Raw genomic sequence first — 57671 nt, forward strand, 5'->3', positions numbered from 1 at the left:
GTGCCACCAGGCGTACCACCAGGCGTACTGCCGGGCGCACCACCAGGCGTACTGCCGAGCGTACTGCCGGGCGTACCACCAGGCGCACTACCGGGCGTGCCACCAGGCGTACTGCCGGGCGTGCCACCGGGCGTACTGCCGGGCGTACTGCCGAGCGCACCACCAGGCGCACCACTAGGCGTACTGCCGGGCGCACCACCAGGCGCACCACCAGGCGTGCCACCGGGCGTACTGCCGGGCGTACTGCCGGGCGCACCACCGGGCGTACCACCGGGCGTACCACTAGGCGTGCCACCGGGCGTACCACCAGGCGCACCACCGGGCGTGCCACCGGGCGTACTGCCGGGCGTACCACTAGGCGTGCCACCAGGCGCACTGCCGGGCGTACCACCAGGCGTGTTGGAGTCATTATCCCAGGGGTTTTCATCCATGTACTGACCCCTGGCTGCCCGGTCGTCTGCCTCTTCCTGTGCCTTCCACTGGGAGTATTCCGGGCCGTTGTTCTTCCACGCCGCGAATTCGCCTGGATGGTCCCGCTCCGCGTTCTGCATAAAACGATCCGCCATCTGGCCTTCGGGCGAATCACGATCCCTATCGCGCATTGCTCGGAAGTTATCGAGCCTCTTCCAAAGTTTTTCACGCTGTTCGCGGCTCATAGGGTTGCTGGCGCCACCACCCGGCGGCTGCCCTCCCGGCCGCTGCTCACCCGGCGCGCCTGAACCAGGGGTGTCCCAATCATTGAACCCACCCGCCGCCTGGCCGTCATTATTGACTCCGTCGTTAACGGATTCTCCGGCCGGCCTGGAACTGCTGTCACGCTGCCCGTCGACGACTCGCGGCCAACCTGCGAGGCGGAACCGGAGCCGCCACAAAAAGTCTCTGAACGGCAGAAACCGCGCCACTGCATCCTCCAGCCCTGGATGGGGCTTCCACTAGTCTCCGTTTGCCACGATCCGAAACGTGCTTATGCCACCTGGTGAGCAGGAAGCGATCTCACTGACCTCAGGTTCGACACCAACGGTATGGACCCTCGTCGACTCCCGACTTCGGAAAGCCCTGCCACACAATCACCCCGAACGCTGTCTCGTAATTCCGTATCCGGACCATGCCCGAGTAACTATCCATCACATCGCACCAATTTTCAGGTATCCCCAGGGCCGGGAACGCAACCTGGCTGGATACAGATATCGCAGAGGTCGAGTGTGGATACCGACCCCACCGTCACCGAACCATTGAGGCCGCCCACGCATCTGGACCGACCGGTATCTCGGCACGCTCGGTCTCATTATGTTCCCGGCCCATAATCACCCCGGCGCCGATGGCCGACCGCCGCTCCCTGCGGGTTCGGTCGGCGTCGGGACAAATTCGGCCGATACGTCTCGTTTCTCCCCGCTGGTGGTTTCCTCGTCTCGCTGCGGCCCGGCGGGGGGGATCGCGGTATCGGGCGCAAACACCTGAGCTCCATCGGCATCCGGTCGCGTCGTTTCGACCGCTCCACCTCGGTCCCCGGCGTCGCCCGGCGATGCCGCTGTTACCTTGTCGCGCTCGGTGGCCAACTCGACACGCGCCGCTTTCTTTCCACCTCGCGACCAGGGCGTCGCCCGGGGTGGGCCGCTGGACGACTGCGACGCACTCGGTCCGACCGGCCCGCGGCTTGCGGCGCTCTGGGTCTTGTTCGCTGCACTATCGCCAGGACGTTGACTGTTGTTCTGGGTGGGTGCTGTCTGGGACTGCCCGGGTGTCGATGCGCCAGCCGATTGCGCGGCTCCCGACGGCGCCACGCCTCCCACAGCACCGCCCTCGCGCTGCGCCGACCCGGCCTCCGTTCGATCCGAGCTCTGACCGATGTCATGCCCGTCCCCGGTCGAGCCCTCGTCCGGCGAGATCCGAGCTTGTCCGGAGGAGTCGGTTCCCGCCGAGGAGGGATCGCCCATCGAGCTCGGTGCGGCGACTGATGCGCCGGGCAGGGAAGCATCGGCGGATGGCCCGGGGGCAGTGGTCGCCGCGAGCTGAGATTCGGCGCCGGGCTGGGGTGCGACAGTTGGATCGGTGGCGCTATCGGAATTCTGGCCCCCGGAGAGGGAAGAGTTGGCGTCCGCACCTTTCCCAGCAGGTGTTTCCAGGCCGGGCTGCTGCATGTCCGGCAACCAGTCGGGAAGATTCCGCATCATTTCCGGCACCCAATTGGGCAACGTGCTCGGCAATGTGCCGGGCTGAGGTGGAAGGATCAGCGGCTCATCGGCGCCGGGGTAGGGCCAGTCGGCAGCGGGAACTTCTAATCCGGGAGTTGTGAAGTCGAAGTGGTCCAGCTTCTCGTTGAACTTTTCGCCGTGTGAGGCCATTTTGTCGGCATGGTCTTCAAGGTCTTTAACGTAGCGCATGGCCGCGTCGGGATCGAGATAGTATTTTGTATCGACGCCGGGCGACGACGGCAACGTGAAATCGGGCGGCAGCAGGATATCGCGGATAAGCTGGTCCAACTTGTCCAGCAGTGGTTCGAGCGCCTTCGCTGTCACCTCGTTCACGACGTACCACATGATGGTCTCCGCCGTCTTCTTGAGTAGCCACCGTGCCGCGGCTGCGATCATCGGACCGGTTGCCGGGCCCGCAGGTGTGAACATGCCTGCCACGAAACTTGCGGCGAGCGCGGCCAGTTCGATGAGCACGGCGATCTGTATCGCTTCGATGACGTCGGCCGCAATATCGAGTGCCGTGGCCGTGAATTCGAGTGCGGAATCCAGTTCCGCCATCATTTCCCCGCGGTGGGACCACACCACCAAAATCGCCTGGTATGAGTTCCCGGACATTGCCGATCCCATATCTCCGAGCGTGTTGGTCGCCGCATCGAAGGATTCACGGATATCTGTAGCGAAATCATGTACGTCCCGACTCAGGGCCCGGACCTGATCCACATCGACATCGGGATATGGAATGCCCGCGACGTTGAGAAACAGCACGATTTCGCTGGGTATGTGGATACTCAAATCTCGCCCCTTCTCACTGCGCGGGTCGAGCCGGAGAATCCGGGCAGCCGGACCACGAGGTGTATCGGGCCGAGCCGGACCGAACCCCGGTCGCGCAAGGCGTTATACCTGCCACCGGTATCAGCGGGACGGGAACATGGGGGACCCGAGACTCGGCGCGGCCCGAGATGCAGGTGAAGTTGCGGCAACATTCGTCTTCCCACACCTCATCTCGTTCAGCGTTCGACCTCCCCCGGCGCACCGACGCTGGAAGCTTCGGCGCCCGAACAGACTACCCAATGCAGATTTCCGACCGGGTCGCTCACACAGTCCCAAGAGTCAACCTCGCCCCACCGTGACCATGCAACCGGAGACACCAAGAAGGGCCTTCCACCACAGCTCGCAGACCTTCTGTGCGACTCACAACCGAGCCTGTCCCACACTGGCAGCAATGACCAGTTCAGGATGCGTGTTCCCGGCAGCGCGCGGATCGTTGCGCCTGCCTACGTGGCACGTTCCCGAGCTACCGGCCCCGGCCGCGGGCCCGAACAGCATCGACCGCGGCCGGGCTTCGACAGTCACCACGGCAGCAAGGTGCGGCACACCTCAGGGCGGCCAGATATCACCAAAACTGGGAACAATTCGGTCCCACGGGCCCCATCGGAACACCGCCCCAGCCGATCCGGACAGCAGTAGAGCCAGTGATCACCAGCCGCAGATCGATCCGGTTCACCGGGCAGATGGCATCGACCTTCCGACACGCCCGAGGTGCGATAGCTGCCCGATTTGCAACAATTTGCCACTGGTGGTGTGCCCAGAATCCGGTGATACTCTCCGAGAATGACCGGAGCGCTTGATATTTCGTGGCAACGCTGTATCAATAGTTGGATCAGCGAAAATCTCGAACAGGGCCATGATGCCGAATCGATTGCGCAATCCATGACCAGCGACGGTTTCGACAAAGAAACTGCCACAGCGGCCGTCCACAGATTACTCGCAGGCGAGATTCCCGAGGAATCATTCTACGAATACGATTCCGGGCCCGTACCGGCCGACCGATCCTTTTACGCCCACGACCGCATGGTCCACACACTACTTCGGACGAACAATCCACAAACGATTCTGTTCGACGATGTACTCTCGCCCGATGAATGCGATCAGCTGATCGAACTGTCGCGGCCCAGAATGCAGCCCTCCAGGATCATTGATGCCGCTACCGGACATTTGGTACCCGCCGATAGTCGTGCAAGTGAGAGTTGGGACTTCGAGGTGTCGGAGGATCCGTTCATCGACCGTATAGACCGGCGGATCTCGGCGCTCATGAACTGGCCACTGGAATGCGGCGAAGGTCTCCAAGTCGTGCATTACGGTCCCGGCGGAGAATTTCTGCCACATTTCGATTTCTACCCCCCACAGGACCCTGGTAGCGCAGCTCATTTCATATCCGGAGGCCAGCGAACAGCGACCCTCATCGTCTATCTGAACGATGTCGAGGCAGGTGGGGAAACCGCATTCACCGAGGCAGGGCTATCGTTCACCCCGCGCAAGGGTCAGGCACTGTACTTCCGATATTTCAACAACATCGGCCAACTCGATCCGATGACCCGTCATGCCGGACTACCGGTGACAGCCGGCGAAAAGTGGATTGTCACCAAGTGGATGCGCCGCTACCGCCACCGGTGAACAGGCGGCGGTAACGACGACACCCGCTGTGGACAACAAAGTAGAGCCCTTCGCAGCGTAAATCGCTGTCCGAGCCGGCGAATTCCTCGGGTTCAGCTGGTCTTGCGCGCCACGAGCTCCACGGGCAATCGCGCCGATTCGACGTCCTGCCCGCCGATGATTTCGAGTAGTTTGCCGACCGCGGTGGCGCCGATCCGCTGCGCTGGTGAGCGGACCGTGGTCAGCGGGACGGGCAGTTGGGCGGCCACCGGGATATCGTTGTAGCCGACCAGCGCGAGATCGTCCGGAACCGTCAGCCCGAGGTCCCGGGCCACTCCGAGAACGCCGATGGCGATGGTGTCGGTGACAGCGAAGACGGCCCGTGGGCGGTCGGGGCGGTCGAGCAGTTCCCGGCCCGCGGCGACACCTCCGGCGACTTCGAAGGTCGATCCGGCGATCCGATGCGGCGGCAGCGTGATCCCGGCTTCCGTCAGGGCGTCGAAGAATCCGAGCATCCGGTCACGCGCGGTGGTCGCGTGTTCGGGTCCGTTGATGACGGCGAGGTCGGAGTATCCGCGGTCGAGGAGGTGCCGCCCGGCGAGGTAACCGCCGAGGCGGTCGTCGCCGACGACGAAAGGAAGCCCGGCGTCGGCGTGCCGGGTGAGGGTGAGGATCGGGAGCGGTCCGATCGGCAGCGAATCCAGGAAGGGGCCGCCGGGGATGTGGAGGCTGCTGAGCAGCAGCCCGTCGACCTGCCGGCCGAGCAGTAGTTCCACCGCGCGCCGTTGCGCGTCGAGGTCGTCGGGTGGGCTCGACAGCAGCACCGAGTAACCCGCGTGGGTGGCGGCTTCCTCGATGCCCTGGTAGGTCGTGGCGACCACGCCGTCGGTCAATCGCGGCATCACGACGCCGAGGGTGGTGGTTTTGCGCGTCCGCAGGCTGGCCGCCCACAGGTTGGGTTGGTAACCGATTTCGGCGGCTACTTCGCGGACGCGGCGGGCCGAGGGCGTCCAGCCGTCCGCTGGTTCTTCCTGCCGCAGTACTCGGGAGACCGTGGAGATATGCACCCCGGTGCGCTCGGCGATCTCCTTCAGCGTCGGAGCGCGGGTCGGTCGATGCATCGCGGCGTGGGGTCCTTCCAGGTTTGACTGTCTTGCGAGGCAAGTCTAGCGTAGGCATGCAAACGTTCTCGCAATCGTTCCTGCAAACGTTTCCCAGCGTTTGTCCGGAGCGCACACCCTGCCGGAGGCCGCATGTCCCAGTCGCTGACCCAGCTGTTCGATCTCGATTCGCTCCTCACGCCGGAGGAAATCGAAATCCGTTCTACTGTGCGTAAGTTCGCCGCCGAACGGATCCGTCCGCATATCGCCGAATGGTTCGAGGAAGGCCGGATCCCGGCACGTGAACTGGCCGTCGAACTCGGCTCACTGGGTGTGCTCGGCATGCATCTGGACGGATACGACTGCGCCGGGACGAGCGCCACCGCCTACGGCCTGGCCTGCCTCGAGCTCGAGGCCGTCGACTCCGGTATCCGCAGCCTGGTGTCGGTGCAGGGTTCGCTGGCGATGTTCTCGATCCACCATTGGGGCAGCGAGGAACAGAAACAGCAGTGGCTGCCGTCGATGGCCGCCGGCCGGGCCATCGGCTGCTTCGGCCTCACCGAACCCGATCACGGCTCCGACCCGGCCGGGATGCGCACCCGAGCCGTGCGCGAGGGCGACGATTGGCTGCTCAACGGGACGAAAATGTGGATCACCAACGGCTCGATCGCCGATGTCGCGGTGGTCTGGGCCCAGACCGAGGAAGGCATCCGCGGTTTCGTGATCCCCACCGATACCCCCGGTTTCTCCGCTCCCGAGATCGGGGCGAAGATGTCGCTGCGCGCCTCGGTGACCTCCGAACTCGTCCTGGAAGATGTCCGGCTGCCCGCCGCGGCGATACTGCCGCACGCCCAGGGTCTGCGCGGCCCCCTCACCAGCCTCGGCGAGGCCCGGTTCGGCATCGTCTTCGGCGCGATCGGCGCCGCCCGCGACTGCCTGGAAACCGCGATCGACTACGCGCAGACCCGCGAGGTCTTCGGCAAACCACTGGCCGGTTATCAGCTGACCCAGGCCAAGATCGCGGATATGGCACTGGAAGTGGGAAAGGGGCATCTGCTCGCCTACCACCTGGGCCGGATCAAGGACCGCGGCGATATCACGCCCGAACAGGTGAGCACGGGCAAGCTCAACAATGTGCGCGAGGCCATCGCCATCGCCCGCGAATGCCGGACCATCCTCGCCGCCAACGGGATCACCCTCGAATACCCGGTGATCCGGCACGCGAACAACCTCGAATCCGTACTCACCTACGAAGGCACCTCCGAGGTCCACCAGCTCACCATCGGCAAGGCGCTCACCGGTTCGGCAGCCTTCCGGTGACGGGCGCACTCGACGGCCTGGTCATCGCCGATTTCGGTCGCGTCCTGGCCGGCCCGTACGCAACGATGCTGCTTGCGGATTTCGGTGCGGAAGTGATCAAGGTCGAACGGCCGGAAACCGGCGACGATACGCGCCGCTGGGGCCCGCCCTGGGCGGGCACGGAATCCACCTATTTCCTGAGCGTGAACCGCAACAAGAAATCGGTCGCGCTCGACCTGGCGGATCCCGCAGATCTCGCCGCGGCGCGGGAGCTGGTGGCTCGCGCCGATGTCGTCGTCGAGAATTTCCTGCCCGGCACAATGGAACGGCTGGGCCTCGGATACGATCAGGTCACCGCCATCAATCCCGATATCGTCTACTGCTCGGTGACCGGTTTCGGCCGCGACAACACGATGCCGGGGTACGACCTGCTGATCCAGGCGGTCGGCGGTTTGATGAGCATCACCGGCCCCGACCCCGCCACTCCCACCAAAGTCGGTGTCGCCGTGGTCGATGTGATCACGGGTCTGCACGCGGCCCTCGGCATCCTGACCGCGCTCCGGCACCGGGACCGGACGGGCGAAGGCCAGCGAGTGGAGGTCAACCTGCTGTCGTCGCTGCTCTCCGCCCTGACCAACCAGACCTCCGGCTATATCGGAGCAGGGGTGGTCCCGCAGGCGATGGGCAACCGGCATCCCAGCATCGCCCCGTACGAGGTGTTCGCCACGGCGGACAAGCCATTGGTGCTGGCGGTCGGCAACGACCGCCAGTTCGCCGCGCTGGTAAAGGTTCTCGGGGCCGCCGAAATGGCGGCCGATGAACGTTTCGCCGGCAACACCGCCCGGGTCGCCCACCGCGACGAACTCTGCGCCATGCTCGAAGACCTGCTGGCCGCGGATGGGGCCGACGCCTGGTATACGGCGCTCACCGCGGCGCGGGTGCCGTGCGGACCACTCAACGATATCGCCGGCGCGATCGCCTACGCGCAGAATCTCGGCCTGTCCCCGGTGGTCGGTATCGACGATCCTGATTCCGGCACGGTTGCGCAGATCGCGAACCCGATCCGGCTCAGTGCTACACCGGCGGCCTACCGCACCACACCACCGCGTCTCGGTGCGGATTCCGGAAATTGAGCGAACGATGAGGTGATCTCCCGTCCGCGTGTCCTGTTCGACGCAGCCATCGAAGGGCACCGGGCGGGGCGCCTCGGGGTGGTTGCCCCCCCGCCTGCCGGGTTGCCGACACGTAGCTTTAACATTGCAAACTGTTGACAGTTGACTGATTGACGGTGCATGGTTCACGTCGAGTCCACTCGCGAGACGTACGTCTCAGCGCCCCGGCGCAAGACACTGAGGAACCCATGACCGAGTTCGCTGCTTCGGCGCCTTCCGCCGATACCGCTCCCCCGGAACAGCACACCGAGATCAAGCCGCGGATCGTTGCCGCCGGTTTCATCGGTTCGCTACTCGAGTACTTCGATTTCGGTGCGTACGGCTACCTGGCGGTTATCATCGCCGGCCACTTCTTCGTCTCCGAGGACCCCACCTCGGCCCTGCTCGCCACACTGCTCACCTTCGCCGCGGCGTTCCTGCTGCGCCCGATCGGCGGCGTGATATTCGGTCATTTCGGCGACAAGTACGGCCGAAAGAAGGTCCTGGCGTTCACCATCTTCCTGATGGCGATCGCCAGCGGCATGATCGGCGTACTGCCCACCTATGCCGCGATCGGTGTCGGCGCCACGGCGCTACTCGTCCTGGCCCGCTGCGCGCAGGGCCTGGCGGCCAGTGGCGAGGTGAGCGGGGCCGCGGCCTTCGTCGCGGAGTTCTCGCCGGACAACCGTCGTGGCTTCATGTGCTCGACGGTCCAGACCGGCGCCCTCGGTGGCGCGCTGATGGCGTCGCTTTTCATCACCTTCCTCAACACCGTCCTCGGCGAGCAGGCCATGCAGGACTGGGGCTGGCGTATCCCGTTCCTGGCCGCCATCCCGCTGGGCCTGTTCGGACTCTGGATACGTTCCCAGCTGCAGGAAACCCCGCGGTTCGTGGCGCCGGAGGAAGAGACCGTCGCCAACCCGATGAAGGAGCTGTTCCGCAGCCACCGCCACGCACTTGCGATCTGCCTCGGCTTGTCGATCCTGCTGTTCTCGGCCTACTACGTCGCCTACGTCTACGTGCCGCTGCATTTGCAGACGGTGGTGGGTATGTCGTCGACCACCACGTTCTGGTTCAACTCGATCACCCTGGCGGTGGCCACGGTATGTATGCCTTTCTTCGGCATGCTCTCGGACCGCATCGGCCGCAAACCGGTTTTCCTCGGCGCCACCGTCGCCGCGCTCGTCCTTCCGATCCCCGCCTTCGTCCTGTTCGAGCAGGGCGGCGTGATCACGCTGGTGTCGATGGTCGTACTCGGGCTCATCGATTCCGCGCTGATGGGTGTCGCCTTCTCGGCATTCACCGAAATGTTCCCGACCCGAGTGCGTTACAGCGGTATCGCGCTGGGATTCAATCTCGGCGCCGCGCTGGCCGGTGGTTTCTCGCCGCTGATCTGCACCTGGCTGGTGCAGCAGACCGACAATTCGCTGACACCGGCGTACTTCCTCATGGCCACCGCACTGATCACCTTGGCGGCGGCTGTACCGATGCGGGAAACGGTCGGCAGCACGCTGAAGGATGCTTGAGCCATGACGATGTCACGACCTACCGCCGATCGCCGCCTCGACCGCACCGCCACTTTCGCGCACCGCACCGAATCCGTACTGCGCGATATGGTGCTCGACGGCACCTTGAAACCGGGCGAACGGCTCAACGAGGTGGCGCTCGCCGCGGAGCTCGGGATCAGCCGCGGGCCACTGCGTGAGGCCATCCAGCGGTTGGTCAGCGAGGGTTTGCTGACGGTGATCAGCCACCGTGGCGCGTTCGTCCGCACCTTCACCCGGCAGGAAGTCGTCGACCTCTACGAACTGCGCGCCGCTCTGGAACTGCACGCGGTGCGGCTGCTGTGCCGTACCGCCGGCGACGACGATCTGGCAGATCTCGAAGCGCTGCTGAAGGCCGCGCAGGAGCATGTCGCCACAACGGCCGATACCGCCTACCCGGCCGAACTCGACTTCCACCTGCAGATCGTGGTGCTCACGAACAACCAGGCGCTGCTCTCGGCGGCGCTGGAAACGCAACGGCTGGTCTCGCTGGCCCGCACCATGTCGGCGAACCGGCCGACGCGGGCCCGCGAAGCCGTTGCAGAACACGAAGACCTGGTCACGGCGCTCAAAAAGCGCGACCCAGAACGTGCGGTCCGGTGCATGGAGGACCACCTGCGCCATTCGATGGAGAGCGCACTCGCGGCCCTGGGGCTGCCCGACGATGAAAGGGACAACGACGAATGACCCCGGCAAAAATCCTGAGGGAACGCCTGGCCGATCAGGCCGACGGCCCCCTGCTATTGGCCGGAGCGCCGAACGCGCTCGCGGCCCGGGTGGTCGAGGAGACCGGCTTCGGCGCGGTATACGTCTCCGGAGCCGGCGTGACCAACTCCTACCTCGGGATGCCTGACCTGGGATTACTCACCATGACCGAAGTGGCCGACCATGTGGCCGCGATGGCCGACGCGGTATCGCTGCCCCTGGTGGTGGATGCCGATACCGGTTTCGGAAACGCGCTCAACGTGCAGCGCACCGTCCGCCGGCTGGAGCGGGCGGGCGCGGCGGCGATTCAGCTGGAAGACCAGGTCGCGCCCAAGAAGTGCGGCCACTTCGCGGGTAAGGACGTCATCTCGGCCACGGAGATGGTCGGCAAGATCCATGCCGCGGTCGATGCCCGTGCCGACGACGACACGGTGATCATCGCCCGGACCGATGCGCGGGCGACCGCCGGCCTGGACGAGGCGTGCGACCGGGCCGGCCGATACCTCGAGGCCGGTGCCGATGTCTTGTTCGTCGAGGCCCCGCGCAGTGCCGAGGAGATGCGCAAGATCACCGCGAACGTCCCCGCGATCCACGTGGCCAATATGGTCGAAGGCGGCCTGACCCCGATTCTCAGCCGCGCCGAACTCGGTGAGCTGGGCTTCTCCGTGGCCCTCTACGCCAATGCCGCCATGCGCGGCGCCGTCCTGGGGATGCGCGCGGTGCTGGAGCATCTGCGCGAACACGGCGACACCATCGACGCCGCCGACAAGATGATCAGCTGGCAGGACCGCCAGAACCTGGTTTCCAAACCGCTGTTCGACGAGCTCGACGCTCGCTACGCCGTACCCGAGGAGGAGAAGCGATGACCGGCGAATACGATCTGCGACTGCACGGTGGCCGGGTCTACCTGCACGGTGAAGGTCTCAGCGATGTCGATGTCCTGGTCCGTGACGGACGGGTCGCCGGGATCGTCGCCCCGGACGCCCCGGAGCAGGCTCGCGAGGTGATCGAGCTGCGCGGCGCGATGGTGCTGCCCGGCGCGATCGACCCGCATGTGCACCTGGGCAAGGATATCCGCGTCCCCCGCGACCCCGACGACGCCGACCTCGAAACGGCCTCGGCCGTCGCCGGCGGTGTCACCACGATGCTTGCCTATCTGATGAGCTCGCAACCGTACGAGGACGTGTTCACCGCTGCCCGCGACGTGATGGCGGCCCACGCGCGCACCGATTTCGGATTCCATTTCGTGCTCGGCACTCCCGAACACCTGAAGGCGCTGCCGAGCTATGTCACGGAGCTGGGCGTCTCCAGTTTCAAGTTCTTCATGAACTTCCGCGGCGACGAGGGCAAATACCTCGGCATGCCGGGCAACGACGACGCGTTCATGTACGACATCCTCGGTCTCACCGCGGATCACGGCGCGATGGTGAACCCGCACCCCGAGAACGTCGAACTGGTGTGGCGGTTGCGCGAACAGCCACGCGACGAGAGCAAGGGCCCCCTGTGGGCGTGGCACAATTCGCGCCCTGCCTATGTCGAAGCCGAAGCCCAGCAGCGGGTTTCGTACCTGGCCAGTGTCACCGGCGCCTCGATGTATGCCGTGCACACCAGCAGCGAGGCCGCCCTGGCCGCCACCCGCATGCACCGCGCCGGTTACCCGAACCTGTTCGTGGAAACCTGCACGCAGTACCTGACATTGAGTACCGAGTCGAGCTGCGGAACCTACGGCAAGGTCAACCCGCCGCTACGGCCGCCCACCGATGTCGAGGCCCTGTGGGCCGGGCTCGCCAGCGGCGAGGTCGATACCGTCGGCTCGGATCACAATGCGCGTCACCGCACCAACAAGGAGAAGGACATCTGGTCGGCGTCGGCCGGATTCCCGGGTCTCGGCGCGATGCTGCCGCTCACCCTGTCCGAGGGTCTGGCCCGCGGCGTTGCGCTGGAACGCCTGGTCGATGCCACCAGCACCCGCTCGGCGAAGCTGTTCGGCATGTATCCCCGCAAGGGCACCATCGCCGTCGGTTCCGACGCCGACCTGGTGGTCATCGATACCGGAGCCCCCGCCACCATCACCGCGGCCACCCAGCACTCGGCCGCCGAATACACGCCGTGGGAGGGTCGCGAGGTCCCGCTCTCGGTGCGGCACACCATCGTCGGCGGCCATTTCGCGGTACGCGACGGTGTCCTCGCCGAGGCTCCCACCGGCCGCTACCTGTCCCGGCCGAAGAGTGGCGCCGCCGCCCTGGCTGCCCTCGCCGACACCTCGAACCCGTCGAAGAAGGAGGACCGGCTGTGACCGATCAGCCCTGGTCCGCGGGCGGCGCCGGCGCCGTCGACGCGGAAACCCTGAAACGCTACGAGCTGGCCGGCTTCGGTAAACCGGTCGGCCTCGGCGAACGTCCCGCACTGCTCATCATCGACGTGCAGTACCGCACCGTCGGCACCGAACGCGTGCCGTTCGAGCAGGCCGTGACGGAGTTCCCCACCGCGGTGGGTGAGGTCGCGTGGGACGCGGTGGACAGGATCGCCGAGCTGCTCGCGGTGTTCCGGGCCAACAACTGGCCGGTGCTCTACCCGTATGTGGCGCCCAAGCAGAGCTACGACACCGGCACCCTCGGCGCCAAGGTGCCGGCGATCATGTCGATCCCCGCCCGCGGCTACGATTTCGCCGAACCGATCGCCCCGGCGCAAGGCGATGTGCTGCTGCCCAAGCGGCATCCGAGCGCCTTCTTCGGCACCCCACTGACCAGCTACCTCATCGATCGTGCGGTCGATTCGCTGGTGATCACCGGGTGCAGCACCTCCGGATGCGTGCGGTCGAGTGTTGTCGACGCGTTCGCCTACAACTTCAAGGTGACCGTCCCGGCCGACGCCGTCTACGATCGCAGCCCACTGGTGCACGAGGTCAACCTGTTCGATATGGCCCAGAAGTACGCCGACGTCACCACCACCCCCGAACTGGTCGACCGGCTCCGCGCGCTGGGCAGCGCCGAGGCGGTGTCCCGATGAGCGAGGTCGACGTCGATGTTGTGGTCGTCGGGGCCGGCGGTTGCGGGCTCGCCGCGGCGATCTCCGCTGCCGAGCAGGGCGCCCGTGTGGTCGTTCTGGAGAAACTGGACCGGCCGATCGGCAATACCGGTGTGAGCACCGGTTCGATTCCCGGTGCCGGCACCCGCTACCAGCGGGAAGCCGGTATCGATGACAGCCCGGAGCGGATGGCCGCGGATCTGCTCCGGCAGAGCGGCCCGCACCAGGCCGAGGATCTGGTCCGCCAGATGGCCGCGGAATCGGCCGCGCTGGTGGAATGGCTTGTCGAGGAACACAATATCGATCTCCGGTTGATCACCGATTACAAACATGTCGGCCATTCGGTCGAGCGCCTGCACGCACCGCCGGACCGGCGCGGGGCGTCACTGATGCGCGATCTGCTCGCGGAAGCGAAACGACTCGGCGTCGATATCGTCACCGGTAATCCCGTGGGCCGTCTGCTGGTCGAAGACGGTCGCGTAGCCGGTGTGCACGTCGACGGCCCCCGCTCGGGTGCCTACGATATCCGCGCGCACGCAGTGGTCCTCGCGGCCAACGGTTTCGGCAACAGCCGGGAAATGCTGGAACGCTGGGCACCGGAAATCCTGGGCGCCCAGTATTTCGGTGCCGAAGGATCCACCGGCGAAGCCCTCTCCTGGGCCCTCGAACTGGGCGCGGGAACCGGCAACATGGGCGCCTACCAGGGCTACGCCGCCGTCGCCTACCCGCACGGTTCGATCGTCTCCTGGACCACGGTGGAAAAGGGCGGGATCCTGCTCTCCCCCGAAGGCCACCGGATGGGCGACGAAAGCCTCGGCTACTCCGGTTTCGCCACGGTGGTCAGCGCGCACGCACCGGAAAGCTACGTCGTCTTCGATGCGAAGATCCGCGATTACGTCCGCGGGAACGAACCCGAATTCGCCGAGCTGGCCGATATCGGCGGCGTCACCGAAGCCGCCACCCCGGAGGCTGTCGCCGAGGCGATCGGTTGCGACGCCGAGGCAGTGCGTGAAGCATTGGCCGGGTACGCGGCAGCCGTCGCCGGTGAACAGGCGGATCCGTTCGGCCGCACCGACTTCGGCCTTGCCCCGCTGGAGGCGCCGTACTGTGTGGTGCGCTCGGTTCCGGCGCTGTTCCACACCCAGGGCGGTGTCACCATCGACGACGAAGCCCGGGTCCTGCGCGCGGACGGCAGCACCGTGCCCGGCCTGTACGCCGGAGGCGGTGTCGCGACCGGGGTCTCGGGGGCTCAGGGGGCGCGGGGCTACTGCTCCGGCAACGGTCTGCTCACCGCTGTCGGTCTCGGCCGAATCGCGGGCCGGTCCGCCGCCGCGCAACGTCCGTGAGCGCCGGTAGACCTGTGTGACCACACGAAGGGGACATCACTTGCGATGTCCCCTTCCGTCCGCGGGGCCCGTAGTGCTCGATGTCCCATCGCCGTCGCCCCGGCCCGCCCCGCCACCGGGTTCGTCGGCGCGGGTGTCGACGGCGATCGTCATCGATCCACGGCACCGCCGCCGGTTCCGGCTCGTGCACGGTCGTCCCCCGCGCAATGATTGTGCGATTGTTGATGCCATGAGTGACGAACGGTTCGAGGTCCAACGCGAGATCGCGGCGGGACCGGCCGAGATTTTCGCCCTGCTGTGCACACCCGCCGGGCATGTAGCGATCGACAGCTCGGGCATGCTGCAATCCGCGGAGGGTAAGCCCGTCACCGCGGTAGGGGACGAGTTCCTGGTGCACATGGACCGGGAAGCACTCAACGACTTCCCCATGGGCAAATACGACGTCACGGTGATCATCACAGCATTCGAGCAGGACGCACAGATCGAATGGACGATCTCCGGCACGATCCAGCCCCCGATCGAACACCTCTACGGCTACCGTCTCGCACCCCGCGACACCGGCACCCTGGTGACGTCCTACTACGACTGGAGTCGAATCGCACCCCCCTACCGAGAAGCGGGAATCTTCCCGATAATCCCCGAATCGGGACTCCGGGCCACCCTCGGCATCCTCGCCCGGACGGTCGAGAACCGGTAACCCACCTGCTCATCCGGCGACTTCGTCGAAGCATTCCGGCGACTTCGTCGAAGCAAGAGGACATCGGCCCCGCATGACAAGTTCGAACTCCGGCGTTCCGGCCCCGCCCCCACTCCGGTCGTCTCGGTCAAACCGATCATGCTGCCCGCACCGGCCCGCGGCGAGGACCTGCGCGTCCGCGTCTCCGCACCGGTGACGGGGCAAAACCTGCCGATCACCCTGCTCTCCCACGGCTACAGCTCATCGCTGGACGGCTACGGCCCGCTCGCCGACTATTGGGCCGCCCACGGCTTCGTAGTACTGCAACCCACCACGCGGCGTGGCTGTCGGGCCAGAACTTCTCGCAGATGACCACTCCCACGCTCGTGGTCGCCGGCGACGCCGACAACCACCGGCTGGGCCGACTCGAATCCGCCCGGCTCTCCGGCAGATCCTGAGCGTTCGGCGGAGTCTGGATCTACCGGCCGGTAACAAACACTCTTACACTCGGATATGACCGCCATCACCTCCGAGGAGGGCAGCATGAGCACTGCCGCGAAAGTCGACGCCACCGAGGAACAGGCCCGAGAGCTGGTCGAGGAATCCCGCGAGGCCGGCTGGACCAAACCATCCTTTGCCAAGGAGCTGTTCCTCGGCCGCTACCGGGTGGACCTGATCCACCCGTTCCCGCGCCCCAGCGCGGAGGACACCGCCACGAGCAACGCGTATCTGGCCCGGCTCCGGGCCTATTGCGAGACCCTCGACGGCAGCGTGATCGAGGAGCAGAGCCGCATTCCGGAGCAGTACGTACAGGGCCTCGCCCAGCTCGGCTGCTTCGGCCTGAAGATTCCCCGCGAATACGGTGGACAGGGGCTTTCCCAGGTCGGCTACAACAAGGCGCTGATGCTCGCCGGTTCGGTGCACCCCAGCCTGGGTGCGCTGCTGTCCGCACACCAGTCGATCGGCGTCCCCGAGCCACTGAAGTTGGCGGGCACTCCGGAGCAGAAACAACGCTTCCTACCGAGGTGCGCGAAGGGCGCGATAAGCGCTTTCCTGCTCACCGAACCCGATGTCGGCTCCGACCCGGCCCGGATGGCGAGCACCGCGACCCCCACGGCCGACGGTGCGGCCTACGAGCTGAACGGGGTGAAGCTGTGGACCACCAACGGCGTGGTCGCGGAACTGCTGGTGGTAATGGCTCGGGTACCGAAGAGCGACGGACACCGCGGCGGTATCTCCGCGTTCGTCGTCGAAGCCGGCAGCGCGGGCGTCACAGTGGAGCGGCGCAATTCGTTCATGGGGCTGCGCGGTCTCGAGAACGGCGTCACCCGCATGCACAACGTCCGGGTTCCCCGCGAGAACTTGATCGGCCGTGAAGGCGACGGGTTGAAAATCGCCCTGACCACGCTCAATGCCGGCCGGCTCGCGATTCCGGCACTGTGCACCGCGGCAGCCAAATGGTCACTGAAGATCGCCCGCGAATGGAGTACCGCTCGAGTGCAGTGGGGACGCCCGGTCGGCGAGCACGCCGCGGTGGCGGCCAAAGTGTCCTATATCGCGGCGACGACCTACGCCCTGGAGGCCGTGCTCGACCTCTCGGCCACCATGTGCGACGAGAACCGCAACGATATCCGCATCGAGGCAGCGCTCGCCAAGCTGTGGTCCTCGGAGATGAGCTGCCGGATAGCCGACGAACTCCTGCAGATCCGCGGCGGCCGCGGATACGAGACAGCGGAATCGCTGCGAGCGCGAGGAGAACGTGCGGTCGGCGCCGAGCAGCTGGTACGCGATCTGCGGATCAACCGGATCTTCGAAGGGTCCAGCGAGATCATGCGGCTGCTCATCGCCCGGGAGATGGCCGACGCGCATATGGCCGCCGCCGGAGCACTCGTCGACCGGCATGCGGAATTCAAGGACAAGGCCAAGGCAGCGGTGGGCGCCGGCGGTTTCTACGCCAAATGGTTCCCGCAACTGGCCGTCGGCCCCGGCACGACGCCGGGCGCGTTCACCGATTTCGGACCGCTGGCGCAACATATGCGTTTCGTCGAGCGCATGGCCCGCAAACAGGCCCGCGCCCTGGTGTACGGCATGGCGCGCTGGCAGGCGAAGCTCGAATACCGGCAGATGTTCCTGGGTCGCCTCGTGGATATCGGCGCGGAACTGTTCGCGATGTCGGCGGTCTGTGTCCGGGCGCAGGGTGATCGCGGCGACGGCACGCTGCAACGGGAAGCCGCCGGAGAACTGGCCGATATCTTCTGCCGGCAGGCGCGAATCCGGGTGCGGGAGCTGTTCGATTCGCTCTGGGACAACACCGACGACGAGGATGTGCGCGCGGCGCACAATGTGTTCGCCGGCCGCTACCGGTGGCTGGAGGAGGGAGTGCTCGATCAGAGCGAAGGCACCGGCCCGTGGATCGCCGAATGGCAACCGGGTCCGTCCACCGAGGAGAACCTGCTCCGGCCGTGGTTGCGGGTGGGAGCAGATCAGTGATCGGCCGTGGGCTGCTGCCGCGACCGGGCAGATAGCCGGCGTTGTTCACGGTGCCCGGCACCCTCGGATCCTGGACAGGGGCTCAGGCGTACCTACTGGTATCGAGCGGCGGCAACAGCGAGTAGGGCCGCAGCATCGACGACGCGGCATCCGGTGCCCCCAGCACGGAAGGTCGTGTGGCGGCCGTGAAATCAACCGTGGTCAGGAGGTTCGGCCACGGCCGGTCCAGAGGCGCTGCACGAGCATCAGCGGAAACACGACCGCGCAGACGATCGGGATTCCGCCGGCAAGCAGAAGGAAAGCACCCATGAACAATCCGACGAACAGTGCCGAGCCCCACCCGGCTCCGGCGTAGGCATGGTCTTCGTCGTTACCGTCGATCCAGTTCGCCGGGTCCGCACGTACCAGCCGCGCCGGGAGCACACGCCCCGCATCGCAGTCACCGTCCGCGTGAACACGGATATCCAGGAGCCGGCCGGACCCGTGCGCCGGCGAGAAATCCGCGAAGCAATGGGTGGTCCAGTGACTGCCGCCCCGGCCGCCCCCTTCATACACCTGTGCGGACCGGGTGATCGTCACAGTCCCCCGCTCGCCGGCCCAATCCAGACCTGCCATCACCACTTCGGCGCTACGGACCGGTATGTCGTTGATCAGGTGCCCGAAGAACCAGGCGAGCGGCAGACACACCAACCACATCACGATCAGAGTGCCGGGATCCCCCGTGCCCCGGATCGGTTTTCGTTTGCTCACTTGTCCATTGTCAGGTGTTTCATCCGTGCGGGCCGGCAGGAACCGATGCTCGCCGCTCTCTCCGATTCACCGATCGGCGGCTGGGATCGGACTGCACCGAGGCCGACAGGGGGTCGACCGATGAACAATGAACACCGGCATTTACCTGGAGACTCCGGCCGCGGTCACGAGCGAGCCGGGCCCGAACGGAATTGTGCTGGATGTTTCGAAATCGCCCATCCAGTTCGGCATCAAACCTCTGGTCGAGGTCGATGGCCGGCCGATGCCCGCTGGTCACGTCCGCGAGTTCCGTAGCGACAGTCCGGCGCCATCCCGCAGCCGGGGAGTGTCGCGGCGGAGATATCGGCGTCGTATCCGGCCCCTGATGCCAGAATGGCGGTATGTCGAAGCTCGGAGTGATGGGACGTGTTGCCGGATGGACGTGTGTCGCGATCGGGGCGGTTCAGCTTCTGGGCGGGACGCGTGCGGAACCTGGGATGAGCGGAGAGGCGACGGTCGATTCCCACGTCCGTTTCATGGGTTCCGCCTTCATCGGTTACGGCCTGGGCTGGGTCGAGGCCGCGGCTTCACCGACTCCGAACTTGCCGCGGATGCGGGTGCTTTCCGGCCTGATGGCCCTCGGCGGAGCAAGCCGTCTGGTCACCCGAGCCACCTTGGGGCGGCCACACCGCTTCCACGATCTTCTCCTCGGCGTGGAACTCGCGGCGCCGGTCGTCGTGGAGGTCCTCGGCAGGCTGGATCGCCCGGCCCGCTGAATTCATCGCGGCCCGGGGTTCCCGGTCACGCTCGCGGTAGCGCTTGGACTATCCGCGTGATCCGGACTCCGGCGTCGCATACCTTCTCGATCATCGCGGCCAGCGCGGCACCTTCGAATTCCTCGGCACGGCCACCCACGCTGATCGATGCGACCACCGAGCCGTTGCGCCCGAGGATCGGTGCCGCCACCGCCGCGACCCCGGGCAGATAGTCGGCGACGCTCAGCGAATATCCGGCCTCGGTGATCTCGTCCAGATGTTCGGTGAGCCGGTCGATATCGGTGATGGTCTGCTCGGTGATCGCCGGCAGGCCCTTCGTGACCCATTTGTCCCGCAGTGCTTTCGAGTGCGCGAGCATGACGATCGGTCCGGCCGCGGCGTGATAGGGCATCACGGATCCGATGTTGATCCCTGCGACGACCAACGAGTTACGGCCTTCGAGCAGGTCGATGCAGACCGCTCCCTGATCGGCGGGCACCATCAGGTAGGCCGTGTTACCGAAGGCGGCGGCCAGCTCTGACATGAACGGTTTTGCCGCGGAACGGATATCGAGTTTCGACAGTGCCGCGGAGCCGATTTCGAATACCGGCATCGCCACCCGGTAGGCGCCCTCGTCGGTGCGATCCACCCAGCCCGCCTGGATCAGGGTGGCCATCAGGCGGAACACGGTGGTCTTGTTCATCCCGCTCGCGGTGGTGAGCTCGTTGAGTGTCCAGGCGGGCCTGTCCGCACTGAAATGGCCGAGCAGCGTGCACGCCTTGAGGACAGCGCCCACGACATCGCGCCCCCCCGACGCGTCGGGCCCGGTAGGCACAGCCGTCTTCGTCTCGGTAGACGCGGCCGCCTTCGGCTCGGTGGGCACAGCCACTGCTTCTCACTCGCTTCCATCGGTCGTGCGGTCGGTGTCGCCACCATACGAACACATTCACCGCGCGGGGTTGACTTTGTGACCTGAACCACCTTACCGTCTCGTATCGAGATTTTGAAACGCATTCCGCATTGCGAAACGAGAGGTGCATTGTGCGCAGCCCGACCCTGAAAGACCTCACGTCACGCGGCCTGGTCTACGCGCCCGGCGTATGGGACGGCCTGACCGCCCGCCTCGCCGAGCAGGCCGGTTTCAGCGCGCTGTGCGCCTCCGGGTTCGCCGTCTCCGCGGCCCTCGGCCTCCCCGATGCCGAGCTCTACACCCAGACCGAGAACCTGCAAGCCGTCCGCACGATCCGGGAATCCTCCAAACTGCCGCTGGTCGCCGATATCGACACCGGTTACGGCAACGCCGTCAACGCCGCCCGCACCGCCACGAAGTTCGCGGACGCGGGTGTCGGCGGCATGTTCATGGAGGATCAGGTCTCGCCCAAGTCCTGCCCCATCTGCGTAGGCGACCCGGTCGACCTGATCAGCGTCGGCGAGGCCACCGGCAAGATCCGCGCCGTCCGCGATTCCATCCCCGACGACGTCCTGCTCATCGCCCGCACCGACGCCCGCGGCGACGACGCCCTCCGCCGCGCTCGGGCCTACGTCGAGGCCGGCGCCGACATGATCATGCCGGTCACCAAAACCTTCGAAACCGTCGAACAGTGGCAGCGCTGCCACGAAGAGGCCGGCGTACCGTTGATGGCTACGCTCACGGCCTCGACCTGGACCGAACGCGATTTCACTCCCGAGATCCTGGACCGGATCGGCGTCCGGCTGGCCCTGCTGCCCACCCAGGTCCTGATGGCGGTGGCCGGAGCCGCACAGGAGACACTGAAGCGACTGGCCGCGGGCGAAGCACCCGCCCAGGTCAGCGCTGATGCGCTCCAGCACCACGAATTCGTGGAACTGATCGGCTTCCCCGAGGTGGAGGCCATGCAGAACAAGTACCTACCTGCGAAGGAGCAGTGACCGTCGTGGGTTACACGATGACGGAGAAGATCCTGGGCCGCGCCTCGGAGCAGGAAACGGTCCGTGCCCGGGAGAACCACGCAGTACAGCCGGCGCGCATGATCGCCTACGACTTCCCCGGCTACACCGACGTGATGTTCCGGCAGATGCGCGAAGACTTCGGGATCACCGAACTGAAGGACCCGAGCCGCTACATCGTCTTCATCGATCACATGCTGACGAAGCACAACGAGAAGGAAGCCGAGGTCCACCAGGTCACCCGCGACTGGTGCGACTTCTACGGCATCGAACTGCACGAGGGCCGCGGTATCGGCCACCAGCTCACCGCCGAACTCGGCCTCGCCATCCCCGGCGAATTCCTCGTCCACTTCGACGGCCATATCAGCGGTATCGGCGCCTTCGGCGCCCTCGGCTGGGGTATCCGGCGCGACCTCATCGAAGCCTGGGTCACCGGGCAGGTCTTCGTCGATATCCCCGCCACCACCCGCTTCGACCTGGTCGGCGAGTTCCCGCCCGGCGTCGACAGCCGCGATCTCGTGCACACCATCATCGATATGGTCGGCGCCGACGGTTGCGCCCATCAGGTGATGGAGTTCGGCGGCCCCGGCGCCCGCTCCATGGCCATCGACCACCGTCAGGGCCTGTGCGGTATGGCCATGTTCACCGGCGCCGTCTCCGCCATCTTCGAACCCGACGAGATATCGCTCGCCTACGCCAACGAGGTCGCCCGCCGCGATTTCGACCCGGTGTATCCCGACACCGACGCCACCTACGCCGCCCGCTACGAGATCGACCTCGCGACCCTGACCCCGCGGGTGGTGCTGCCCGGCTCGGCCCGCGCCGTCAACACCAAAACAGCGCAGGAGCTCGCCGGCACCCCGATCACAAAAGCTTTTATCGGCTCCTGCGCCAGCGGCCGTATCGAGGATCTGCGCGCCGCCGCCCTGGTCCTGGACGGTCGCAAAGTCGCCCCCGGCGTCGAACTCAATGTCGTCCCCACCTCACAGAAGGTCTACGAGCAGGCCGAGCGAGAAGGCATCCTCGACGTGCTCCGCGCCGCAGGTGCACATATCAACATATCGAGCTGTGATTTCTGCTTCGGCTACCAGAAACCCCTGCAACCCGGCGAGAACTGCATCTCCACCGGCGTCCTGAACATCTCCGGCCGCATGGGCAGTCCCGACGCCAACATCTATATGGGCTCCCCCTACACCGTCGCCGCCAGCGCCCTCACCGGCACGATCCAGGAGTCGGTCCAGTGAGCGCCTATCCCCCACCACCCGACCTCATCGAAGGCAAGGTCGCCTGGATCTTCGGCGACGATTTCGATATCGACCTCGTCGTCGGCGTCTCCAACATCAAGTCCTACGACCCCGACCACCTGCGCTCGGTGTGTATGCAGGCCTACGACCCCACCTTCACCGAACGCGTCCGCCCCGGCGATATCATCGTCGGCGGCCGTAACTTCGGCTACGGCCATCCGCACTATCCGCCCATGGTCGCCCTGCGCAACGCGGGCATCGCGGCCATCGTCGCGGAATCCTTCTCGCCCGGTTTCTGGCGCGGCGAGACCTTCAACGGTATGCCGTTGATCACGATCCCCGGCGTCTCGACCTCGGTAAAGGTCGACGACCCCGTGGCCCTCGACTGGCGCACCGCCACCCTGCGCCGGCCCGAGGGAACCGACCTGGTCGGCAATCCACCGAGCCCGCGGACCGTCAAGGTCATCGAAGCCGGTGGCTCATATCAACTCCTGCTCGCCGAGCACGCACGCGAAAGACAAGAAGCTCAATGACGAACCTCGAACCTCGCGTCGGGTCCAGTGACCTCCACCCCTCCGGACCGCTGCCGGCGACCGCAGCGAAGAAGTCGAACTCCGTGGCCCGCCGCGCCGCCATCGCCGGCGGCGTCGGCACCCTCATCGAGTACTACGATTTCGCCGTCTACGGCTTCCTCGCCGTCATCATCGCCCCCCTGTTCTTCCCCTCCGATAATTCCGCGGTGTCGATCCTGTCGACCCTCGCCGTCTTCGGCGTCGCCTACGTGGCCCGCCCCCTCGGCGGAATCTTCTTCGGCCGCCTCGGCGACCGCCGCGGCCGCCGCCACTCCCTCGTCATCACCGTCGTCAGCATGGGTATCGCCTGCGGCATCCTCGGCCTACTCCCCACCCATTCGGCCGTCGGCGTCCTCGCCCCCATCCTGCTGGTGCTCGTCCGCCTCGCCCAAGGCTTCTCCGCCGGCGGCGAAGTAGGCGGCGCCGCAACCTATATCGCAGAATCCGCACCACCGAAGCGCCGCGGTTTCTTCGGCTCCTTCACCCCCGTCGGCTCCACCCTCGGTTTCGCTGTAGCCGCCGCCGTCGTCGGCCTGGTAGCCCTGCTCACCACCGACGAGCAGATGGAATCGTGGGGCTGGCGTATCCCGTTCCTGCTCGCCCTGCCGCTGGCCTACCTCTGCCTCCGCGTCCGGATGAAGCTCGAGGACACCCCCGAATTCGAGGAGATGGCCGAGAAACAGCAGGTCACCAAGAGCCCGCTGTCGGATGTCGTCAAGAAGAACCCGTGGTCCGTACTCCGCGTCGTCGGCGTCGCCATCGCCATGAACGGCTCCGGCTATATCGGCCTCACCTACTTCAGCGTCTACCTGATCAACGACCTCGGCTTCTCCAAAGACTCCGTCTACTGGACCTCCGCCATAGCCATCGCCCTGGCCTGCGCCACCTTCCCCCTCAGCGGCATGGCCACCGACAGATGGGGCCGCAAACCCGTCCTCATCGCCGGCTACCTCGCCTACGTCGTCATCGCCCTCCCTGCCTTCATGATCATGGGCGCGACGAGCAGCATCGTCGTCATCGGCATCGTCTACTTCCTCTACATGGTGCTGAACGGCGTAGTCCAGGTCCCCGCCTTCCCGCTGTTCACCGAACTCTTCCCCCGCACGGTCCGCTACACCGGCGTCTCCCTGGGCTTCAATATCGGCACCATCGCCGCCGGCGGCACCGCCCCCTACGTCGCCGCCCAGCTCGTCGAATCGACCGGCAACGCGATGTCGCCCGCCTACTGGGTGATGGGCGTCTGCGCCATCGGCCTCCTCACCGTCGCCACCATCCGCGAAACCAGCCGCAAGGAACTGCCTGCATGACCACCGGTAACACCGGGAATGCCCCGTCCGCCGCACTTGATGAGGGTGCGGCGGGCGGGGCGTCCCGCCCCCAAGAAGAGCTCGGCACCCTCGTGGCGGCCTGGCACGACCGGGTCCGGCACGAACCCGACGCCCCCGCCCTCGTCTACTTCGACACCACCCTCACCGTCCGCGAGGCCGACGACCTCGCCACCGCCCTCGCGGCCGCCTTCGCCGACCGCGGCGTAGGCCACGGTGAACGGGTGGGCATCCACCTCCAGAACATCCCGCACTACGCACTCGCCCTGCTCGCCCTCTGGAAACTCGGCGCGACCGCCCTCCTTCTCAACCCGATGTATCGCGGCCGCGAACTCCGCGAACTGGTCACCGACGCCGAACCGGTCGGGATCATCACCACCGACCGGGATCTGCGGCAGGTCCGGGAGGACGTCGAGGGCACCACAGTCGGCTGGGTACTCGGCACCGCGGAGTCGGACCTCCAGTCCCGCAACGACCCCCGCGTCTTCAAACCCGAAACCGCCGCTGCCACCGAGAGGTCTGCAGACTCACCCGACCTACTCGCGTTGGCCCACGAGTACGCGGGCCGGAAGCCCCCATCGGTCCAGGTACACGGCGACGACCTCGCTTTCCTCGCCTACACCTCCGGCACCACCGGCCCGCCCAAGGGCGCCATGAACTCGCACGCCAACGTCCGCGCGGTAACCACCAGCTTCGCCGCACTCGCCGGCATCACCCCCGGCGACGTCGTCTACGCCCTGGCCCCGCTGTTCCACATCACCGGAGCGGTCGTCATCGGCGCCCTCGCCCTCACCGAACGCACCTCCCTGGTCTTCACCGGCCGCTTCACCACCGACGTAGCCGTCGACGCCCTCCGCGAACACGGCGTCACCTACACCATCGGCTCCATCACCGCCTTCAACGCGATGATGAACTCGGAATACGCCACGGCCGAACACTTCTCCAGCATCAAAACGCTGTACAGCGGGGGTGCGCCGGTTCCACCGAGCACGGTCGCCCGCTTCCAAGAACGGTTCGGCCACTACATCCACAACGCTTACGGGATGACCGAAACGTCGTCAGCAGTCACGGCAGTCCCGCCCGGAACGATCGCGCCGGTCGATCCGGACAGCGGCACGCTGTCCATCGGACTACCGCTCCCGGGAGTGAAGGTCGAGGTGGTCGACCCCGAAGGCCATCCCCTCCTCCCCGGCAACCAAGGCGAACTCGTCGTCACCGGCCCACAGGTCATCCGCGGATACTGGCGCAAATCTAAAGAATCCGAGGCCGCCCTACCCGAAGGTCGCCTCCGAACCGGGGACAGCGCGATCGTGGACGAGCAGAGGTGGGTATATCTGGTCGACCGGATCAAAGACCAGATAAACGTGTCGGGTTACAAGGTGTGGCCGCGCGAGGTCGAAGACGTTCTCTACGAGCATCCGGCAGTGTTCGAAGCAGCCGTGGTGGGCATCCCCGATGAGTATCGCGGTGAGTCGGTTGCCGCCTATGTCTCGCTCAAGGAGGCACACAACGCCCAAGCCGACGAACTGATCTCGTTCGCCCGAGAGCGCCTCGCACCCTACAAGCGCCCCAGGGTGGTGAAGATCGTTACCGACCTGCCGAAAACACAGACCGGCAAGATTCGCAGACGAGCGCTGCGTGATCAACACACCGACGCCTGAGACTGATAGATCCCTATTCTGACTCCGGATGCTCTTCCGGGATTCATAGACGACGACAATGTAACCGCCGACAATCTGTTTACATCTGTGCTTCCTCGGCGGACAAAGGCTAAATAGCGTCGGCCTAATCTGACATCCCGAACACTGAATCTTCAGCCACGGCCTTTTGCCTGGTTTGGTAACCGTGTTCGAGGCTGTGAGCGGCGTCCTTGGCTATCGCTCGCGACACGTATGCATTACCTTTTCGGAGGAGGTTTTCTTGGATGAGCACCCATGAACCCACCTCCGATATCGGGGATATTTCCATGAAATTGAAGCGAGATTCCGTCAACGTTCCATCCGCCGACGCTAGCAACTGACGGAAGGAATATTTGGCTCGGCAATATCACGAAGGGCGTATAGACTTCTAGCCTGTGAAGGATTTCCGGAGAGTCGCTCGGCTTCCAGATGCTTGCCGTGATTGAGTCCTCCAGATCGAAATGGACTTCGATCGTTTTCTGATCCGGAACCAGCACCGCAGACAAAACGCTTTCACCCACCAGAGGGGTGGACTTTCCCGTATCCCGCACCGCATCCGCGAGTATCGACCGGAATGCATTAGCCGAGTTGATACCTTCAGCCCGAAGACGCGCCCTGGTCTCATCCATGATCGCTTGGTCAAGCGTTCCCGCCGGCAAGACGCCATACTCGGAAGACTTCGCATAGTCGGGAGATCCATCGTTGAAAAAGTAATCGCCATCTGAGAAATCAATCTGGAACAGCAGATTCTTTCTACGAGGCCGGGTGAACTGAATTCCCGCTCCAGTTACGGTCAAGGCCACCTTACGAGCATTTGAAGGTTAACGCTTGTAAGCATCGACGACAGCTTTTACCAGTCTTTCGCAGATCTCCTGGTAGTGCAGCGCAAGGCGGTCCGAAAGCATACGGATAGCAGCACCAGAAAGTTCGGGCGTACCGCTAATTGCCTCAGCAATAAACTGATCCGTTGGCTTACCGTCAAGGTAAGCAAGCCCAGCAAATCCGAAGACCAACCAGCAGTCCGTTCCAATGACAATCACCGTCTTGTTTGCCATGATGTCGTGATCGCCAATCGCATGGCCTCGACGAACCACCGTTAGTCGATCGCTGGCGTGCAGAATGTGCTCGTAAGCGTATGCGCTGATGATGAGTGTCACCGGGCGAGTTTAGCTCTGACACAGTAGATACGAGCGAAGTCCATAGGTGCGGAGCCCATCCGCAGCCGTTTCAGCCGTCGATAAATAGTCCGAGGAGAGGCAAGTAGGCGTCTGGACCACGACCGGCGCACCAGGCAGCTGGCGGTTGGTTCATCCTCGGCCGCGGGAGGTAAGTCGGGTACGGCTCTCGTCGTGCCCACACTTCTCGGTTATGGAAAATTCGGCAACTCGAACTGGGATCGGTGGGTGCTGACGTAGGCGCGCTGCCGTCGGGCCGACGCGCCTGCGGAGCGCAGCCTGCGAAGCTGAGCCGTTGCGTGGCGGCCCGGCGGCGGCGCGTAAGCGCCGGCGCCTCTTGATCCTGTATGGCGAAATTCGGCAGCCCCATCGAGTAGGTAGCTACACGGTCAGGTCTTACATCGTGCTCCTGGCGTGCTCCCTCGTTGGCAGGGGGCAATTGCGGAGTAACACGTCGATCCATGAGCGCGCCCTCCCAGCTGAGTCGCAGGACCCCTGTCCGCATCGGCACGAGCGGGAGATTCCCGGCGACGATGCCGATCTCGGCGGCCGCGGCAGCGGTCATGAACATCGAACTCAGTCGGCCCGTTCCGACACGAAAAGCTACAACAGTGATCGGAATCACAATATGAATATTTATATAGCCTGGCCAGGCCTTCCGCATCATTGCACCCCCACTCATTCGGCCCGATCGGGCAGTGGCTTGCCTGTCGGAAGGGATAAATTCAGTGTCGAATCCATGAGTAGCGCGATTGCAGCTGGCCTGCTGTCTCTCCTGGTTGGTGTACCTGCCTCCGTCGCCGTATTGGTAGCCACTGTCGGTGCTGTGTTCCATCGCAACCGCGAACACCGAAAAACCGCATTGGAAGTCCTTCGAATCCTTCTGCGACGGAGCCGCTGATGGAGTCGGGAGTGCGTCGCGGGCAGGGCCTCACCACAAAACTTCGGCGCCGCGAGCGGCTTCACTGGCTTCTGTCGATCATCGCAGCAAGCGATCAAATAGAAGTGCCACGGCTGATACGCGGTTCAGCGCCCTCCGAGGCCCCCGCCACCCTCCAACGTTACGAACGCTATCTCGACGAACTAGTCGATCTCGACCTCGTGTGGATACACCGAGGACGACGAGGGGGCCGCATTGCAAGTGCAACCACTCGAGGCCGCCGCGCTCTCGCGCGAATTCAGGCTATCGAGTACCCGCCTCAACACACGCGTATCAGTTAGCTGCCGAGACCTCCACCTGTACATGACCTGCTCAGAGGCAGACCTGCCTGGCCCCGCCGGCGGGGCTACGTGGGCCGAGCACCGCGGCCCCGCCCGGCGTCGAAGCCCACAGATGGGTTGGCTGGCGGTACCCGGCCAGAGGAACCCACTTGGGAACGTCCGCGGATCGGAAAGAGGTGGAGGTTGGTGGAGCAACATGTGGACGAGCCAGGAACCGGCCGGTGTGGGATATGTCTGCCGCGTTGTGCCGTTCGGCGGGTCGTGTCGAGGTAGACGGTGATCACCGCGCTCTGAAGCTCTGGTCGTCAGATTTGTTCGCCCGCGCCCTCGGCATTAGGCGTGTCGCTCGTTGTCCGGGGTGTCGCCTGTGTAATGCTGGACGGCTGCCCACCAACGAGGGCCGCTGGGCTAGACAGAACCGGCAGGCTGGGAGACCCCGATGTCAGATTTCGACCGAGAGGAAGCCGCGCGGGTACAGGAATGGATCGAGCGACTCGAGGCGTTCGTGGCGTCGCTGGACGGCGTCGAGGGCGACGACGCGGTCGATCTCGCCCACGATGCTTTCGAGGCTTGGCAGAACCTTGCCCGGTCGAGTTTGACCGAGCAGAGCCCATCGGCTCTCCTCATCTTCGAGGCGCTGAACGTGCTAGCGAAGGTGGCGGTGATCGTCGCTGTGGATTGGGTCGAGACACCCGACGCTCGCGACCGGCATACGCCGGACTCCGCCCAGCGGCTCGTGAAGGACGGCTTGGAAGGTGTTCTGCGCGCTTGTAAGCGATGGTTGTCCACTGGACTCCCGTCGTCGGAGGATGTGCGTCGGCGGTTCGCTGAGGCGGCGGCAGAGGTCCAGGAGTCGATGTGCGCGATGAGTGAGCGGTCAGCGGAAATGGATGCCCAGGATGCGCGAGCGGATGTGGACCCGTATGGCGCAATACTAATTCACAACGTCCCCGAAAGACCCGACATCGCCGCCGTTTTCACGAAGATCTGCTCGTTCACAGAAGAGGACAACACCCGATACGCCGAGGCGCACGACAGACTGCGGCGAATGATCGACAGCGAACTGTCGCAACATATCTCCGACGAGGGTGAACGATTGTGCGATGTGTTGATCGGCGTGTTGACCGAACTCCGCGATCGGCAACTCTCCCTCAACGACTTCGATGCCGTGGACGAACGTCGCCGTCGAATCCGTTCGGCACTCATCTCGTTCACTGCCGCGCTGCAGATTCACGAGTATCAGACAGTCCGTGGCGCGCGGCAGATTCTCGGGCTGGAACGTTCTGAGGTCGATAAGATCAAGGAGTTATTCGAGGAATTCAAGAAGAAGTCGTTCGAGTACCGCTGGCTCGAGGCACTGCGGGATGCATTGCAGCACGGTGATATCAATGCCTTCAACTGGAATTTCAAGGTCAGCGTTCGATCTGAGCCGGAGGTGACGATCACTGTAAACCGCGCGTTTCTGTTGGAGTTCTTCAAGGAGAACCGAAAGAAGCCGTGGCTCAATCAGCGCGAGCTGGAGAACCTGACTTCTGATCCGAGTGTGCTCCACATGATCGCATCGGTACAGCCGGTGATCGGCTCGTTGCAGGAGAAGCTCGACAAGATCTTGTACCCGGACATCGCCCACGACGCTGCGACAGTGCGTGAACTGATCAGTAGATTCGAGGGCAAGGAAGGTGTCTGCTGCCTCCAGACGGGTCCTGGGCTCACGCGCCGCAGGCTGGCGCCGCCCCACTCACGTCTCGCACCGCGAGTGCTGGCTTTCGCCGAAAACTACGGCGAGTAAGACTGAGTTATCTCAGGAACCTACGTGCGCATAACGGCATGGACCATGACGGTTTGGCCAACGCGACCTCGTAGGTTCTGATCGGGTCTGTCAGAATCCCCTCATGACTGCGGCGCGCCCGGGACTCGTCATTTGGGATATCGACGGCACCCTGATCCCTGCCGACCTGAGATGGCTCAGAAGGGCTATCGCGCGTACTTACGCCCTACCGGAGCCAGATGTGGTTTTCCCAGCAGCACGAGTGCATGGGTTCACTGACGAGTCGATCGTTGTCGAAACCGCTCTTACGTCGGGCATCTCGCGAGAACTGGCAGAGGGCAGCGTCCCTCGCTTCCATGACGAGCTGGCGAAGGTGATGTCTGAAGGCGAAGCAGAGCTGGCGCGAGACCAACCGGCCTATGCCGGTGCGGCTGAGTCGATCGCTGAACTGGACAAACATGGGTTCGTTCAAACCGTCTTGACCGGCAATTTGCGATATGCGGCAGAAACCAAGCTGAGAGTGGCCGGCCTGGATTCGCTCCTGCGACTCGACCTCGGTGCTTACGGCTCGGATTCCCGGGACAGGCTGGAACTGCCTGCTGTTGTCGCTGACCGATATCTCAGCCAGTTCGGAAGCCCGCTTCCCAGTTCGCAGACTGTGGTTGTCGGAGACGCTCCAAATGATATCTATTGTGCTCGGCATGCCGGCTTTCGGATCATCGTCGTAACGCACCGGATGAAGCGCAGCGAATTACTGGAGCATTCTCCCGATGAGATCCTCGATGCCTTGGATCCGGACTCGGTTGTTTCCGCGGTCCAATCACTGACCGGTGCTGCTCACTGAATCTCGGTACTTCGGATCCGTTCCAAGAGCGCCTGGACAGGCTGCTCGTTGCGCCACGGTGTGGTTCTCTCGATTGCCCGATGTGCACGTTCGATACCACGTTGGTTACCCATGGCAACGAGACTGCTGTGGGTTTCTCCGAGAATCCGACACCCCTCTTCGAGTTCTCCGATCTGGTTGTATGCGCTCGCCAGGTCGACCTGTGCGGCGAGCCCCACATTCCGGTTCCCGTCTCCAGTTGTGCTCAGTGCCGCGTCGAGAGCAACGATGGCTTTCCGGGGCTTGTTCAGGAAGAGCCAGCAAGTGCCTTCGTAAACTAGAAGCCGACTCGCATCCCAGTCGCTGAAAAGCCCAGTACGGTCAACTTCATCGATGTCGTCAACTGCGCGCTGTGCGCGAGACAGCGCGTCCTGGCACTCCCGATCGAGCTCGAGCACCGCATATGCCTGGGCAAGCTCAGCGCCTATCCTTGCCCTGGCGGCAGGCGGCAAGCTATCCGTCATCGTCGCAGCGTCTCTGAGTATCCGCAGACCAATGATTACGTCGCCGTCCGAGCCGATCAGCGTCGCCGCATCCGACCGCAAGTTGCTTTCGAATATCCGAGCCATCCCTCCGATGACCGGATCACGCATGCTGTCTGCCAGCTTGCGAGCGAATGCGCAGTGCGAAAGCGCCATCGCACGATCGCCGACAGCACTCCATACTCGACTTGCGACAATGGAGGTCTCACCCAGCAGTGATCCGAGTCGTTCTTTCAGCCGGCTGTCGCTCGTATTCCGGAACAGGGCTGAAACAGTGTCCCGATGTGCTTCAATGGGGCCCAGGAGTGCACCCGGTGCCACACTTTGGCGTTGACCGGCCAGCAAGCGGGTTACCTCGCCGAGACCCGTGAGCGCATGTTCGGACATTCGCTGCGACCGAAGGTATGCACCGATCTGTTCGCGATCCAATGGCATGTCAAAATCTATGGCATCCGATAGCGCCCCTGGATGAGTGCATGGGCCGAAGACGCCAATGGGCCCACACTCACTTCGTTCATCCGCGCAACCCGCTGTGCCTACTCGGCTAACCTCTCGACGGGCGACTTTCCGCTCTTGCTTGCTCCGGTCGTGTATCGCCATAAGCTCACCATCAGCATCAAGCCCCGCATCTATGGCCGCAACGAGATCTCGGGAAGGTAGATTCGCGTCCTCCCATTCGGTCATGGACACGTACTGACGCGTGTACCCGATTCGCGTTGCGAGTTCGCGCTGGCTCAACCCCGCTGCCAGTCGCCGACGTTTGATTTCGCGCGCAAGTTCATCGGCCACCTGCGCGCGCTGACGATTGTGGTCGGGCACCGCTACCCGTTCGACGTTCCCCTCCTGCATGACTCGATTCTGGTGGAAAGTTAGCAACGGCAAGTCTATTTCACCGGTTTTGCCACCTTTCTTGCCATGCGGGTCCACCGCTGTTCTGGGACTGACAGCCCACCGAATCGATCTCGAGGGGAACAGCGATGAGAACCACCGATACCCGCACAGCGACCGGATTTTCTCCGGACGAAGTGTCTTCAGTTACTGCGGCCTGCAGACCCGCTGAGAGCAGCCGGTCCACGACACTGCAGACCTGCTGTCACAATCACCGCGTCCTTCTGGAGCGGATAGTTACAGGGCTCCGCGCGCTACGCGACACCGACCCAATAGATTCTTTCCAGACCGACTTTCCAATCCGCAACTGCGCGCACCCTGAACAGGCGGCGCCATGAACTACTCGATCGCGTTCGGCTGGATCGACTATGACATCAGCCGCGCGCCCGAATGGGATCGCGCCCAGATACACCGACTCGGCCGCCACCTCGGGTACCGCCTTGTGTGGCCGGACGAACGGTCAGTACTCCGCGTGGCCGACCAGGCACGCAACGCCCGGGCCGACCTGGTGATCCTGCCCGCGCCCGACCACCTGAGCCCGCTCGAACTCAACGCGGTCATGGACGTGACCGATATAGAAACCGTGGCACCGCGACTCAGCTTCGCCCGCTGGGCATTCGCAAAGGTGGGTCCATGAGCGCCCCGGTGGCGATCGGTTTCGCCATCGCGATCGGGCTACCGCTGCTGGTGATCGCGGCGACGATCTGGTGGCCGTGATGATCGGAGCACCGCACCGCTTCGCGCATGTGCACAAGTCGGCCGCGACCTATCTCGACGTCGCCGCCAACGACCACGGTGACGAGAAGGGAGTACTCGTATACCGGGCGTTGCAACGCGTCGAATCGCCTGAACCGCATCTCGTCGAGATCGGCCCGGGTGGTGGCGCTGCCGTCGACTACCTCGCGACGCGGGCAGCGGAGGATCCACGCCCTGTACGACTCACCCTGGTGGAAGCACCCGGCGTCTCCTCGACCTCGCTCACGGACGCGATCGCGCGGTTCAACGCGGTCGGGTCGTGCGTGCTGGTGCACGGATGGGCTCAGGACATCGGGCGACTGTTGGGTGAGCCGGTCGACGTGATCAGCGCATCCGCCCTGATGCACGAGGTCTACTCCTACGGTGGCGCCTACTCCGGACTGCACACCTTGATGCGGACACTGCCGACCGTGCTCCATCCCTACGGCTACTTCGTCTACCGCGACGTCTACGCCGTCGCCGCGCCGAGCCTGCACGAGCGGGTCGTGCAGTCCTACAGCTCGCAATCCTGGTTGCAGTTCTGGCGCATGTTCGTCCCGCACTACCTGAGGGAAGGCACCCATCCTTATCACCATCACGACGACGAGGTCGTCGCCCGGCAGAACTCGCGCATTGTGCCCGTGGGTGAACTTGATACGCGGGTGTGCGCGGTGATCGAAGCGCCGGTCGGGCTGTTCCGCGAGGTGCAACGGCACTACATCACCTGCCGAGACCATGTCTGGCGTTCCGGGATCCTCGGGTTCCGGCCGGTTCTCGACGGACCACTGTCCGGAGATTGGATCGACTTCCGGACCGGCCACAAGCGAGTGCACTACACCCTGACGGAATCGGATCGGATGCCGGCAATGCAACGGGCGAACGTCCTCGCGGTGAGTGAACCGTTCGACGACCATCATGTGATCGACGGAGATATCTTCGATGCCGTCAGCGACGTAGCCCTGATGGCCTTCATGTCCGCGGCCGAACAGGGCGGCGACGACTATGTGCGAACCTGGGATTCGTGGCTGACCCGGGAAGGCCGCGAAACCTACGCCTACCTCACCATCGACGAGCTGCTTTCCGCGTTCGCGGTGCACTCGATCAACGCCCATCCCGGCCGAGGCCTGGTCCTGATGCCGGTCTCGGCCGATGATGTGTTCACCCGCGACCGGCGCTACTACAACCGGTTCCTTACCCACCGCCTATCGAACCCGCTCGTCGACGCGAAGCAGATGGTGCTGTTCCAGAACATCCCGCTCAGCGACACCGAAACCCTGCAACGCGCTCTCGGCACCCTGCAAACGATCTGCTCGAAACCGACACTTGCTCGACTACACACGGCAATTCACTGGAAAGGATGACCCCCGCATGGACCTGATCGAGGTCGAACGCAAGCGCGAACTCGCCGAAAGCGAAACCCTGCGCCGCAGCCTCACCGAACTCGGCTACCGCGAAATCAGCTCGCTGACCGAAATCGACACCTACTACAGCCGCCCCGACGTCGACTACATGGAAACCGTCGAATGCCTACGGGTACGGCAGCGCGGCGACTCGGCCGAGATCACCTACAAACCGCCGTCCAGCACAGAAACCCATTCGGATCGCGGCGTCATCTCGAAGCAGGAGACCAACGTTCAGCTCGCCGATACAGACCAAGCGGGCGCGGCGAACGCTCTGCTCGCGGCGGTCGGAATGGTCGAACTTGTACGAGTCGAGAAGGCACGCACCACCTACCGCCAGCCAGACTGTGATAGCACGGCCGTGAGCATTGATGTGGTCGCCGGTGTCGGTGCCTTCGTCGAAACGGAGATTCTCGCTTCCGACAGCGCCGGCGCAGCTGCACATCTCGAGGAGATCGAGCAGGCGATCGGCATTTCCGCTAACCCGATCGTGCGCCTTCCTTACCGGGACCTGGTAATACACGCACAAACAGCAGTATGAAGGATGCGGCAAGTGGCGATTGTGTGCTGCGTGTGCCCTCGCTCTCGCCTTACGCATTCCGCCGGAATTGGTTGACGAGCTGATCTCCTGGCGTTCTGGTCGGCTGGTCGGCAGGATGGGTCGCATGCATGCTATTCCCGAGAGTTCTGTCGGGGCCGCTGACGTCGCCGCGGAAGATGTGGATGCCGAAGACGGGGCTGCCGAAAACAACTACGACAACTTCGCCGAGGGGTATACAGCCGAAACCGAAACCAACCTCATCAACGGCTATTACGCGCGGCCCGCGATCGTGGATCTGGCCGGGGATGTGACCGGTAGGCGGGTCCTCGACGCCGGTTGTGGCTCCGGCCCCATATTCGCAGCGCTGCGTGACCGGGGTGCCATCGTGACCGGCTTCGACTCCAGTGCCAAGATGGTGGCGCTGGCCCGGCGGCGATTGGGCGACGACGCTGCCCTGCAGGTAGCCGATATCGGCAGTCCGCTGCCATTTTCCGACGGTGCGTTCGACGATGTCGTCGCGTCCCTAGTACTGCACTACCTGCAAGACTGGACCGCGCCGCTCGCCGAGTTGCGGCGCGTGCTGAAACCCGGTGGGCGACTGATCGTATCCGTCAATCACCCATTCGTCTTCAAGTGGCGCTATCGCGATGCCGACTATTTCGCGACCGTCAAGCACTCCGAGGAATACACCTTCGACGGTCAGAGGGCCGTACTCACCTACTGGCATCGGCCCCTGCACGCGATGACCGATGCTTTCACCTCGGCAGGCTTCCGCACAGCCGTCATCAGCGAACCACCTCCGGCATCAGGTGCCCGCGAACTCTTCCCCGACGCGCTGGGGCAAGCCTCCTCCGGGGCGTTCCTGAGCTTCCTGTTCTTCGTTCTGGAGGCCGTTTAATTAGGGTGGCGCGGGTGAGCACACCATCGAGTTCGGAGCCGGCAACCGGGGTGCTGCCCGTGGAGCAGTATGTGGCCGGGCTGGCACGCAAACGGATGGCTGCGAGGGTGTTGTTTCGCGACGGGACGTCTGCGATGTGGAAACCGTGCTACCGCGTCTCAGCTTCCCACGCTGGACCTCCACGCAGGACACACCATGAGCGCCCTGAAGGTGGTCGGTTACGTCATCGCGATCGGACTACCGCTGCTGGTGATCGCGGCGACGATCTGGTGGCCCTGACGGTCGATCCCCCGCGCCACATCCGGATCAGAGGTCAGTCTCGGCACGCTCGGCACACGCTTCGCACGCCTTGGCGCGGACTGCCGGGAGCCTGGTCAGTATCCCGACGAGTCCGCGGGTGAGCGAGCCATCGGTAGCCGCGGCGAAGATATCGATCGACTCGATGGCGCGGGCAATGTTCACCAAGGCGGAAACCGCAGAGATGCAGGCCCGCGGATAGGGTGACGCGGGTGAGCACACCATCGAGTTCGGAGTCGGCTACTGGGGTGTTGCCGGTGGAACAGTACGTGGCCGGGCTGGCGCGCAAGCGGATGGCTGCGGGGGTGTTGTTTCGCGACGAGCGGGACCGCGTGCTTTTGGTGGAGCCGACCTACAAACCCAACTGGGAAATACCGGGCGGCGCCGTCGAAGAAGACGAGGCGCCGTGGGAGACGGTTCGCCGCGAACTGTGCGAGGAGATCGGCTGGGACCGAACTGTGGGCCGGTTGCTGCTGGCGGACTACGTGTGCCCGCAGGACAGCCGCCCCGAGGGCGTGGTGTTCCTCTTCGACGGTGGTGTGCTGTCCGAGAGTGACGTAGCGGAGATGGTTCTGCATCCGGGCGAGATCCGCTCTGCGGGGTTCTACACGCTCGATGAAGCAGCCGAGAAGGTGAAGCCGCTGCTGGCAGATCGTTTGGCAGCGGCATTCGACGCGGTGCGCGAAGGCACGACGGTGCTCTGCGAACAAGGGCGGCGCATCGGTTGACCACCGTCCTTGGTTCGCGGTCAGGCCAGGACCGGCAACAACCCTGATTCCGAATGCGGACTCGACGCCGGCAGGGCGGTGTGTTGCTTGCCCGCCACCCGGTAGAGGCTGTCGTGGATGTGCTCCAGCCCGGTGAATACTCCAGCAGTGTCGGGGTCACCGCAGACGGCTACCCCGCACTGCTCGAGATGTCCGCCGTCGAGGAGGTGAGTGATACCCAGTGGACGATCCTCGGTGAACGGCTGGTCGACGAAAACCGGCACATTCGGCTGTCGACAGCAGACATCCGTCTCCCGGACGGAGTGGAGTTCACCCAATTACGTCGCCCGTATGCCTCGGTGTGCAATGACACTAGTGCTCAACGCCAACCGCGACGTTCTGCTGATGTACCGGCACCGGTGGATCATCGACCAGTGGGTATGGGAGCTGCCGGAGGTACGTCGATCACGCCGAAGACGTTGCCGCCGCGGCGGCCCGTGAGGTCGAAGAGGAGACCGGCTGGCGTCCGCTCACCATGGAACACCTCGTGACCTATCAGCCTGCGGTCGGAACCTTGGACCATCCCCAGGAGATCTACTTGGCCGCGGGGCGGAGCTCACCGAGACCCTGCCGGACGTCAACGAGGCCGAGACGATCGGATGGATACCACTCGATGAGGCGGTCGAGATGATCTCTCGCGGCGAGATCGTCGGCGCAGCGACCGTGGTCGGTGTGTATCGGGCACTCACACTGATCTGACATTCGCCACTCGATCACGGAACTCCTCGACCACCGGAATATCGCGGTAGGGAGCGAGTCGTGCCCGCACGTCTCGGAGGTAGGCGCGGGTTCGGCGGGACTCCACAGTTCCGGACAGTTCGAGCGCCTGGGTACCAATCCGAACAGCTTCGTGCGGATCCTCGGGTATGAGGCTCGACGCGAGCAGGCACAGGTTGAACACCTTTCCCCGCTGGAACCCGTCACTCATATCGAGAGATCGCCGTGCCAGCACGGCGGCACGATCGTTCTCACCCAGGTCCCGGAAGCACTGGCCGGCTTTAGCGGACATATACGCCGAGTCGAGATACGCCAGCCATGTAGGACGAACAGGACTGTCGCGGTCGAATGCGCGCTCGGCCGCGTTCAACGAGCCCCCGCAGGATCGTGCATCGGAGCGAGCGGCGTGGCCGTGGGCTTCTACCATGTGGCATCCGGCTTCCAGCGCGGGAAGGCCGGCCGAGCGCGCCGCGATCTGCGCTGCGCGTGCGAGGTCCACCGCATCGCCGGGCCGACCCACGTAGGTCGCCTGGTGACTCATCGCCGCCAGTGGCGACGTTCTGAACTACCGTGAGCACGGACGTACCTTCCCGACCGGCGTTGGCGCGCCGGCATGATCAAGACTTCGGACTGATAGATCATCCGGGAAGGTGCGTCCTTCCCGTCATCCACAGGTCTTGATCATTTCTCGGCCGCACGCGGGGTCGTCGGTCGCTCGCGCCCTGCTGCGGCCCGGCGCCGGTGGCTACTCGAAGCGAGGGCCTACCCCAGCGCACTGAAGCCCTCGTGGTCGGCGGTGAACGGTCGACTCGCTCGGCCGAGCCTGCCGAATATCGGTGATTCCGCACGTCGGCCTCCGGAAACAACGAGCACGAACGCCGGTCGGCATGGGTACTATCCATCCTGGTCGGGGGAGCCCGGCGCTGTAAAAGAGGATGTACTGATGGTCGACGAAAGACAGCGGGGGCAGAACCGCGCCGAGGGGTTCGCATGGGGAGCGCACGGAGCGGCCACACCTCCGAATGGCCCCGCTGTCCAGCAGCAGTATCCCGGTGGGCAGCAGCCGTTTCCCGGCGGTCCGCAGTTCCACCCGAACATGCAGGCGCCCGGTCCAGGCATGACGGGGCAACCACAGCCACACCCGATGGGAGGAGCGCCGCCGCAGCTGTGGCAACACGGAGGACCGTCGTCGCCAATGGGATTCGCGCCTGCGCCCTATCCGGGTATGCCCGGTCCGCCGGGCTCCCGTAGCAATGTCGGCCTGATCATCGGGCTCGTGGTGGCCATGGTGGTGGTTCTGGTGCTCACGGTGGTCGGCATCGGGGTCGTCGCATCGAGATCGGGTGGCGATGACGAAGCCGACCCGTGGGCCGGGGACTACTCGCCGGAAGGGGTCACGAATACTTGTCATCTGGTCGATACCACGGTCTTCGATCCATGGGCGCCGGACCAGACGGAACTCGTGCACCACGAAGATATCGCCGGGCAATACGGCGGTCCGTCGATCGACTGTCGTACAACGAACTCCGGACCGAACAGTGCCTACGTCACCTTCAAGATCGATGTGGCGTTCGAGACCGATCTGTACGGGTTGGAGCTCGATCGCGCCAAGAGGTCGGATACCGAAATACTGCCCGATGACTACGTGTTCGGTTCGGTGACCGGGCTTGGGGAGGGCGGGTACTACGGAGTCCGGAATCCTCCGGACTCGGACCGGTATCTGGGCTACACAATGGCGATCAAGGACAGCAATGTCCTGGTCGACGTCGACGTGGCAGTCATCTCGGACAAGGCTTTCGACCAGGCCGAGGCCGACCGGATCTGCCGGTATCAGATCGGGAAGATCCTGGACAACCTCCGAAAATGATGCGGCGTAGCAGTTCAGCTTCGCCCGCTGGGCTTTCGCGAAGGTGGGCCCATGAGCGCCCCGGTGGCAGTTGGCTTCGCCATCGCGATCGGACTACCGCTGCTGGTGATCGCGGCGACGATCTGGTGGCCGTAATGATCGGAGCACCGAACCACTTCGCGCACGAGCACAAGTCGGCCGCGACCTACCTCGACGTCGCCGCCAACGACCACGCCAACGGCGACGGCGACGGCGACGGCGACGGCGACGGCGACGGCGACGGCGACGGCGACGGCGACGGCGACGGCGACGGCGACGGCGACGAGAAAGGGCTACCCGTACACCGGGCATTACGACGCATCGAATCAACCGAGCCGCATATCGCCGAAATCGGCCCAGGTGGTGGCGCTGGCGTCGACTACCTCGCTCCGCGGGCAGCGGAGGATCCACGCCCTGTACGACTCACACTGGTGGAGGCACCCGGGGTCTCCTCGGCCTCGCTCACGGACGCGATCGCGCGGTTCAACGCGGTCGCGTCCGTGCGTGCTGGTGCACGGATGGGCTCAGGACATCGGGCGACTGTTGCGTGAGCCGGTCGACGTGATCAGCGCATCCGCCCTGATGCACGAGGTCTACTATGGCGTCATCGCGAAGCAGGAAACCAACGTTAGCTCGCCGCTCCCGACCAGGCGGGCGCGGCGAACACACTACTCACTGCCGTCGGAATGATCGTTCCGGCACGCGTACTGGAACGCGATGCTGGCCAACCGGTTCGGACCCGAGTTCGCACAGGAGTACACCAACGCCCACGAGGGGGTGGACACCAATGCGGCGTCCGCCGAAGCGATGGACCTCCACAACAATGCGGTGAGGCGCAGAATCGCCGCCGAACACCCCGACGCCAGCCCCGAGGAACTGGCCACATTCGTCAAAGAAGCGGTACTCCGTGGGGACATGGTGGTCGTCGGACCGGACGGTATGCTGACGCCGAGCGACCAGGTCGCCCTCGGTGAGACGGGCCGCGCCGAAGGGCCGCCGGCGACAGGTGGCACCAAACCTCCCCCCACCGACACGGAGTTCACCTCGGGCGGATACAACCCGGGAAGCGACGGCGAAAGTTACGGCACGTATGACAGCTAAGACGGTACTGCTCACGTTGTTCGTATGCGCTGCGCTGACGCTGACGGCCTGTTCCGATGATGAAGGGGTTGCCTTGGAAGAAGACCGAACACTGTCGACCCAACTGGCCGAACTACGCCAGAATGGTGGGTCGGTCAGCCTGCACGAGCTGACCGGCGGCGACTGGGACTCCGTTTATGTGTCGCACCAGCCGGTCTCCCGCGACTACGTCGAGCGCCAGGTCGGAGGGAAGATCGACATGGACGAGACGTTCATGCAACAGGGAAATATCCTCGTCTTCCTCGAGAACGGCGAGGTCGCTCGGGCAACCTACATCATCCCCGATCTCCTTCAGCCTGGTGAGTACTCCAGCAGCGTTCGAATCACCGCCGATGGATACCCTGCGCTGCTCGAGATGTCCGAATAGGGCATTCGAGCAGGGGGAGAGTAAGCCATAACTGGGCGAACGTCCTCGCGGTGAGTGAACCGTTCGACGATCACACCTACTACAGCCGACCCGACGTCGACTACATGGAAACCGTCGAATGCCTGCGGGTACGGCAGCGCGACGGATCTGCCGAGATCACCTAAAAACCACCGTCCACCGCAACAACCCACTTGGACCGTGACGTGATCGCGAAGCGGGAAACCAATGTTCAGCTCGTCGGTACCGGCCAAGCGACCGCGGCGAACGCGCTGCTCGCTGCGGTCGGAATGGTCGAACTTGTACGGGTCCGCCGGTCGATATCAGGCTGTCGTGCTGTACGGCGAGAGATTCGCGGCGGCCTGGAGGGTGCCGCCGTGCCGGGTGAATTCAATTGCGCTGTGGGTTCCAGCGGCGACGCGGCAGGATGCTACCTACACGTCGACCGCCAGCACGTAACAAGTAACTGAGCATTTACCAATACAGCAGAGCGAACCCTTTTCACCCAGTAGATGGAGCAGAATAGATGCGTTCCACGGTCCGCAACGGGCTTGCCGTCGCCGCAATCACTGCCGCGGGACTCACCGCGCTCACCCCGTCCGCCGCCGCCCAGCCCTCCATGTACAACCCGGTGATCACGCCGTGCAATCACCTGTTCCGCACACCACTCGAGGCGCCGCGCACCGGCACCGACGTCTATTGGAGCCCGTTCGGCGCCGCCGACATCGTCTGCTTCGACGCCGACATGGGAGGGGTTGGCTTCTATCAGCGCGATCCATGGGGCGGCTGGCACAGAATGAACGAACTGAGTCCCGGCCACTTCTTCTATGAGGTGGTCACCTCGACCGTGCCCGACCAGGCCACCTGGGGCTGAAACACCGAGCGCGCGTTCTGGATTCGCGGGTTCGGGCTGCCGGTCACGCGACGTCGCCGATCGCCGGCCACGGCGCTTGCGTGGCGGCGACCGGAGTCGGATCGGTCATCGTGTTGGCTCGACGGTGCAGATGCGATCCGTCGGCATAGCCGACCTCACCCGGCAGCGGCCGGCCCACACTGCCGGCCTTCCCGGCACCGAATTCCCGGTGAGCAGCTGGTCGAAGAAAACCGGCACATACGCTTGTCGACGGCAGACAACTCCGGCTTCCCGCCCAACCTCGGCAAGCTGGTAACCCCACTGCTCGGCCATGATCGACCGACGACGACGCGCAGCTTCTTCCTCACCCACGCGGCGGCGATAGCCTTCACGATCCCATTCGGAGAAGCTACTCATGGCCTTTCCTCCACTGCCCGCTGCGGCAGCAGCGCACGCTCCTGCAGTGCCGGCGCGGCATTGAGAACGACCACGCTCATTCTCCACCGCCTCCGCCGCCGCCACCCCCGCCGTCACCTCCGTCGCCACCACCGCCCCCTCCGCCGTCACCTCCACCGGCCGACCCACCGTCGGAGCCACCGTCCCCCCAGCCGCCGTCGGATCCCTCCCAGCCTCCGGCGTCGGCGGCCCAGACCAGGGCGATCCCGCCGCCCGTTGCGAGCGAGGCCGCTCCCGCGGCGCGGGAACGGAAGTCCTGCGGCCCGGACGGGTCAGCAACGAGCACGAACTGCGGCACGATGCGACCCATGAGCCAGCAGTGGTTGTTCGCCCGGTCGACCACGATGACCGCGCTGGACCGCGAACCGCGATCCAGGAGATACCCGTCCAGGCGAGCGGAGATGAGAGTCGGCACCGTGGCGCGGTCGCCGAGGAGGACGACGTGGGTCTCGCCGGCGAGCGCGGCAGCCAGAGCAGTGTCGGAGGCGAGCTGCTCGAGCACGCCGAACACCGCGACCCGCAGTGGGCTCCCGGCGACGCGTGAAGCCATCCAACTCCCATCCGGCCGGACAAAGACCAGATCAGGTGCGGCGTCCGGGTCGAATCGGCGCAGCGCGTTCGCGCGCCGCGCCCGGCGGAAGATCCGCGGCGTTGCCACGACCAGGGCCACGGCCGGGACCACCACCAGGAACATGGACATCAACAGCCAGATCATGACACCGAACAGCACACCCGTCCACTGGTTGTCGTCGGGTACAGCCCTACTGACCTCTGCGATCCATTCCAGTGGGCTCAGCACCCCCCAGCCGAGCTCGTTGATCACGAACCTCGTGAACGTCAGCAGCCAGATCACGGCCGCGACACCCAGCAGCAAGGGCAGCAACATGCCGAGCAGGCTCGAGCGAGCTGCTCGAGCGAGCAGTGATCGATCCATCGGTACCTCCTTGCCCTGAAGGAATACAATACTGTCGGCCGATGTCAACGTGATGATTCAGCGGCCGACGGGACAACCGGGAACGCACCGAACGTCCACGGCCCGACTGCTGTCCGGAGCTCGCGATGTCACTTGCGTCACCCAACTGCATAACTTGCCCTCCCGAGCCCGGACCAGGCAAGCAACCACGGAGGCCGTGAGCCACACCGGATTGCTCTGCTACCGCGCATAATTTCGCCATTCGACCATGGGGTAGGCGCCTGTTGTGCCAGCTCGGCAATCGAGTTGCCACACATAGTGTGTGGCTATCTGCGGAGCCAAGACAACCGGGGCAGGCGGCGAACCCGTCCGGCCCCCGGCGAAACGCACGAGCGCCAACCGGGCGGGACGCCACCCGCTCTCGCATTGCCGCAGCGGTGTCGCCGCAGGCCGGTTCTCATGCTGTCACAGATAACAGCGTGTTGTCTGTGGCAACCGAACTTGTCGGACAGTGCTGCTGCTAACCGTGCGGTGTGCGGTATGGGTGCTCACTGTTTCGCCGTGTCGGGTCGATGCTCGGTGGGGCGGAATTGTTCCAGCCCGGTGACGCGGAGTAGTTCGAGGGCCGAGGCGGTGGGTGTGGCGGGTGTGGCGGAGTAGACGATGACGGTCTGGTCGGCTTCGGGTTCGTGCAGCACGTCGCAGTCGAGGGTAAGGGTCCCTAGTTCGGGGTGTGTGACAGTAGTGGTGCGGCTGCGTAGTCTGCCGGAGCGGCCGGTTTGCCATAGTTCTTCAAATTTTGCACTGCCAGAGCGTAGTTCGGTGATGAGCTGGGTGAGGTTCGCGTCCTGCGGGTACTTGGCGTGTGCGGTTCGCAGGCAGCCGACGCAGTCAGCGGCGTGAACCGTGGACTGCTGCGCTGTCATGATGGTGCGATCTGCTCCGGCGCCGAGGAATCGTTGCCGCAGCAAGTTGCGTTGCGCGGGCGGCAACTGGGAGAAGTCACCGAAAAGGGCCGCCGCGAGCAGATTCCAGGCCAGCACATCGGATTTGGCGGACAGCACGATAGCCGGCAGATCCGATACACGGTCCAGCAGCCGCAGCACGCTCGGGCGCACCAGCATGGGAATACATCCGGCATGCGGCGGTTCTGATCCAGCGAGCCGGAAGACGAGATCACGGTCGGCGTCGGACAGCCGCAACGCCCGCACCAGTGCACCCAGTACCTGATCGGAGGGTTTGGGGCCACGCCCTTGCTCGAGCCGGACTATGTAGTCGACGCTGAGCCCGGCCAATTGCGCAACTTCCTCGCGCCGCAGACCAGGTACCTGCCGCCGGAGCCCGGCCGTCAAACCCACGTCGGCGGGCCGGATACGGGAGCGCGCGGTCCTCAACACCATGGCCAATTCGGCTCTGTCCACCATCTCATCCTGCCGCAATCTCGGCGGCGCCGGGTGGGACCGGCAGTCCTACGCCTGACCGGCCCTGGAGACGGCGGCGGCCGGGGGTGACGCTACGAGATGTGACAACATCGACGATCGCCCTGGTGACCGGGGCGAACAAAGGCCTGGGACGCGAGACCGTGCGACGCCTGACCGACCTGGGATGGCAGGTGTTCCTTGCGGCGCGCGACACCGCGCGCGGCACCGACGCGGTCGCCGAGCTGGCCGCCGAAGGCCGGCAGGCGTGGTTCGTCCCGCTGGACGTGACCTCGGACAAGTCCGTCACCGCGGCCGCCGACCTGGTCCGAGCGCGGGCAGGGCGACTCGACGTACTGATCAACAACGCCGGCATAGCGGACCAGGGGACCCATCCAGCCGAGACCTCTCCCGACGAGCTGCGAGACGTATTCGACACCAACGTTTTCGGAGCGGCTCGTGTCACTCGCGCCTTTTTGCCGCTGCTGCGAGCAGCCGAGCATCCACGCATCGTCATGGTCTCCAGTGGCATGGGATCGGTCGCCACCCTCACCGATCCCCGCTGGAAAGACCTCGTACCCCCGACACTGGGCTACCCTGCCAGCAAAGCCGCGCTGAACATGCTCACCGCCGTGTACGCGAGCTCGCTGCCGGACATCCGGGTCAACGCGGTGGATCCGGGTTACACCGCGACAGACCTCACCAGCCATACCGGCTTCCAAAACATCGCCGAGGGCACCGACGCGATAGTGCAGCTGGCCTCCACCGTCGCAGACGGGCCCACGGGCGGGTTCTTCGACCGCAAGGGAAGGATCCCGTGGTGAAGACCGGAGCGATCGCAGCGGCGGCAGTGGTCGTCATCCTGGTCTTGTTCATGATCACCACCGAATCGGAGGACGCGATGAAACAGCAGAACGTGGGCACGTCGACCGTGCTGTCGATCGGGTTGCATCCCAGTGCCTTGGACTACAGCCGGTACCCGCACCTCGACGAGTCCACCCTCACTGCGCGTATCCAGGCGGGCGAAGCCGCACTGCACGAGGCCGGATTCGACATCGTCTCCTGCCGGCTTCCCGCCGAACCCGATGCGGCGGAAGAGAAACTGCGCGAATGCGTCACGGACAGGACTTTCCGGGTCGCCATGATAGGAGCGGGCATCCGCATGGCCCCCGAACACACGCTGCTGTTCGAACGCCTGATCAACACCGTCACCGACATCGCTCCAGGAATCCGGTTCTGCTTCAACATCTCACCCGAAACCACCATCGATTCCCTACGCCGCTGGATACAACCCGACGGCCACTGAGCACAAACCACCTCCCGGGAAACCGCAACCCGGTGACCGATGTCCGCCGGCAGTTCCAGTTTCCCGCCCAACGCGGAAACATACGTGGCGAGAGCCTCGACCGAAGCCCGGCGTCGTATGCCCCGGTATGTCGGATTAGCCTTCAGCCACGTTGATGGTCGCCTCGACGACGGCCACCGACGTACTTCCGGCCCAGGTCACCACCACCCGGAAAATCGAACTGGCCGATCTGACGGCAGCCCACCGCGATGCCGGTCATCACCGCGGAAGACGTCTCGGACCGGTTACGGCTCGGCACGAGTAGTGCTTACGCCGCTATCGATCCAGAGGCGATCAGTGTTGCCACTTACCCGCTCATGTGCCTCCTGTACGAGGGAGCTGGTGGTGCGCGCACACGCGGCGTCGATCTCCACCTGTGTGCCGTCGAAGTTGCCGACCGTCGCGGGCGTGTCGTGTGGGATTCCTGTTGCGTGACAACACCACTGAGTGAGTCTCGCAGATCAGCCGAACAGGCCCGCGCGCGCGGCGGTCAGGGCGACGGCGGCGGCCGCGGCGGCGGTGGTGTCGGTTACCGGTTCGCGGGGGATGAGGACGCGGAAATAGATTGGTGCGACAAGGGTTTTGATCATCTCCGCAGCGTCGGTGCCGGCGGGGATCTCGCCGCGGGCGATCGCGCGGGGCACGATCGGCAGAGCCTGGCGGATGCGGTCGCGGAAGGCGTGCCGGGTGGTGTCCGGTGGGGACGCCGAACCGGCGGCGGGCACCATGACGGCGAGGACCGCGCGGCCCGACGGGCTGTTGATCCAGGCGACCAGGCTGCGTGCCAGTGTCCGCAGGTCCTCGTCGAGCGAACCGGTATCGGGGATGGGGAGTTCCGTGGCGACGCTGTCGTCGAGCGCGTCGACGATCAGGGCGTCGCGGTCGGGCCACCGGCGGTAGACGGTGGTCTTGTGCACGCCGGCCCGGTGGGCCACGTTCTCGACGGTGAACGCGGCGTAGCCCCGTTCGCTCAGCTCGTGGATGGCGGCGGCGAGAACGGCAGCGCGGACCTTCGGCCCGCGGCCGGGCGGTACGGCAGGGTTCATTGCAACTCCTTGTTGCGATATTGGCGGCGATCCGGCACGCTGACAATATCGCAACATAATGTTGCGATGAGCGATGGGAGTTCCGATGCTGTCGAAGACCGTCCGGGCAGCGGCGCTCGTGTTTCCGGGTCTGCTGGCCGGGGCGTTCGGGTACGGCGCGGCGAACGTGCTGTACGCGTTTCGTGAAGTGCCCCTAGATGTTCGGTTCACTTTCCATACCGCCTTGATGCGTGTCAACGGCCCGGTCATGCAGGCGCTGATGGGCTTGGCCGTACTGAGCACGCTGCTGTTGACCGTGCGGTCGACGTCGGTGCGGCGGTGGGTCGCGGCGAGCGCCTCGGTGCTGGTGTTCGCGTCGTTCGTGGTGACCCGTTTAGGGAACGTGCCGATCAATCAGCAGATCAAACGCTGGGCGGTGGGGACGCCACCCAGCGATTACGCCGAGATTCTGCGGCGCTGGGAGCTGTTCCATTTCACCCGGACCGGGTTGGCGCTCGTCGCATTCGTCTTGGCGATCACCGTCGTCGTCGGCGCGGTCGCACCCAGCCGGCAGCCCGGCGAGCCCGCAGCCGATGCTCACGCCGAGCTCTGAAGGAGGATCCTGTGACGGCCCTGTCCGCGAAACCGTCGCTTCGCCGAACTCGGCTACCGTGAAATCAGTTCGCTGACCGAAGTCGACACCTACTACACGCCGGGTACCGATGTTCGAGTCGGGCGGACAGTGCGCTCGGGACGGGCGGATTCCCGAGTGATAGGCCGAGGGGAACGAGGATGTCGCACGCACCGCCCTCGCGCTCGGTTGGACAGCACAGCGGAACGGAATCAGCTGAAGCGAGTAGCCAAGGTCGCCGGGACCGCGGGTCGGTGGCCGGCCGCACGCCCGACTCGGCGGACCTTCGTTCACCGATTGGCTCGACCCCGCGGCCCCGTCCGATCAGCAGCCCTGCGGAGCCCGCCAGGCGTCCTGCGCGTAGGTGGTCGAGCCGACCATGGCGCCGATCACGCCGCCGATAATCCCGAACGGGATGGCCCCGAAAAAGAAGACGGGCAGACCCGCGATCGCGCCGCTCCCTGTCCCGAGCAGGGCGCCCAGGCCGGCCCGGAGTTCGATGGTATCGCCGGGCGCCATGCACGCCGCGACGGGCGCCACCGCCCCAGGCGCCGGAGCAGGCGCCGGGGCGGGCTCGGCCGCGGCGACGCCCCCTGAACCGACAATGAGCAGCGGGGCAATGACGCTGCCGAGCACGGTGCGGGTCAATATCTTTGAACTATGCACGGTAGATCCCTGATCAGTCGAAAACGCAGTGTGCGACCTGAGTAGTCAGATCTGCGACCATAATGTCGTATCGGCCGGTGTAATGCTCGCTTTCGGCATCTCGCTCGGCGCAAGCCGGAAACCGTGCTCGCCGATGATCCGTCCTACCCCGCCTACCCTCCTGCGCAGGTAGACCCTGGTTTCCTTCCTCCCATATCGTCGGCTCGAAGGAGTTGCCGACCGACTTACTTGTGACCTCGCGCGCTGCCGGCGGGTGCGCCGGGATCGCCGGCTTCGCTCAGTTGGACTGTCGCACACAGTCGTCAATCCATGCGCACAGCTCGTGAAGAGCGACCTCCCCGCTTGTCTCCGGTGACGAGGTAGTCGCTCTGGGATCGTGGACCGTCCGATTCCTTCCGCCGGCAGCGCCGCTATCCGGCTTCGGGACAGAGTCGACGATAGGGTGCAGTGGTGCCACACGCGATCACCGCATTGATTCTCGCCGGGCCGTGCCAGGCCGATGCGGTGGATAGGTGGGATCTGGTCCCGGTGCCACTGCGAGGCGACCTGACGCTGTTCCATCTCACCCACTCCTACACGGCGTACTGGCAGGCAAAGCTCGGGATCGGAGGTTATTTCGAACGTCCCGCGAATGCATCCGAACTACTGTTCCCGACCGAGAAGATTATCGGCGTGGTGGCGGCGGAGATCACTGCGCGACCGGCGCCGACCTTCGCGGTGGTGGTTACCGAATACTTCGCAGGAGCAGGAGGGCAGGCGGCCGTCGTATCCGTCGACGGTGGACCCATATCTCCCGTCGACAATATCAATAGCGCACTGCGGGTTCTGGGGGTTGTCGCAGCGCAGGGCTCGGACGAGTTCGACACCGTCGGATTGAGTGGACACCGGTCGACACCCGACTACCTGGATCGTTACGTCGACCTCTGCGAGGATCTCGGGGTGTTCCCGGCGTAGCCATAGCGATATGTGCCCATGTCGACGACCACTTTGCCGGGTGTGTCGAAATCGCCGGCGTTGTAGCTCGGGGCGGGTTGGCCGGGGCGGTAATTCAGGGCATGGGCAATACGGCCGGTGAGGGTGGTGATGGCGTTCCGGCAGGTTTCCGCAGTGCGTTTCACATCGTCTGCTGTTTTCGTGATCTCGTTCCCGATCGAGGACTGCATCGGGCTGTCGACCAGTCTGGCCCACACTGCGAAAAGGAGGCCATGTCCGAGAAAGTTCCGGCACCTCGAACGGCCGGCCCGGAATGCCCTGTGAAACAGCTTTGCTACAGACGTTTTTCGCCGTCCAGGCACCCTTGCCGTCCCAGGTAAACGTGTCGGACACTGTCTTTGTCTGTCGTTTATGCCCACCTGGCCCGTGCCTCGACTCAGGGTAGGGTCACGGGAAGAAACTGCCGTGGATCGCAGACTGCGACCGACGGCGGGCGTTGGGATTGCGAAGGGTCCGGCCGCACCGGCCGATCGGGGTGCAGTTCGATCGCTACGCGAAACAAGGAGCCTAATGGAGACGATCACTGGAACCGCCGCCGGCGTCCCCTATACGGCGCTGCCACCCGACGGCAAGGTCGACGCTCCTGCGCCACTGATCGTGACCTGGCACATGCTGGATGCGCCGCGCACCGATGCAGCGTTCGCCGCAGCTCTGCCGATGGCCGGGGTGCCGGCCTGGCGGGTCCACTTGGGCATGCCGATGTGTGGCGCCCGGATGGTCGACGGCCGTCTCGACGCCGTGCTCGAACTCGCCCGCCAGGACCCCTTACTTTCGTACCTCGCACCGTTCGCGCAGCAGGCAGCCGACGAGTTCCCGGCGGCCCTGGCGGCACTTCGCGATCAGCTTCCGATCGACGAGGAGCCGGTCGGCATTCTCGGCGCCTCGCTCGGCGGCATCGTCGCGCTCCAGGTGCTGTGCACAGAGTCGATCCCGGTCCGGCATATTGCGCTCGTGAACCCGGCCGTCCGTATCCGCTCGGTGGTCCCCCTGACCGAGGGCATCACCGGTCATCCGTACGAATGGACGGCCGAAGCCGAGCGTGTCGCAGACAGATTGGACTTCGTGGCCCGCGCCGCCGAACTCACCGTTGCGCCGCCGCTGTTGGTCGTCAGCGGGGAAGAGGATCACCCGGACCTTCGCGCCGACGCGGCTGCGCTGGTCGACACCCTGCGGCACCGCTCTGCGCAGCCGGACAACGCCGAACTGGTCTCCGTACCGAATCTCGCGCACCCGCTGGCCGACGAACCAGGTCTCGAACCGGCGCCACAGAGCTCTGAAGCGAAGACGGTCGACGACATCCTGACGCAGTGGTTCCGCCGGCAGCTCAGCTCCTAGACGTCGCCGTCGACCGGCACCGCCGGATGTGGTTCTGTCGGTGATACCTCAATCGAGGTCGGAAACCCCGGTAACGCAGTCGTTGTCGATATGCACTCGTGCACGCAACGTTGTGTCGATGAGTCGGCGCGCCGCGATATTGCCGAGCGTCGTGGATGCGGTGAGGTGGTGGGCGCCGTTCTCGGCGGCGAGTCTGCGCAGCTCGGTGGTGACGATGCGGCCGATTCCGTGATTGCGGTACGAGCGGGTGATCCATATCCCTGCTTCGACATCGTCGCCGTGGGGTTCGAGCCGGGCAGCACCGACCACCGTGCCATCGAGTGTGATGGTGAAGGTTCGTTCCGTCGGCCGCGTCGGATGCAGTGCACGACGACGATGGAATTCGACGAACGACCGCCTACGCTCCGGTGTCCACCCGGGCGGCCCGTCGACGGGGGGCATCACCTCCAGCGGATCGGCGCCGGCGACTGCTGCCTCCAGTAGGAGGCATAGGCCGTCCTCGTCGAGCTCGTCGAGCGAGACAGAGTGCTGGGGTTCGTTCACGACGTCGAAGCTTCACGGGTGCAGCGCGACAAGTCAACGGGTTTAGGGGTGGGACTGCCGCGCCAGCGCCACCCGGCGGAAAAGGAGCGGATCCGGCCGCAACCCGAATATCGGCAGCCGGCTCAGCGCAGGACGTCGGCGATATCGGCGGCGGCGGTCATGATGATCAGGGTCGGGACGAGTTTCGGGGCCGGTATCCGGTAGGAGCCACGGCCGTGCTGTTCGATCACTTTCGCCGATATCAGCGCGCGGACATGGTGATACAGCTGTCCTTGCGAGGTGAGGCCCGCCGCCTCCGCGAGTTCCGAACCGGTACGTGGGCCGTCCAGCAGAGCCTCGACCAATGCCTGCCGAACCGGATGGCCCAGGGCGGCCAGGACCTCGACACGGTCGTGCGCGGGCAGCGTGCGTATCGCGGTGGCGCTGTAGCGGATCGTCCAGTCCACTGGGCCGCCGAAATCGACGCTGCCGCCGTATTCCACGAAGCCCCGCTCGCCGCGGTCGGCAGGTGCCGGTCCTTCGAGGGCCGCGATCCGCGCCTCCAGCTCGGCGAGTTTGGCGTCGACATCAGTCACAGCGCCGTCCTGGGGCCCGCCGCGGATTCGGCCGGGCCGGCGGGGGTATCGCTCATACCGCGCATGCTAACCGGCGCGCTATCTCCGGGTCCGTCATGGCCCCGACCAGCACTGCCTGCTGGCTCAGTGTGGGCATCGCTTCCGCCCATACGTCGAGGGGCATGGGATGGTCGAGTAATACGGCGGTGGCCACCGTCCCGTCGGCGGCACGTACATACATCGCGTCGGCCAGTACACCCGGGTAGGTTCCGCCTTTGAAGCCGATCGCCTCGTACCCGGGTGGCGGTTGCTGCCATTCCAGTTGTGCCCGGGCGACGTCGGCGCCGGCGCCGAAACTACCGTCGGCGATGGCGCGGTGCATGGACGCGAGCTGGCGGGCGGACGCGGTGGCCGTGGTTTCGGCCCATCGGGATTGCGCTTCCGGTGCAGGTAGCGGCCGTGACCGAATATCTGCACGGTATGCGGGGTCGCCCGCGTAGCGGCGGGCGGTGTCCCATTCGTCGCCGCCGGGCTCGAGCAGCCGGATGATCTCGCCGAGCTTGCTGGAGGGCCGGAACCCGTCCCATCCGCCCACGGCCGCTGCATCGATCAATGCCTGGTCGCCGAGACGTTCGCGCAGGTAGTCGGGTGCGGCGTTGTCACTTTCCCGGATCATCGCACTGACCAGCTGGTCCAATGTCACGGTTTCGCCGCCGAGCCGGGCCAGTGCCTGCTCGTGGGCTCCCCCATCGGTTCCCGGCAGATACCACCGTTCCCATTCGGCGACCGGTACCCGCTCCTGCGGGTCGAGTTCCCCGGCCGCGACCGCGCGCGCATAAGCGGCCAGCGGCACCACCTTGTTCGCCGACGCCGTTGGTTGCTGCTCATCGGCCCGCCGCTGCACGACCTGCCCCCGCCCGTCGTCCATGTACACGGAGACGGTTTCCGGTTCCGCGTCGATCCGCCCCAACCAACCGTCGGCCGAGGTGACGCCCGGTTCCGGCGGCGGCCCGCATGCCTGCGCCGCCGGCTCTGTTCCTGAACATCCCGCGGCCAGTGGAATCAACATCGCGGCCAGCACCATCCGAACCCGCATCAGCTTTCTTTCTTATTCCGGAATTACGAACTAACGGACAAGATGACTGTACCTCGGATCGCGACGCAAACGAGTGGTCATCACCTCGTGCGGCATGAGTGGTCACGTTCGGCGCGCGAAAGAGTCGCGCCCGGTCCGGCGCCGCGGGTGGCTACGGCAATCCCACCCGCGCAATCGTGAGCAGCATCGGTACGGCTCGGTCCCGACCGCATTCGCCTTGGCTGAGCGGCCCCGTTCATCGCTACACCTCGCAGAACTGAACGACTACCACGACGACCAAACCGCCCCGCCGCAACTCCAGACCCACCCTCCCCCGATCTCAGGTGAAGTGTCGGCCTTCCGGGATTCGTAGACCAGAGCCAGAGCTGCAAACGGTCGCTTATACGCGTACAGATACCTGATTTGGTAACCTTTCGACGAAAACTTCCATCCAATTGCAGTGAGGTATCCGATGCTCATTCGGTTCGAGGTGGAGAACTTCCGCTCGATTCTCGCTCCCGCGGAGCTGTCGATGGTCGCGGTCGACGACCGGCCGGAGGTACGGGAGTTTCCGAAGTTCGGCGCCGCCCTCGTGCCGGTTGCGGGCATCTTCGGCCCCAACGCCTCGGGAAAATCGAACGTGCTGGCGGCGCTGGCCTGGCTTCGTGAGGCCGTCCGGACCTCATTGCGTGTGTGGGACGAGGAGATCCCGGTCGAACCATTCGCTTTCGGCGACGCAAAGACCCGCGATTCGTCGTTCACGCTGGAGCTGGAGGTCGATGGGGTCCGCTTCGAGTACCTACTCGATGTCGGACGGCACAGGGTGAGCTACGAGGCACTTTTCCACTACCCAGAAGGACGGCGGCGACGCGTTTTCGAACGCGATGGAAATGAACTCACCTTGCAGCGCGGTCTCGGGGACCTCTCCGGCATTCGGAAGCTCTTGACCGATCGATCGCTGGCACTGTCCATTATGCGGCGCTTCGACGAACCGATCACTTCCGGGTTCGCCCGAGCCGTCGTTCGCTTCACGATATTGGGACAGCCGTTGCGTGGGGATCGGCGTCACTCGGTGGGTAACGGACGGCCGACTCTGCGGCTCTTCGATGTACCCCGGGAGGACGAACTCGACCTACCAGAAGACGACACCGCCTTCGACGAGCCGGAATGGCAATCGACTCGCCGGCAAGCCATGGCCCTGCTACAGCTCGCCGACCTCGGCGTGACCGACGTACAGATCCAGGAAACACGGATCGAATCCAGCCGTGGCGAGCCCATCATCCGCCGGACCCCTCAGCTCGTCCACCTCGCCGACACCGAACGACTACCGTTCGACTACCGCCACGAGTCGGCCGGCACCCGGGCCTGGTTCGAACTGATCGGACCGGTGCTCAACGCCCTACAAGACGGCACCCTCATCCTCTTCGACGAACTCGACGCGAGCCTGCACCCCACACTCACCACACAGCTCGTCAAACTCTTCAAACTACGAAAGTCCAACCCGCATGGCGCCCAACTCCTGTTCACCTCGCACGACACGAACCTCTTGAACCACCTGAACCGAGATGAGGTCTGGCTGACCGAGAAGGTTACGAACGGATCGACACGCTTCGCCGCCCTCTCCGACTTCGCCGGCGAACGCGTGCGCCGGTCGGCGAACCTCGAGAGCGGCTATCTCAGCGGCCGTTTCGGTGCGCTGCCCGATGTGTCACGTCCGGAGGTACTGAAAGAACTCGGGTTGATCGGATGAGCGCCAGAGAAAGAGGCCGACGAGCTAAGAGCCTGAAGCGCAGAACGGAAACCACGCCGGTTCGGACAACCTTCCGCGTGTACACGGAAGGAATATCGACCGAGCCCGAGTACATAGACGCACTCAAACGGCTGCCGGAGTTCGCCGACATGGTTTCAGTGGACATCTCGATCGAAGAGGCCGGAGCCACGCCGATGCATCTCGTGGAGACGGCCTGCGCCGACAAGCGACGCGCCGACCTGGACATCGACTTCTATTGGTGCGTATTCGACGTCGAATTCCCGCAACCCCATCCGTATCTCCACCGCGCCAGACAGATGGCAAGCGACAACGGCGTGCAGTTGGCCGTCAGTAACCCCTGCTTCGAATTCTGGCTCATCATCCATCAGCGACACCACACAGGACCTCTGACGACCGACGAGGCCATCCGCCTACGGCGTCAACTCGACGGATCCGACGGCAAACACCTCGATGGCGTGCTCTATCTGAAGCTGATCGACAACGCCATCCGCCGCGCACAATCCCTGCGCAAGAAGCACCATGAGGAGAACACAGACTTCCCGGACGACAACCCCTCGTCCTCATTCGACCGGTTGGTAACCCACATCCGCGAGGTGGCGAAGACCAACAAATGATCGCATCAGTCGACCGCTACCCGGCCTAGCCGGGCCAGGCCGTGACGGGTAGTGATCGGATCGAGCCAGTGATTCAGAATCGGGTCATAATCGACGCGTATCTACGAGGGTAAACACATTCACCGGTGGCCGTGGTGCCGTCGACGTGGAAGGTGACACGGGTAATACTCGGGGCTGCCTTTGGCGCCGGTCCCGATAGGGAGTGTGTCACCAACCTGTTCGTAGACGACTTCGAGGGTATTGCCGGTCCGAGGGCACCGTGCTTCTATTCGGCCTGCGCCTTGCTCTACAATTCCACTACCCAGCAATTCTTCGGGAAGAGTTCACCCCCGATTCCACATCACCCCCGGACGAAGACTGTGTGCACCAATTCCGCGCCCATCGCTGTTTACGCTCCCGGTCACGGGAGATCCAATCTCTTCCTTCTGTGGCGACCGCCTCGAAGATCTGTAAAGCACTGTCGAACCCCGAAGTCTGCGTGTACGCCTCGGCTGCCGAATCTTCGTCCTTCATGGACCAGCTGTCTCCCGAAACCCGGCCGTTCTCCCTGACTTCGGCTATGCACTCACCGTTGAGCAAAGTTAACTGAAATACCCGCTCGTTGCGGCTGTCGACAAAGGGCCGACCGTCGGCGAGAAAGGTGCGAACTCCCTTCTCCGCGACAGAAGCCGATGCCACGGCATCGTATTTGCACATCTGACGTTGTTCATTTCTTATCTCTCCTGTGGAGAGATCCAGACGTGTCCGTGTGGTACGCATTCCATAGTGAGTCAGCAGAAAGACATGGACCATATACGTCTCGTATCGAATCGGCCCGGCGGTCACCCGTCCCTTACGCGCGAATGGAGCCCGCTCGGTCAAGACCACATACGTCACCAGGTCCCGTTCGCGCAGATTGGCTCGGCGTAGCGCGTCGTCCTTGAGGAATGCTTTGTCCAGGGCCAGCCAGCGTCCCATTTCCGCATCCGACGGGCGGTCGGCCAGGACTTCGATCCACCGAATATATGATGCCCATTCTTCAGCGAACAATGCGTCGGCCTCCTGGTCGAGTAGCGACCGCACTCGCGGTACTGAACATATTCGGGCGATACCGTGAATCCCCCACCAACCGCCTGCGGAAAGAATAGCCGCGAAGAAGTGGCCCGCCGATACCATCACAACCAGGCCAACAGCCCAACTCACCACTCCGACAGCCCACAAGTTCGAAGCGCGAGCCGATTTGGGCAGTTGCGCCGGCGGGTAGGAGAACTGCTGGCCCGCCCGCACGACGTGCCACATGATCAGCCATTTCAACTCACCAGGGTAGAAGTCCGCGCCGTAGTATTGGAATTGCAGCCTACGCTTGAGATAACTCCGGTAGCCCACAGTCACCTCCCAGAAGCTCCTCGGAAGTCTCTCCCGAAAACACTTGTCAACCAGGCTGTCGAAGCGATTTTCTTGCGGATAAGGCCATACTTGGTGGTTCGCCGCAAGGCTTCTGGCACGAAGTAGAGGAACCTCCTGATCGATGCTGAATTTCAGCACCAGCCAGGCACCGAACGCGATGGACGCCAGACCGACCGCCGCGCCTGCCGAGATACCGGCCACAAACACACTGACGATCGACAAAGCAAACGCTATAGAGCCGAGAACAGCGTCACGCCAGTCTGTCCCGGCAGCGTGGACCGGAGATATCAGCCACTTCGCCGGCGGTCGAGGATTGGATTCGAAGAACTTCCACGCCCGCCGTACCCGGTCGCCACTCATCCGGGCGCCGGCAACCTGGTGCTTACGCTCCTCGGTGAGCTTCTCCTGCACGGCACCGCTTAGTATCAGTTTCAAGTGCCGGTCGATCTCGTCTTGCCGATCCGGGGGCAATGAGTGGAACCCATCCAGCGCTGCTGCGAGCTCCTGTGAAATGGCCCCCTCCCCGAACTCAGCGTGCGCGTATCGCAGCAGCATATCGACGATATCGAGCGCATCCCGCCATTCGTCTCGCGGGGACCTCGCGGAAAAGGCCATGGCGTTGCGGATGTCATCGGACAGTTCAGCAGTGACCTCGGTGAAGGGCCGGTCGCTGAGCACGGCGAGCACGTAGAGGTAGGCGCGTTCAGTGGTGAAGTGGTTGTCGACGAAAAGGCCGTAC

General features: G+C 64.7%; 55 protein-coding genes and 2 pseudogenes (1 of these 57 running past the window's edge). 39 read left to right on the top strand and 18 right to left on the bottom strand.

Translation table 11 applies throughout. The features are described 5' to 3' along the window. Both NS6_RS34965 and NS6_RS27705 read right to left on the bottom strand, forming a co-directional pair. On the bottom strand, positions 1-409 hold a 409-nt coding region (locus NS6_RS34965; protein ID WP_157112984.1), incomplete at its 3' end, for a hypothetical protein. Positions 410-1304: 895 nt separating this feature from the next. Next, entirely contained in the window at positions 1305-2984 is a 1680-nt protein-coding gene (locus NS6_RS27705; protein WP_068047815.1) for a WXG100-like domain-containing protein, read from the bottom strand. An 819-nt stretch (positions 2985-3803) separates the two neighbouring features. Here NS6_RS27705 and NS6_RS27710 point away from each other — a divergent pair. Further along, positions 3804-4646, top strand: coding sequence for a 2OG-Fe(II) oxygenase (locus NS6_RS27710; protein ID WP_068047818.1), 843 nt, complete (start codon positions 3804-3806; stop codon positions 4644-4646). A gap of 92 nt (positions 4647-4738) precedes the next feature. Here NS6_RS27710 and NS6_RS27715 read toward each other — a convergent pair whose 3' ends face one another. Beyond that, a complete protein-coding gene (locus NS6_RS27715; RefSeq protein ID WP_068047821.1) occupies positions 4739-5746 on the bottom strand; it encodes a LacI family DNA-binding transcriptional regulator in 1008 nt (335 codons plus the stop codon). Between the two features lie 132 nt (positions 5747-5878). On the opposite strand from NS6_RS27715, the gene NS6_RS27720 reads away from it, so the two are divergent. The 11 genes from NS6_RS27720 to NS6_RS27770 all read left to right on the top strand — a co-directional run bounded on the left by NS6_RS27720 (position 5879) and on the right by NS6_RS27770 (position 17963). Continuing rightward, positions 5879-7045: an acyl-CoA dehydrogenase family protein gene (locus tag NS6_RS27720; RefSeq protein WP_068047824.1), complete on the top strand. Its 1167-nt coding sequence runs from the start codon at positions 5879-5881 to the stop codon at positions 7043-7045. Next, on the top strand, positions 7042-8157 hold the full coding sequence (locus NS6_RS27725; RefSeq protein WP_068047828.1) for a CaiB/BaiF CoA transferase family protein: 1116 nt from the start codon (positions 7042-7044) through the stop codon (positions 8155-8157). The genes NS6_RS27720 and NS6_RS27725 overlap by 4 nt, the downstream gene beginning before the upstream one ends. Positions 8158-8384: 227 nt before the next feature. Next, the gene (locus NS6_RS27730) at positions 8385-9701 is read left to right on the top strand and encodes an MFS transporter (RefSeq protein WP_068047831.1); all 1317 of its coding nucleotides are present in this window, start codon (positions 8385-8387) and stop codon (positions 9699-9701) included. A 3-nt stretch (positions 9702-9704) separates the two neighbouring features. Beyond that, entirely contained in the window at positions 9705-10406 is a 702-nt protein-coding gene (locus tag NS6_RS27735) for a GntR family transcriptional regulator (protein WP_068047834.1), read from the top strand. Further along, positions 10403-11290 carry an isocitrate lyase/PEP mutase family protein gene (locus NS6_RS27740; RefSeq protein WP_068047837.1) on the top strand — a complete coding sequence of 296 codons (888 nt, stop codon included), beginning with the start codon at positions 10403-10405 and terminating at the stop codon, positions 11288-11290. The genes NS6_RS27735 and NS6_RS27740 overlap by 4 nt, the downstream gene beginning before the upstream one ends. Next, the gene (locus NS6_RS27745; RefSeq protein WP_068047840.1) at positions 11287-12720 is read left to right on the top strand and encodes a dihydroorotase; all 1434 of its coding nucleotides are present in this window, start codon (positions 11287-11289) and stop codon (positions 12718-12720) included. Before NS6_RS27740 ends, NS6_RS27745 begins: the two co-directional genes overlap by 4 nt. Further along, on the top strand, positions 12717-13433 hold the full coding sequence (locus NS6_RS27750) for an isochorismatase family protein (protein WP_068047843.1): 717 nt from the start codon (positions 12717-12719) through the stop codon (positions 13431-13433). The genes NS6_RS27745 and NS6_RS27750 overlap by 4 nt, the downstream gene beginning before the upstream one ends. Then, positions 13430-14797: an FAD-dependent oxidoreductase gene (locus NS6_RS27755; protein ID WP_068047846.1), complete on the top strand. Its 1368-nt coding sequence runs from the start codon at positions 13430-13432 to the stop codon at positions 14795-14797. Before NS6_RS27750 ends, NS6_RS27755 begins: the two co-directional genes overlap by 4 nt. 229 nt (positions 14798-15026) lie before the next feature. Then, on the top strand, positions 15027-15494 hold the full coding sequence (locus tag NS6_RS27760; RefSeq protein WP_068048187.1) for an SRPBCC family protein: 468 nt from the start codon (positions 15027-15029) through the stop codon (positions 15492-15494). A gap of 138 nt (positions 15495-15632) precedes the next feature. Beyond that, the gene (locus NS6_RS27765; RefSeq protein WP_068047849.1) at positions 15633-15845 is read left to right on the top strand and encodes a hypothetical protein; all 213 of its coding nucleotides are present in this window, start codon (positions 15633-15635) and stop codon (positions 15843-15845) included. Positions 15846-15986: 141 nt separating this feature from the next. Then, positions 15987-17963: an acyl-CoA dehydrogenase family protein gene (locus NS6_RS27770; protein WP_245669531.1), complete on the top strand. Its 1977-nt coding sequence runs from the start codon at positions 15987-15989 to the stop codon at positions 17961-17963. Between the two features lie 201 nt (positions 17964-18164). On the opposite strand, the gene NS6_RS27775 is transcribed toward NS6_RS27770, so the two are convergent. Further along, complete coding sequence (locus NS6_RS27775) at positions 18165-18713, bottom strand: hypothetical protein (RefSeq protein ID WP_068047852.1); 549 nt, start codon at positions 18711-18713, stop codon at positions 18165-18167. Between the two features lie 398 nt (positions 18714-19111). Here NS6_RS27775 and NS6_RS27780 point away from each other — a divergent pair, with 398 nt between their 5' ends. Next, on the top strand, positions 19112-19468 hold the full coding sequence (locus NS6_RS27780; RefSeq protein WP_068048193.1) for a DUF4345 domain-containing protein: 357 nt from the start codon (positions 19112-19114) through the stop codon (positions 19466-19468). Between the two features lie 25 nt (positions 19469-19493). Here the strand turns inward: NS6_RS27780 and NS6_RS27785 are convergent, their stop codons facing one another. Continuing rightward, complete coding sequence (locus NS6_RS27785) at positions 19494-20330, bottom strand: IclR family transcriptional regulator (RefSeq protein WP_245669532.1); 837 nt, start codon at positions 20328-20330, stop codon at positions 19494-19496. Positions 20331-20488: 158 nt separating this feature from the next. Between NS6_RS27785 and NS6_RS27790 the strand changes: the two genes are divergently transcribed. From NS6_RS27790 to NS6_RS27810, 5 genes are read left to right on the top strand one after another with little or no spacing between them, the layout of a single operon-like run. Continuing rightward, positions 20489-21355 carry an isocitrate lyase/PEP mutase family protein gene (locus NS6_RS27790; RefSeq protein ID WP_068047855.1) on the top strand — a complete coding sequence of 289 codons (867 nt, stop codon included), beginning with the start codon at positions 20489-20491 and terminating at the stop codon, positions 21353-21355. Between the two features lie 17 nt (positions 21356-21372). Then, the gene (locus NS6_RS27795) at positions 21373-22617 is read left to right on the top strand and encodes a 3-isopropylmalate dehydratase large subunit (protein WP_068048199.1); all 1245 of its coding nucleotides are present in this window, start codon (positions 21373-21375) and stop codon (positions 22615-22617) included. Continuing rightward, complete coding sequence (locus tag NS6_RS27800; RefSeq protein WP_068047857.1) at positions 22614-23150, top strand: 3-isopropylmalate dehydratase small subunit; 537 nt, start codon at positions 22614-22616, stop codon at positions 23148-23150. The genes NS6_RS27795 and NS6_RS27800 overlap by 4 nt, the downstream gene beginning before the upstream one ends. Further along, complete coding sequence (locus tag NS6_RS27805) at positions 23147-24496, top strand: MFS transporter (RefSeq protein ID WP_068047860.1); 1350 nt, start codon at positions 23147-23149, stop codon at positions 24494-24496. The genes NS6_RS27800 and NS6_RS27805 overlap by 4 nt, the downstream gene beginning before the upstream one ends. Then, positions 24493-26175: a class I adenylate-forming enzyme family protein gene (locus tag NS6_RS27810; RefSeq protein ID WP_084471481.1), complete on the top strand. Its 1683-nt coding sequence runs from the start codon at positions 24493-24495 to the stop codon at positions 26173-26175. The genes NS6_RS27805 and NS6_RS27810 overlap by 4 nt, the downstream gene beginning before the upstream one ends. A 236-nt stretch (positions 26176-26411) precedes the next feature. Here NS6_RS27810 and NS6_RS34970 read toward each other — a convergent pair whose 3' ends face one another. Further along, positions 26412-26996 carry a hypothetical protein gene (locus NS6_RS34970; protein ID WP_157112985.1) on the bottom strand — a complete coding sequence of 195 codons (585 nt, stop codon included), beginning with the start codon at positions 26994-26996 and terminating at the stop codon, positions 26412-26414. Between the two features lie 18 nt (positions 26997-27014). Further along, complete coding sequence (locus NS6_RS27815; protein ID WP_068047862.1) at positions 27015-27350, bottom strand: hypothetical protein; 336 nt, start codon at positions 27348-27350, stop codon at positions 27015-27017. A 1678-nt stretch (positions 27351-29028) separates the two neighbouring features. Here NS6_RS27815 and NS6_RS27820 point away from each other — a divergent pair. Both NS6_RS27820 and NS6_RS27825 read left to right on the top strand, forming a co-directional pair. Beyond that, entirely contained in the window at positions 29029-30378 is a 1350-nt protein-coding gene (locus NS6_RS27820) for a hypothetical protein (RefSeq protein ID WP_068047865.1), read from the top strand. Positions 30379-30481: 103 nt separating this feature from the next. Next, entirely contained in the window at positions 30482-31201 is a 720-nt protein-coding gene (locus NS6_RS27825; protein ID WP_068047868.1) for an HAD family hydrolase, read from the top strand. Here NS6_RS27825 and NS6_RS34290 read toward each other — a convergent pair. After that, entirely contained in the window at positions 31195-32571 is a 1377-nt protein-coding gene (locus NS6_RS34290) for a helix-turn-helix domain-containing protein (protein ID WP_157112986.1), read from the bottom strand. The two genes, NS6_RS27825 and NS6_RS34290, sit on opposite strands and share 7 nt — an antisense overlap. 373 nt (positions 32572-32944) lie before the next feature. On the opposite strand from NS6_RS34290, the gene NS6_RS27840 reads away from it, so the two are divergent. The 5 genes from NS6_RS27840 to NS6_RS27865 all read left to right on the top strand — a co-directional run bounded on the left by NS6_RS27840 (position 32945) and on the right by NS6_RS27865 (position 37209). Next, the gene (locus NS6_RS27840; protein ID WP_068047876.1) at positions 32945-33247 is read left to right on the top strand and encodes a hypothetical protein; all 303 of its coding nucleotides are present in this window, start codon (positions 32945-32947) and stop codon (positions 33245-33247) included. Positions 33248-33326: 79 nt separating this feature from the next. Next, on the top strand, positions 33327-34706 hold the full coding sequence (locus NS6_RS27845; RefSeq protein WP_068048206.1) for a hypothetical protein: 1380 nt from the start codon (positions 33327-33329) through the stop codon (positions 34704-34706). 7 nt (positions 34707-34713) lie between these two features. Then, complete coding sequence (gene cyaB, locus NS6_RS27850) at positions 34714-35286, top strand: class IV adenylate cyclase (RefSeq protein WP_068047879.1); 573 nt, start codon at positions 34714-34716, stop codon at positions 35284-35286. A 124-nt stretch (positions 35287-35410) separates the two neighbouring features. Then, positions 35411-36184, top strand: a complete 774-nt coding sequence (locus tag NS6_RS27855) for a class I SAM-dependent methyltransferase (protein ID WP_084471483.1) — start codon at positions 35411-35413, stop codon at positions 36182-36184. Positions 36185-36738: 554 nt separating this feature from the next. After that, positions 36739-37209, top strand: a complete 471-nt coding sequence (locus NS6_RS27865; RefSeq protein ID WP_218024285.1) for an NUDIX domain-containing protein — start codon at positions 36739-36741, stop codon at positions 37207-37209. A 20-nt stretch (positions 37210-37229) separates the two neighbouring features. On the opposite strand, the gene NS6_RS35265 is transcribed toward NS6_RS27865, so the two are convergent. Further along, the gene (locus NS6_RS35265; protein WP_068047885.1) at positions 37230-37472 is read right to left on the bottom strand and encodes a hypothetical protein; all 243 of its coding nucleotides are present in this window, start codon (positions 37470-37472) and stop codon (positions 37230-37232) included. 188 nt (positions 37473-37660) lie between these two features. Here NS6_RS35265 and NS6_RS36510 point away from each other — a divergent pair. Next, positions 37661-37879: pseudogene (locus NS6_RS36510) on the top strand (hypothetical protein); the annotation flags it as partial. 54 nt (positions 37880-37933) lie between these two features. Here the strand turns inward: NS6_RS36510 and NS6_RS27875 are convergent. Continuing rightward, positions 37934-38506, bottom strand: a complete 573-nt coding sequence (locus tag NS6_RS27875; protein ID WP_068047888.1) for an NsdA family TPR-like regulatory protein — start codon at positions 38504-38506, stop codon at positions 37934-37936. Positions 38507-39190: 684 nt separating this feature from the next. Here NS6_RS27875 and NS6_RS27880 point away from each other — a divergent pair. From NS6_RS27880 to NS6_RS27905, 5 genes and pseudogenes are all read left to right on the top strand, one after another. Beyond that, positions 39191-39832, top strand: coding sequence for a hypothetical protein (locus NS6_RS27880; RefSeq protein WP_157112987.1), 642 nt, complete (start codon positions 39191-39193; stop codon positions 39830-39832). 134 nt (positions 39833-39966) lie between these two features. Then, positions 39967-40401 carry a hypothetical protein gene (locus tag NS6_RS27885; protein WP_068047894.1) on the top strand — a complete coding sequence of 145 codons (435 nt, stop codon included), beginning with the start codon at positions 39967-39969 and terminating at the stop codon, positions 40399-40401. A 154-nt stretch (positions 40402-40555) separates the two neighbouring features. Further along, positions 40556-40951, top strand: a pseudogene (locus NS6_RS27890) (DUF6973 domain-containing protein); the annotation flags it as partial. Then, on the top strand, positions 40941-41357 hold the full coding sequence (locus tag NS6_RS27895) for a hypothetical protein (protein ID WP_157112988.1): 417 nt from the start codon (positions 40941-40943) through the stop codon (positions 41355-41357). The pseudogene NS6_RS27890 and the gene NS6_RS27895, both read left to right, overlap by 11 nt. A 523-nt stretch (positions 41358-41880) precedes the next feature. Continuing rightward, on the top strand, positions 41881-42228 hold the full coding sequence (locus tag NS6_RS27905) for a hypothetical protein (protein WP_068047906.1): 348 nt from the start codon (positions 41881-41883) through the stop codon (positions 42226-42228). Positions 42229-42700: 472 nt separating this feature from the next. Here NS6_RS27905 and NS6_RS35270 read toward each other — a convergent pair whose 3' ends face one another. Together NS6_RS35270 and NS6_RS27915 are read right to left on the bottom strand one after the other, a co-directional pair. Beyond that, positions 42701-43597 carry a hypothetical protein gene (locus NS6_RS35270; protein WP_068048213.1) on the bottom strand — a complete coding sequence of 299 codons (897 nt, stop codon included), beginning with the start codon at positions 43595-43597 and terminating at the stop codon, positions 42701-42703. Positions 43598-44124: 527 nt separating this feature from the next. Next, entirely contained in the window at positions 44125-45000 is an 876-nt protein-coding gene (locus tag NS6_RS27915; RefSeq protein WP_210747136.1) for a helix-turn-helix transcriptional regulator, read from the bottom strand. Between the two features lie 98 nt (positions 45001-45098). On the opposite strand from NS6_RS27915, the gene NS6_RS27920 reads away from it, so the two are divergent. The 3 genes from NS6_RS27920 (at position 45099) to NS6_RS35275 (ending at position 46604) form a co-directional block, all read left to right on the top strand. Next, a complete protein-coding gene (locus NS6_RS27920) occupies positions 45099-45818 on the top strand; it encodes an SDR family oxidoreductase (RefSeq protein WP_245669533.1) in 720 nt (239 codons plus the stop codon). Then, a complete protein-coding gene (locus NS6_RS27925) occupies positions 45815-46300 on the top strand; it encodes a hypothetical protein (protein ID WP_210747137.1) in 486 nt (161 codons plus the stop codon). Before NS6_RS27920 ends, NS6_RS27925 begins: the two co-directional genes overlap by 4 nt. 154 nt (positions 46301-46454) lie before the next feature. After that, positions 46455-46604 (top strand): hypothetical protein, encoded by a 150-nt coding sequence (locus NS6_RS35275; RefSeq protein ID WP_169812504.1) that lies wholly within the window; start codon positions 46455-46457, stop codon positions 46602-46604. 196 nt (positions 46605-46800) lie between these two features. On the opposite strand, the gene NS6_RS27930 is transcribed toward NS6_RS35275, so the two are convergent. Further along, positions 46801-47385 (bottom strand): TetR/AcrR family transcriptional regulator, encoded by a 585-nt coding sequence (locus tag NS6_RS27930; protein WP_068047912.1) that lies wholly within the window; start codon positions 47383-47385, stop codon positions 46801-46803. Positions 47386-47470: 85 nt separating this feature from the next. Between NS6_RS27930 and NS6_RS27935 the strand changes: the two genes are divergently transcribed. Further along, complete coding sequence (locus NS6_RS27935; RefSeq protein WP_068048222.1) at positions 47471-47977, top strand: anthrone oxygenase family protein; 507 nt, start codon at positions 47471-47473, stop codon at positions 47975-47977. Between the two features lie 342 nt (positions 47978-48319). Here NS6_RS27935 and NS6_RS27940 read toward each other — a convergent pair whose 3' ends face one another. Continuing rightward, positions 48320-48661 (bottom strand): hypothetical protein, encoded by a 342-nt coding sequence (locus tag NS6_RS27940; protein ID WP_068047914.1) that lies wholly within the window; start codon positions 48659-48661, stop codon positions 48320-48322. Between the two features lie 450 nt (positions 48662-49111). Between NS6_RS27940 and NS6_RS27945 the strand changes: the two genes are divergently transcribed. After that, positions 49112-49615, top strand: coding sequence for a hypothetical protein (locus tag NS6_RS27945; RefSeq protein ID WP_068048226.1), 504 nt, complete (start codon positions 49112-49114; stop codon positions 49613-49615). A 549-nt stretch (positions 49616-50164) separates the two neighbouring features. After that, positions 50165-50989, top strand: a complete 825-nt coding sequence (locus NS6_RS27955) for an alpha/beta hydrolase family protein (RefSeq protein WP_068047921.1) — start codon at positions 50165-50167, stop codon at positions 50987-50989. A 48-nt stretch (positions 50990-51037) separates the two neighbouring features. Here NS6_RS27955 and NS6_RS27960 read toward each other — a convergent pair whose 3' ends face one another. From NS6_RS27960 to NS6_RS27970, 3 genes are all read right to left on the bottom strand, one after another. Further along, positions 51038-51532: a GNAT family N-acetyltransferase gene (locus NS6_RS27960; RefSeq protein ID WP_068047924.1), complete on the bottom strand. Its 495-nt coding sequence runs from the start codon at positions 51530-51532 to the stop codon at positions 51038-51040. A gap of 122 nt (positions 51533-51654) precedes the next feature. Beyond that, positions 51655-52107: an ArsR/SmtB family transcription factor gene (locus tag NS6_RS27965; RefSeq protein WP_068047927.1), complete on the bottom strand. Its 453-nt coding sequence runs from the start codon at positions 52105-52107 to the stop codon at positions 51655-51657. 52 nt (positions 52108-52159) lie between these two features. Beyond that, entirely contained in the window at positions 52160-53182 is a 1023-nt protein-coding gene (locus NS6_RS27970; RefSeq protein WP_068047930.1) for a serine hydrolase, read from the bottom strand. Between the two features lie 451 nt (positions 53183-53633). Between NS6_RS27970 and NS6_RS27975 the strand changes: the two genes are divergently transcribed. Both NS6_RS27975 and NS6_RS27980 read left to right on the top strand, forming a co-directional pair. Then, positions 53634-54911 (top strand): AAA family ATPase, encoded by a 1278-nt coding sequence (locus NS6_RS27975; protein WP_068047933.1) that lies wholly within the window; start codon positions 53634-53636, stop codon positions 54909-54911. Beyond that, a complete protein-coding gene (locus tag NS6_RS27980) occupies positions 54908-55546 on the top strand; it encodes an RloB family protein (RefSeq protein WP_068047936.1) in 639 nt (212 codons plus the stop codon). The genes NS6_RS27975 and NS6_RS27980 overlap by 4 nt, the downstream gene beginning before the upstream one ends. Before the next feature lie 297 nt (positions 55547-55843). Here NS6_RS27980 and NS6_RS27985 read toward each other — a convergent pair whose 3' ends face one another. Next, positions 55844-57671, bottom strand: the 3' portion of a protein-coding gene (locus tag NS6_RS27985) for a hypothetical protein (protein ID WP_157112989.1). The gene runs 227 nt beyond the window's last position; the window shows 1828 of its 2055 coding nt (coding positions 228-2055); its start codon lies off the right edge, out of view; its stop codon occupies positions 55844-55846.

Source organism: Nocardia speluncae NBRC 108251 (assembly GCF_001613245.1).
GTDB classification, from domain to species: domain Bacteria; phylum Actinomycetota; class Actinomycetes; order Mycobacteriales; family Mycobacteriaceae; genus Nocardia; species Nocardia speluncae.

Excerpts from the sequence above, each read along its gene's own strand:
- NS6_RS27710 (WP_068047818.1), top strand. The coding sequence starts at position 3,804 with ATGACCGGAGCGCTTGATATTTCGTGGCAACGCTGTATCAATAGTTGG.
- NS6_RS27715 (WP_068047821.1), bottom strand. The coding sequence starts at position 5,746 with ATGCATCGACCGACCCGCGCTCCGACGCTGAAGGAGATCGCCGAGCGC.
- NS6_RS27720 (WP_068047824.1), top strand. The coding sequence starts at position 5,879 with ATGTCCCAGTCGCTGACCCAGCTGTTCGATCTCGATTCGCTCCTCACG.
- NS6_RS27730 (WP_068047831.1), top strand. The coding sequence starts at position 8,385 with ATGACCGAGTTCGCTGCTTCGGCGCCTTCCGCCGATACCGCTCCCCCG.
- NS6_RS27735 (WP_068047834.1), top strand. The coding sequence starts at position 9,705 with ATGACGATGTCACGACCTACCGCCGATCGCCGCCTCGACCGCACCGCC.
- NS6_RS27740 (WP_068047837.1), top strand. The coding sequence starts at position 10,403 with ATGACCCCGGCAAAAATCCTGAGGGAACGCCTGGCCGATCAGGCCGAC.
- NS6_RS27745 (WP_068047840.1), top strand. The coding sequence starts at position 11,287 with ATGACCGGCGAATACGATCTGCGACTGCACGGTGGCCGGGTCTACCTG.
- NS6_RS27755 (WP_068047846.1), top strand. The coding sequence starts at position 13,430 with ATGAGCGAGGTCGACGTCGATGTTGTGGTCGTCGGGGCCGGCGGTTGC.
- NS6_RS27760 (WP_068048187.1), top strand. The coding sequence starts at position 15,027 with ATGAGTGACGAACGGTTCGAGGTCCAACGCGAGATCGCGGCGGGACCG.
- NS6_RS27765 (WP_068047849.1), top strand. The coding sequence starts at position 15,633 with ATGCTGCCCGCACCGGCCCGCGGCGAGGACCTGCGCGTCCGCGTCTCC.
- NS6_RS27770 (WP_245669531.1), top strand. The coding sequence starts at position 15,987 with ATGACCGCCATCACCTCCGAGGAGGGCAGCATGAGCACTGCCGCGAAA.
- NS6_RS27780 (WP_068048193.1), top strand. The coding sequence starts at position 19,112 with ATGGGACGTGTTGCCGGATGGACGTGTGTCGCGATCGGGGCGGTTCAG.
- NS6_RS27795 (WP_068048199.1), top strand. The coding sequence starts at position 21,373 with ATGACGGAGAAGATCCTGGGCCGCGCCTCGGAGCAGGAAACGGTCCGT.
- NS6_RS27805 (WP_068047860.1), top strand. The coding sequence starts at position 23,147 with ATGACGAACCTCGAACCTCGCGTCGGGTCCAGTGACCTCCACCCCTCC.
- NS6_RS27810 (WP_084471481.1), top strand. The coding sequence starts at position 24,493 with ATGACCACCGGTAACACCGGGAATGCCCCGTCCGCCGCACTTGATGAG.
- NS6_RS27820 (WP_068047865.1), top strand. The coding sequence starts at position 29,029 with ATGTCAGATTTCGACCGAGAGGAAGCCGCGCGGGTACAGGAATGGATC.
- NS6_RS27825 (WP_068047868.1), top strand. The coding sequence starts at position 30,482 with ATGACTGCGGCGCGCCCGGGACTCGTCATTTGGGATATCGACGGCACC.
- NS6_RS34290 (WP_157112986.1), bottom strand. The coding sequence starts at position 32,571 with ATGCAGGAGGGGAACGTCGAACGGGTAGCGGTGCCCGACCACAATCGT.
- NS6_RS27840 (WP_068047876.1), top strand. The coding sequence starts at position 32,945 with ATGAACTACTCGATCGCGTTCGGCTGGATCGACTATGACATCAGCCGC.
- NS6_RS27845 (WP_068048206.1), top strand. The coding sequence starts at position 33,327 with ATGATCGGAGCACCGCACCGCTTCGCGCATGTGCACAAGTCGGCCGCG.
- cyaB (WP_068047879.1), top strand. The coding sequence starts at position 34,714 with ATGGACCTGATCGAGGTCGAACGCAAGCGCGAACTCGCCGAAAGCGAA.
- NS6_RS27855 (WP_084471483.1), top strand. The coding sequence starts at position 35,411 with ATGCATGCTATTCCCGAGAGTTCTGTCGGGGCCGCTGACGTCGCCGCG.
- NS6_RS27875 (WP_068047888.1), bottom strand. The coding sequence starts at position 38,506 with ATGAGTCACCAGGCGACCTACGTGGGTCGGCCCGGCGATGCGGTGGAC.
- NS6_RS27880 (WP_157112987.1), top strand. The coding sequence starts at position 39,191 with ATGCCCGGTCCGCCGGGCTCCCGTAGCAATGTCGGCCTGATCATCGGG.
- NS6_RS27885 (WP_068047894.1), top strand. The coding sequence starts at position 39,967 with ATGATCGGAGCACCGAACCACTTCGCGCACGAGCACAAGTCGGCCGCG.
- NS6_RS27895 (WP_157112988.1), top strand. The coding sequence starts at position 40,941 with ATGACAGCTAAGACGGTACTGCTCACGTTGTTCGTATGCGCTGCGCTG.
- NS6_RS27905 (WP_068047906.1), top strand. The coding sequence starts at position 41,881 with ATGCGTTCCACGGTCCGCAACGGGCTTGCCGTCGCCGCAATCACTGCC.
- NS6_RS35270 (WP_068048213.1), bottom strand. The coding sequence starts at position 43,597 with ATGGATCGATCACTGCTCGCTCGAGCAGCTCGCTCGAGCCTGCTCGGC.
- NS6_RS27915 (WP_210747136.1), bottom strand. The coding sequence starts at position 45,000 with ATGGTGGACAGAGCCGAATTGGCCATGGTGTTGAGGACCGCGCGCTCC.
- NS6_RS35275 (WP_169812504.1), top strand. The coding sequence starts at position 46,455 with ATGGTCGCCTCGACGACGGCCACCGACGTACTTCCGGCCCAGGTCACC.
- NS6_RS27930 (WP_068047912.1), bottom strand. The coding sequence starts at position 47,385 with ATGAACCCTGCCGTACCGCCCGGCCGCGGGCCGAAGGTCCGCGCTGCC.
- NS6_RS27935 (WP_068048222.1), top strand. The coding sequence starts at position 47,471 with ATGCTGTCGAAGACCGTCCGGGCAGCGGCGCTCGTGTTTCCGGGTCTG.
- NS6_RS27955 (WP_068047921.1), top strand. The coding sequence starts at position 50,165 with ATGGAGACGATCACTGGAACCGCCGCCGGCGTCCCCTATACGGCGCTG.
- NS6_RS27970 (WP_068047930.1), bottom strand. The coding sequence starts at position 53,182 with ATGCGGGTTCGGATGGTGCTGGCCGCGATGTTGATTCCACTGGCCGCG.
- NS6_RS27975 (WP_068047933.1), top strand. The coding sequence starts at position 53,634 with ATGCTCATTCGGTTCGAGGTGGAGAACTTCCGCTCGATTCTCGCTCCC.
- NS6_RS27980 (WP_068047936.1), top strand. The coding sequence starts at position 54,908 with ATGAGCGCCAGAGAAAGAGGCCGACGAGCTAAGAGCCTGAAGCGCAGA.